Raw genomic sequence first — 56217 nt, forward strand, 5'->3', positions numbered from 1 at the left:
ATATTCGCGCTGACTTTGGCAATCTGTCGGTGATTTCGCTGTATTTGCCGTCCGGTTCCTCGTCACCCGAGCGCCAGGAAGCCAAATTCCGTTTTCTTGATCTGTTCTTTCCGCAAATGCTTGCCCTGCGGGCGGAAGGGCGGGAAATCGTGCTTTGTGGCGACTGGAATATCGCGCATCAGCAAATTGACCTGAAAAACTGGAAATCGAACCAGAAAAACTCGGGTTTTCTGCCGGAGGAGCGTGCCTGGCTGAGCCGGGTATTCGACGAGCAGGGCTGGGTCGATGTCTATCGCCGACTCCATCCCGCGACGACCGACGATTGCTACACTTGGTGGAGCAATCGTGGCCAGGCCTGGGCGAAGAATGTTGGTTGGCGTATCGATTACCAGATCGCTACTCCCGGGTTGGCTGCCCAGGCGAGGGCAGCCTCGGTGTACAAGGCCGAGCGCTTTTCCGATCACGCACCACTGGTCATTGATTACGATTAGATTAAAAGCCCGGATGCGAATTGATTTCGCGAGACGGACGGGCTAACCTGTACTCCTTGCTTAACTGTCATCAACGAGGTTGAAAAATGTCCCAAGAACTTAGCGCTGCCAACAAAGACAAGCTGGTCTCCGACCTGAAGGCTGTTGTTTCCGACGCCGAAGAAATCCTGCGTGCCACGGCCGGTGCTGCCGGTGAAAAAGTGGGCGAACTGCGCACCAAGATCGAACTGCGTCTGCGTGATGCCAAGGAACGTCTGGCCGATGCCGAAGCCATCCTGGTTGACAAGACCAAGGCTGCAGCCCGTGCCACCGATGATTTCGTGCATGACCAGCCGTGGAAAGCCGTTGGCGTTGCCGCTGCACTGGGTCTCGCTCTCGGCGTCCTGATCGGTCGTCGCTAAGCGCATGCTGCAGGATGCGGGCGGTGAAGGTGGCCGCGCAGGCCTCTTTGCCTCCCTGAAAAACATGATCGCGACGCTGGTCGCGATCGGCAAGACGCGCGCCGAGCTACTGGTTACCGAGCTTGAGGAGGAGAAAATCCGCCTCATGTCGATGTGGTCGAAGGCAATCGGCGCAGCGTTTTTGCTCGCCGTTGGCGTCATCATGGCGGTCTTCTGTCTGGCCCTGCTGTTCTGGGAACAGCGCGTACTTGTCTTTGGAATTTTTGCTGCATTGTTCATCGGTGGCGGACTGATGCTGGTTGCGTCGCTCAAGGCACAGGCGGCTCGCCCGAGCAAGCTTCTTCGCTCCAGCTTGTCCGAACTCGAAGCCGACATCGAGCAATTGCGTCGCTACGCACAAAAGCCGGAATGAACGAGAAGGCACTCGCTCTCGCCATGCGGCACGGTGCGCTCAAGGCACGCATCGATGAGCAACGGCGTTTGCTCGGCCAGCATGTGGCACCACTGGAGGCTGCTCTGGCGCGAGGTGATGCCGCGCTGCAAGGCGTTGACTGGCTGAAGCATCATCCGGCAGCCATCGTTGCCGCTGTTGCCGCAATTGTCGTCGTTCGGCCGCGGGCTGCCTGGCGTTGGGCAAAACGTGGCTTCTTTGTCTGGCGAGGCTGGCAGGCTATACGCAATACCTTGCTCGGGAGCGTCTAGCGTGGCAGCAGGCGATCCGGTCGAGGCTGTCGTTCCTGCCTGGTGGCAGCAGATGCTCACGTCGCAGCGGCGCGAAGCTCAGCGCATATTGGCTGAACTGGTTGCCGTGCGCGGCCTGATGCCCCTGCTGATGAAGGCGCGTAACGGCGGTCACTGGACGCCGGAAGAAAAGGAAGAAATCGTCAGTCATCTGCGCCGGATGGCGCATTTGTCTCCCTATCTGATTGCGTTGATGTTGCCTGGCTCGGTCTTTCTGTTGCCCGCCTACGCCTGGTGGCTGGATAGACGCCGCCTCAATCGGCAAGACTGAGCGATTCGGCCCGCGTATTCCAGGGGGCCACTTTCAGCAGCAACAGCATGCCGGGGATGGCCAGTGCGGCACAGAACCAGAAGAAGTTGAACCAGCCCAGTGTTTCGACCAGCCAGCCGGCAGACGCATTGATGAAGGTGCGCGGTACGGCAGCCAGGCTGGTGAACAAGGCCATCTGTGTTGCCGTGTAGGCCGGGTGCGTCGAGCGGGCAATGAAGGCGACGAAGGCCGCTGTACCCAGACCGACCCCGAGGGCTTCCAGACCGATAACGAAGGCCAGCGCGATGCGTTCGCTGCTGCCTATCATGTCGTAATGCCCCTGTGCTGCGAGCCAGGCAAAGCCGAATATCGACACCAGCTGGACTATCCCGAACAACCACAGTGCCCGGTTGATGCCCAGTTTGACCATCCACAGACCGCCGAGCAGTGCGCCAATGACGGCCGGCCATAGCCCGGCATGCTTGGCGATCAGGCCGATGTCGGTCTTGCTGAAGCCCATGTCGAGATAGAACGGGGTGGCCAGCGCCGTGCACAGGCTGTCGCCAACCTTGTACAGAAAGATGAAGCCGAGAATCAGCAAAGCGCCGCGCCAGCCCTGGCGCCCCATGAATTCGTGGAAGGGTTCGCTGACCGCCTGGCGCAGGGTCTTCGGCGCACCCCTGACGAGCGGTTCGCTGACCAGCCAGGCCATGGCCATGCCGGGCAGCATGAAGGCACTGGTGATCCAGAAAACTTCATTCCAGGGCAGGCGGTCGGCGAGGATCAGTGACAGCGAGCCGGGAATCAAACCGGCAATGCGATAGGCATTTACATGCACGGCATTGCCGAGGCCGAGTTCGTTGTCGCTCAAAATCTCGCGCCGGAAGGCGTCGACCGCAATGTCCTGGGTGCCGGACAGGAAGGCCAGCAGCGTGGCCAACCATAGGATGGGCCAGATGTTGTCCTTTGGGCTCAGCCCGCCCATGAATCCGATGGTCAGCAGCAGGCCGATCTGCGTCAGCAGCATCCAGCCGCGCCGCCGGCCGAAGCCGGGAATGCTGAAGCGGTCGAGCAACGGCGACCAGAGGAATTTCCAGGTGTAGGGAAACTGGATCAGCGCAAAGAAGCCGATCGTCTTGAGGTCGATGCCCTCGCTGCGCAGCCAGGCCGGCAGCAGGTTGAGCAACAGGTAGAGCGGCAGGCCGGAAGAAAAGCCGGTGAAGATGCAGATCAGCATCTTCCGGGTCAGCAGCGCGGCGAGCCAGGCCGGCATCAGCGCGGCTGGGTCAGGCGGTAGACCGCCAGGCTGCCGAGGAAATTGACATCGCGGTCGGCGCTGCAAGTGACCGGATTGCCTTCTTCATCGAGTACGCTGCGTTCGCGGATGATCAGGCCCATCCGGGCGCACAGCGCCTCGAAATCGAGCAGTGTGAAGAAACGCACGTTGGGCGAGTCGTACCACTGGTAGGGCAGGTCTTCGGAAACCGGCATGCGGCCGTCGAGCACCGAGCGCAGGTTCTTCCAGTAGGCGAAATTCGGGAAGGAGACAACGGCTTCGCGACCGACGCGCAGCATCTCGCGCAGGATGCCTTCGGTATGGCGGACGGTTTGCAGGGTACGCGACAGGACGACATGGTCGAAGGCCTGGTCGGCAAATTCGTCGAGGCCCTTTTCCAGGTTGCCCTGGATGATGTTGATGCCGTTCTTGATCGCAGCCAGCACATTGGCGTCATCGATTTCGACGCCGACGCCATCGACGCCGCGTGTCTCGATCAGGTGCTTCAATAGCGTGCCGTCGCCGCAGCCGAGGTCGAGCACGCGGTGGCCGGGTTCGACCCAGCCGGCGATGACTTCGAAATCGGGGCGGCCCAGGGTATGCGTCATAGCTTGATGTTCCGCAGATAGGCATCGACGACGCCGTGATACTGGGCGTCTTCCATCAGGAAGGAGTCGTGGCCGAAGTTGAGGTCGATTTCGGCGTAGGAAACGTTGCGCCGCGCCGCCAGCAGCGCCGCGACGATTTCCTTGGAGCGGGCCGGCGTGAAGCGCCAGTCGGTGGTGAAGGAGGCGATCAGGAAATTCGCCTTGGTGCGCGCCAGGGTTGCTTTCAGATCGCCGTTGTCTTCACGCGACGGATCGAAGTAGTCGAGCGCCTTGGTCATCAGCAGATAGGTATTGGCGTCGAAATAACCGGCGAACTTGTCGCCCTGGTAGCGCAAATACGACTCGACCTCGAATTCGACATCGAAACCGAAGGAGAAGGCACTGTTGCGCAGTTCGCGGCCGAATTTTTCGCCCATCTGGTCGTCCGACAGATAGGTGATGTGGCCGAGCATGCGCGCCAGGCGCAGGCCGCGTACCGGTCGGGTGTTGTGTTCGTAGTAATTGCCGCCGTGGAAGTCCGGGTCGGTCAGGATGGCCTGGCGCGCGACGTCGTTGAAGGCGATATTCTGGGCCGATAGCTTGGGCGCGGCGGCAATCACGATGGCGTTGCGGACGCGCTCCGGGTAGGTGATGCTCCAGCGCAGCGCCTGCATGCCGCCCAGGCTGCCGCCCATGACGGCGGCCCAGCTGTCGATGCCGAGCAAATCGGCGAGGCGGGCCTGGGCATGCACCCAGTCATTGACCGCGACGATCGGAAAGTCGGCACCCCAGGGTTTGCCGGTCGCCGGGTTGAGGGATGATGGCCCGGTCGAGCCATGGCAGCCGCCAAGATTGTTCAGGCCGACGACGAAGAATTTGTCGGTATCGAGCGGTCGACCGGGGCCGACGATGTTGTCCCACCAGCCGATGTTTTCCGGCTGGTCGGCGTAGTGGCCGGCGACATGATGGTGGCCGGACAGCGCGTGACAGACGAGAATCGCGTTCGACTTGGCCGCGTTGAGCGTGCCGTAGGTCTCGTAGACCAGATCGTAGGCGGGCAACACCCCGCCGCTGCGCAGATGCAGCGGTTGGTCGAAATGGGCGCATTGTGATTGGACGGCGCCGACGGAATGTCCTGACATACTGTTCCTGAAAACAAAAACCCAGTTGGCTGAAAAACGCGAACTGGGTGGTTCCCGTTTTAGCTGTATTTAGAAGCGCCCGCAATCAGAGCTCAAATCGGCGCGGCTGGCGTGTTGCCAGCGTGTGGCAGACAATACCGAGCAGCCCGGCAAAAGTCAATGAAATGGCCGTCCCTGAGCAAATCGCGGCCGTCGGTGGAAGTTTTGTTAAGATGCAGCAAAGCGTCAGATATTGGGGGAACCGTGGCAACTAACCTGCTTGAACAACGGCGGCATCAGCGTATCCGTTTTGGCAACCCGCCGCCGATACAGATTGGTTACGGCGGAAGTATTGGCGAAGGTGTCATTGTCAATCTGTCGCTCTCCGGCTTGATGGTGCGGACCTCCCTGGAGCTGGAGATCGGTCATGTGGCCGGTTGCGAGTTTTCGCTGTTCGGGTCGCCCGTGATCGACGTGCCGGTAAGCGTGGTCAGTCGGGTTGGCGATCTGTTCGGTGCGCGTTTCCAGACCGGGCCGATCAACCAGATCATCATTGACGACGCGATCAGCGCAGCCCTGGCTTCCGGACAAGCTTCGATCCTGTCGGTCAACGACCTGGCCGGGCGCAAGGTGATGCGTATTTCCGGCGGTCTGAATGGCGCCCTGGAGAGCGATTTCATGCATGCCCTGACCCGGGTCGGCATTCACGAAATGGACCTTGCCGGCGTGACGACTGTCGATCAGGCTGGTCTGGCATTGTGCCGGGTGGCAACGAGCTTGCATGGTGTGACGATCGGTGCCCGATCGGATGCATTTTCCGGTGTCTGGAATCTGGCTCTGGCTGTTTCTGGTGAGGTGGAAGGTTCTTGACGCCATTGTTTCCCGTAAAAACATTCGCTCCATCCACTTTGCGTTTTCTTCTGCCTCTGGGGGTGTTGTCTCTTGCAACAGCTGCCCAGGCGGAAGACGAAGCGATTTATTTCAGCGATCTGCCTGTCGTTGCTTCGGTGAGCCGTCTGCCGCAAAGACTGGCTGATGCACCGACTGCAGTCACGGTGATTGATCGCGACATCATCAAGGCTTCCGGTGTACGCGATCTGAACGATATTTTTCGCCTGGTACCGGGTTTCCAGACTTACCCGAATACGACGGAGACGGCGCGGGTCAGCTATCACGGCATGGGTGAAGGCGATTACGCGCCTCGGGTGCAGGTTCTGGTCGACGGGCGTTCGATGTATTCGCCGCTGTTTGGGGGGGGCGTCAATTGGGCCGTCTTGCCGGTTGCGCTCGAGGATATCGAGCGCATCGAGGTCGTGCGCGGAACCAATGCGGTGTCTTACGGCAGCAATGCTTTTCTTGGCGTCATCAACATCATCACGGTTGATCCGGCGCTGACGCATGGTGTCTCGGTATCGACCAGCTATGGCAACCAGAACGTCCGTGACTACAACTTGCGGGCCGGTGGAAAAATTGGTGAAGTCGGCGATTTTCGTTTTACGTTCAAGCAGCAAAATGACGATGGTTTGACCAACCAGTACAACTGGATCGACTCCTATTTTTCGCGCCTGTTTGACTTGCGGGCGGATGTCGCCCTGAGTGACCGCGACAGCCTGCAGTTGAATCTGGGGCAGGCGGATGGAGTGACTCAGGTTGGCCGCCTGAAAATGCCGGCCGCCCAACCTGATCCGGAGAATCCGATACGTGAGTTGATGCAGCGCAGCAGTTACCTGCAATTGTCCTGGCGGCGCGTCTTGTCACCGACTTCTGACCTGCAGGTGCGTTACTCCTATTCGGTTGATCAGTCCTCGGATGTGTTCGGTTTCCGGTTTATTGATGGGAAGACCTACCACTTCAATCAGTCCGGTGATGTCGGCATGCGTAGCGAACTTGAGGTTCAGCACAGCCTGCGTCTTGCCGATGCCGCCCGCCTGGTGTGGGGCGCCAGCTGGCGCAATGACGGCATGCGTTCTGAATGGGCCTTGCCCGGGCAGGGCATGGTACATCGCGAGGTCAGTCGCCTGTTCGGCAATTTCGAGTGGAAGCCGGTCAGATGGTTCACCGGCAATTTTGGTTTGGCTGGTGAAGAGGATTCACTGGCGGGCTTCCATGTTTCACCGCGTCTCGGCACCAATTTTCACCTGAATTCCGAAAATACCTTGCGCCTTGGAGTTTCGCGAGGTTTTCGCACAGGCAGCACGGTCGATTATCTTGGAAACGAAAAGGTAAAGTTCGGCAATTTTCTTTACCAGAATGTCTTCGTCGGCAACCCGAAGATGCCATCGGAGCGTCTTGATACGATGGAGATCGGATATCTCGGTGACTGGCGAGACTGGCAGGCGAGTCTCGATGTAAGGCTGTTCAGTGAAAAAATCTATGATCGTCTGTTCAGAATAGATCTGGGTGGTCAGACCGTACCGCCGAATCAGCCGGATAATACGCTTCCTGATTCGACGGTTCCAATTCAGAACATTCATATCTACGGCGTTGAATACCAGTTCAAGTGGCAGCCGTTCGAAAATACCCGGTTGCTTGTGAATCAGGCCTTTGCGCGTATTGACGCCGATTATCTGGCTTCAGCCTTGGGCTTGTCGGGATCGACTCTTTCATCTGCAAAAAATGCCCATAAAATCGACGAATTTACCGAGCGCTCGATGCCGCGTCGTTCGAGCTCTTTGCTCTTGATGCAGAAATTGCCGCTGGGACTCGATTTCTCGATCGCCGGCTATTGGCAGGATATGATGAAGTGGTCTACCAATACCACTTCAGTCAGATATCACCGCTTTGACACCCGTCTCGGCTACCCTTTCCGATTCAACGGCTTGCGTGGCGAACTCGCGCTTACCGTACAGTCGCTGAACGGCACCCACAGCGAGTACAAGTCCAGCATCAACAATCCTGACGGACGTCTCGTCGAACGGCGTCAGTGGCTGAGCCTGCGCCTGGATTACTAGCGCGTCAGGCGGACCGGATTACCGCCCCTTCCAGCCAGACTTCGAAGGGTTCGCAGGGGGCTACTGCCAGACCCTGGGCGTAACTGATGCCGAGTTCTTCGAGTTGCTGCAGTTTCGCCGGGTCGTTGATGTTGTCGGCGATCGAGTGAATTTCAAGGTCGGCGGTAATTTCCTGCACTGCACGCAGCAGTGCCGTCGAGGCGCGATTGCCACCGAGGTCGCGGGTCAGGCTGCGGCTCAGCTTGACGCAGGCCGGTGCAATGGCGCGCAGGTGGCTGAACGACGAGAGTCCGCCCCCGAAGTCATCGAGCCCGACCTGGCAACCCAGAGCACGGACCTGGCGCGAGAATTCGAGCGCCTGACTGTTGTGGTGCGTCGTCACATCTTCCGAAAAGATCAGGCAAAGCCCGTCGCCCGGCAGGTTGTGGCGGGCCAGGTTGCGTGCAATCAGGTCGATGATTGCGCGGCGGCCCAGTGAAGTGCGGGAGAGCGGGATCAGGCAGTGCAGTTGCTTGTTGTGAAGGCGCGCGCGGTCGATGGCATTGATTGCGGTTTCAATGAAGCGCTGGTCAATGGCGGACGCCAGATCATAGCGTTCAGCCGCATCGATCAGAGCAGAGAGTGCAATCGGGGCTTGCCCGGGTTCATGCAGGCGGGCGCTCAGTTCGACATAGTGATAGCCGGGGGCGCTGTTTTGCAGCGCCTTGAGTGGCAGAGCCTCGATCAGCAGGCGGTCTTCGGCCAGCGCGCCAGCAATGCGTCCAGCCCAGTTGTTGCTCTCCTGGCGACGTTCCGGCACGTTGCTGGTTTCCTGTTCGCAGACCTGGTTGCGACCACTTTCCTTGGCGCGATAGCAGGCTGAATCACTGGCGGCGAGAACTTCATTGATGTTGCGTACCCGCCGGTTGACCGGGGTCAGACCGATACTGGCGCCAATCGCGAAGACCTTGTCCTGCCAGATGAAGCGGTAGGCACCCGCGAGGCCGCAGATGTCATCTGCGACCTGGCGGGCACGGGCGCCGCTGCAGTTGGCAAGGATGATGCCGAATTCATCGCCGCCGAGGCGGGCCAGGGTGTCTTCCTCGCGCAGGCGGCCCTGGAAGAGTTGCGAAATCTGGCGCAGCAGCTCGTCGCCGGCCAGGTGGCCGCAGGTGTCATTGACTGGCTTGAAGCGGTCGAGGTCGAGCAGCAGGACGCTGAATTCCTCGCCGCCGGCCTGGACGGCCGAGAGTGCCTTTTCCAGGCGGTTCTCGAACTCGCGCCGGTTGAGCAGGCCGGTCAGCGCATCATGGCGGGCCTGGAAGGCGAGTTGGGCAGTGGCTTCCTCGATCCGGCTCTGCATCGAGTGATGGACTTCTTCAAGGTGGTTGGCCATCTCGTTGAAGCCATGCTCGAGAATGCCGAGTTCGGCGCTGGAGTGCGTAGGGACGCGCGTGTCGAGGCGGCCCGAGGACATCTCGCGCACTGCCTGGACCAGACGCTTGAGCGGGCGGGCCAGGCTGTCGGCCATGGCAATCGCGAGCAGGGCAATGCCGATCAGACCGATGAAAACAATGACCAATCCACGCAGCAGCAGCTCGCGCTGCTGGTTGATCAGTTCGGTCTTGTCGAATTCGATGAAGACATGACCAATCACCTCCGGCGGGGTTGGTTTTGTGTTGCTCGATACCGGCTCGAACAGCGCGTCACTCTCGTTCTGCGAGCGCAGCACGGGCGCGCCAAAGGCGATCCAGCTTTCGGTTTCGTTGACCATCGTCGGTCCGTCCAGCGATTGGCGAAGGATCTCGCTGGCCAGCGAAACCCGGCCGCCGACGGCAATCGCCCGGCCTTTCGGACTGACAATGATGGTTGCCTTGACGTCGGACTCCTGGATGGTGGTCTGGGCCAGCCCGTGCAGGCTCTCGATCTGCCCGGAAATGATGCCGTATTCACTGATTTGCGCGAGGTAACGCACCGTGGCAAGGGCCTTGGTGCGCAATTCGCCTTCCAGGGTCTGGATGCCGCTCAGCGTGAAATAGGAAACCAGGGTGATGGCGATGGCGGCACTCGGCAGGAGCGAGAGCAGCAAAAGTCGCTGGCGGAGATTGAGGCGAGTCATCGGGCATCCTTGTCGGCGAGCATGGCGCGGCGGATATCGGCTTCGTCGGGGAGATTGAGGTTGAGCGCCTGGGCGACGTTGTGGTTGATCTGGACGGCAAATTGCCCGGGCGGCATTGGGGCCGGCAACGTGTTGTTGAACGCGAGGACAAGCTCGGCGCTCTGGCGGGCAATCTGGGCTGGCGTCGAGTAGAGCGCGGCGAGCGCGCCGGCATTGGCGAGGGCGGCGGAGAAGGCAACCATGGGGCGCTGGTAGCGGTAGGTGGTGACCAGAATGGCCTTGATGTTGTCGCGCTTGTAGATGCTGGTGTCAGGCGTGGCGAGCAGTACGTTGACCCGGGATAACAGCGTGGACAGTGCCGGCAGCAGGGTCCGGTCGGTATCGCTTTCCTCGCTGTCGAGAATCAGGCCGGCCGCGTTGAAGGCATGCTGAAACTGGCTGCTCTGGGCCCGGGTTTCGGCGCTGATCAGCATGCCGATGCGGTTTTTTCCCGGCAGTAACTGGCGCAGGAAGGATGCTTGCCGGGCTGGCGGCTGGTCGAGATAGATGGCGGTCAGGCGCCGGTTGCGGCTGCCGCTCTCGGCGACCAGCTTGTCGTAGGCCTGACGCGGAATCAATGTCGCGATGACTGGTGTGCTGCCGCCGCGGCTCAATAGCTGACGCAAGGCCGTGCTGCCGGCGGCGATGATCAGGTCGGCGCGTTCGGTGCCGTCTTCTGTCGCATCGAGTCCGACCGGGTAGCGGCTCAGTTTCCAGTTGCTGCCATCGAGGGCATCGCGCAGGGTGGTGCTGAATTCGGCATAGGGGCCGGTCGATTCGCTGAGTACCAGCGCGACGTTGCCGGCCCGCGCCAGAGGAACGACCAGAAGAAACACGAAGAGGAGGCGCAGGATGGCCAGAACCATCGGTGCAATATAGCGGGTTGTCCTATGCCAAAGCAATGAGGGATGTCCGCAGGCTTGAGGCGCACATGGTGCCGGGGGCTTGGTCTGGCGGCATATCGGGTGTCCGTCCCCTGTCAATGCAGGCACAGGCCCAATGGTGCTGCGTTCCGGCACGACGGCTCAGCGACCGGCCGGTGCTTCCGCGGGCGGAGCGAAATCGAACAGTTCGAGCAACAGGGGCAGGCCTTCGCTGATCGCGACCGGGCCTGGTGTCAGGATGATCGCCGACTTGATTTCATGCAGGCGGCCGTTTTGCACTGCCGCAACGGTCGACCAGCCGGGACGGGCAGAAATGCGTTCCGGCCGGAAGTGCTTGCCGCACCACGAGCCGATGATGACTTCCGGATCGCGCCGGACGATTTCCAGCGGCTCGGCCAGGATGCGGTCGCGCGCCAGCGGCGAACCGGCGCGTTCGGGAAAGATGTCGGCGCCGCCGGCGATCTCGATCAGTTCGGATACCCAGCGCACGGCGGTGATGTTTGGTTCGTCCCATTCCTCGAAATAGACGCGCGGCCGATGGCCGTTGCGCGCCAGTCGTTCGGCGGCGATGGCTCTGGCAGCCTCGATTTGCGCTTCCAGCTCGGCCACCAGTGCAGCCGCTTTCGCTTCGGCGCCGACCAGCCGGCCCAGGGTTTCGATCATGCCGAGGATGTCGTCCACGCTGCGCATGTTGAAGGCGTATACCGGCACGCCGGCCTTGATCAGGTCGCGTGCGATGTCGGCCTGCAGGTCGGAGAAGGTGAGCACCAGATCGGGCTGCACGGCGAGGATCTTGTCGATGTCGCCGCTGGTGAAGGCATAGACCTTGGGCTTTTCCTTGCGCGCCTGCGGCGGGCGTACCGTGTAGCCGGAAATGCCGGCGATGCGGTCCTGCTCGCCGAGTGCGTAAAGCACTTCGACGGTTTCGGTGGTCAGGCAGACGATGCGTTGCGGCAGGCGGCTCATGCGGGGTTCATTTTGGGCGACGGCTACGTGCGACATCGAGATGCGCGCAAAGTTTCTCGGCGCCATCGAGAATGCGCGGCGTGTGGCGCTGCATGATGTCCGGGTTGATATGGAACAGGTTGCCGCGCTTGACCGCCGTCATGCGCGTCCATTTGTCCCAGTCATGCAGCCACTCCGGCCGGGCGTCACCCATGCCGGTGGCGACGATGGCCTCGGGGTCGGCTTCGAGCACGGCTTCGATGCTGACCGTCGGTGCCATCTTCGACATTTGTCCGAAGACATTGTCGCCGCTGCACAGACGGATGGCATCGGTGATGATCTGCTGGCCGCCGACGGTGACCAGCGGGTTTTTCCAGATCTGGTAGAAGACGCGCACCTTGGGCTTGCCGGCATTGGCGGCGCGCAGTTTTTCCATGCGCTGGCGGAAATTGGCGGCCGCCGCATCGGCAATGGCCTGCGTGCCGGCCAGCTGGCCGAGCTGTTCGAGCTGGACGGCGACATCGGCCATCAGGTTGGGCTGGGTGATGAATACGGTCAGGCCGAGGGCGCGCAGCTTGTCGATCTGGACGGCAGCGTTGCCGCTCTGCCAGGCGATGACCAGATCAGGCTTGAGGGCGGCGATGGCTTCGAGGTCGAGGCGCGAATAACCGCCGACGCGGGTGACTTTCTTCGCCTCCGGCGGATAGTCGCTGTAATCGACAGTGCCGACCAGATAAGCGCCGGCGCCAGCGGCATAGAGACTTTCCGCCGAATGCGGGGCGAGCGTGACGATGCGCCGGGCCGGCGCCTTGAGGCGGACATCCTGGCCGCTGTCGTCGCGCACCACGATATCGGCGTGCGCGGCGGATAAAGCGGCGAGCGTAGCGGTCAACACCGCAAAAAGGCGCATTTTCATGGCTGGCTCCATTCGCCGAGGGCGGCGCCCAGGCGTTGCCAGGCGGTCTCGCTGTCGGGCAGACCAAAGCGCAGCAGCGCCTGTTGTTCGAAACGGCGCACCAGGATGCCGCGCCGGGCGAGAGATTCATGCAGTTCGGCCGGCTGGTCGCAGGTCAGCGTCGCGAACAGCGGCGTGCTCTTGACCTCGCCGTGCGCGCTCAGCAAGGCGTGCAGACGCTGGCTGGCGGCGTGCAGGCGCTCGCGTGCCGCGCTCTGCCAGGCCGTGTCCTGCAAGGCCAGACGTGCCGCGGCACGGGCCGGGCCGGCGATGGTCCATGGCCCCATCGCTTCCTGCATGCGGTTGAGCAAGTCGGATGCGGCAAAAACGAAGCCGACGCGGGCGCCGGCCAGGCCGAAGAACTTGCCGAGCGAACGCAGCACGATCAGGTTGGGCGCCTCCTCGGTGCCGGCCAGGCTGGCCAGGCTTTCCTCCGGCGTCGGATCGATGAAGGCTTCGTCGACGATCAGCCAGCCGCCACGCTTTTTGAGCTGTTGCGCGGCGTCGACCGCGACGGCGCGCGGATGCTGGTCGGCAGTCGGGTTGTTCGGATTGCACAGCAGCACGTAGGGCGTCGCGACGCCCAGGGCGCGGCTCAGCGTCGCGTTCTGCAGAAAGCGCAGGCGATGCCCGGCGCGTTGCCAGGCCTGCGGGTGTTCGGCATAGATCGGGCTGATGCAGGCGACCACGGCGCGCGGCAGCAGGGTCGGCAGCAACTGGATGGCGGCCTGTGAGCCGGCCACCGGCAACAGGTTGGCGTTGCCGTAATAGGCGGCGGCCGCGGCTTCCAGGCCGTCGCCGGCTTCCGGCAGGCGTTGCCAGACTTCCGGCGGCAGCGCCGGCACCGGCCAGGCCTCGGGATTGATGCCGGTCGACAGGTCGAGCCAGTCGGCGAGCGGGATATCGTAGTGGGCTGCGGCTTCGCGCAGGCGTCCGCCATGCTCAAGCATGCAGGGCTCCGGTAATGATGAACAGCACGGTCAACCACAGCCAGAGGCTGTTTTTGACCAGGGAAATGGCGCGCCGCAGGTCGCTGGCGACCGGCGCTGGTCCGGCGCCAAGCGGCGGCCGGATTTCGAGTTCGCCATGATAAACGGCGGCGCCACCCAGCGCGATGCCCAGACTGCCGGCGCCGGCCGCCATCACCGGCCCGGCGTTCGGGCTGTCCCAGCCCGGCGCCTGGCTGCGCCAGCAGGTCAGCGCCAGGCGCGTCTTGCCGAGCAGCGCGTAGGACAGCGCAGTCAGGCGGGCCGGGATGTAGTTGAGCGCATCGTCGAGACGCGCGGCGCAGCGCCCGAACAGGTTGTAGCGTTCGGTGCGGTAGCCCCACATCGCATCCAGCGTGTTGGCCAGGCGAAAGAGCAGGGCGCCCGGGCCGCCGAGCAGCGCAAACCAGAACAGCGCGCCGAAGATCGCATCGTTGCCGTTTTCCAGCAGCGATTCGCAGGCCGCCTTGGCGACGCCGGATTCGTCTAGGGTCGCCGTCTCGCGCGAAACGATCCAGCCGACGCGCTGCCGTGCCGCCGGCAGATCGCCGGCCTGCAATGGCGCAACGATGGCCTCGGCATGTTCGCCCAGGCTCTGCGCGCCGAGCGCAAAATAAAGCAGCACGACATCGACCGCGAACGGCGCCAGCGGCCGCAGGGCAAAAGCCAGCGCCACCCAGGGGCCGACCGCGAGCAGCCAGGCCAGGCTACCGGTCAACAGCGAATTCCGGTTCATTTTGCCTTCCAGCCAGGCGGCCAGATTGCCGAACCCGACCAGCGGATGCCAGCGCGACACTTCGCCGAGCGCCCTGTCGAGCAGCACGGCGGCGAGCGCCGCGAGCGGCATGGCGAAGATGCCGGCGAGTTGGCCGGCAGTTTCGATGGGCAGGCTCATGTCCGCCTCGCCCCGGCCAAAGCGATGATCGAAGTGATCGCCTGGCGGGCTTGCGGGCTGTTGTGCCAGCAGGTCGAGCCGATCATTTGCGCGATGCGCAGCGTGATGACGGCCGGATCTTCGTCGGCCAGTTGGCTCAGGGCCGTGAAACCGAGTTGCTCCAGACGGCCGATCACCGTCGCGCCGACGCCCTTGAGGGCCAGCATGTCTTGCCGCTCGCCGGCGGAAAATCCGGCACTCATTTCGGGAAAATACCCCGCTCCTGGATGTCTGCCTGCAAATCGGCCAGCGCAGCGGTCAACTCCGAATTTTGCCCGGAATCGCCCGCGCCCCACTGCTCGAAATAAACCAGGTCGTTGAGCGGCAGGCGCGGCAGCCAGCCGGCCTTTTCCAGCTCCGGCCGCTCGTTGAAATGGCTGACGTAACCGATGCACAGGTAGGCGATCGGCACGATGTGCTCGGGGATGCCGAGCGCCTGCTGCAAGGCCTTCTCGTGGAAGATGCTGACCCAGCCGACGCCTAGTCCTTCGGCACGGGCGGTCAGCCAGAGGTTTTGCACGGCGCACACGCTGCTGTAGAGATCCATGGTCGGCATGTGCGTGCGGCCGAGCACGACCGGGCCGGAGCGCGTGCGGTCGCAGGTGATGCACAGGTTGAGCGGCGACTCGAGGATGCCCTGCAACTTCAGCTTGCTGTAGATCTCGCGCTTCTCGTCCGGAAACATCCGCGCCGCCTCGTCGTTGGCCTGGCGGAAGACGTCATGCACGCGCTGCTTCACCTCATCCGAACGGACCAGCAGGAAATTCCACGGCTGCATGAAACCGACCGACGGCGCGTGATGCGCCGCCATCAGGATGCGGCTCAGGATGTCATCGGGCACCGGCGTCGGCAAAAACTGGCCGCGCACATCGCGGCGGCTGAAAATGGCGTGATAAACGGCCGCCCGCTCGGCGTCCGAAAAAGCCGGCGCCTGCGGCAAGGACGGGTTTTCCATGGATTCCCCTTCTGGAAAAACGGCACCGCCCGACCAGGGCTGGCCAATTCAATCATCTCCCGGCCGGTCTTCTGACTCGGAATCAAGCGAACGATGCGCCTTCCCGGGTTACCCCAGTGGCCTGTGCATCGCCCATCCTCCTTACAGCGTTGGGCACGTGGCGGAGTTGCACCGCCTTCCCGATTCTCCGTTCGGCAAGGCCGAACGACACCCGGAGATACGAAGGCGAGAGGATATCAGGAGGGGCGGGCGGGGGCGATGGAATTGGCGTTGAATCAATCATCATCAGCCTGATTTGGCTAACTGACCGGGGTCTTGAAGGACTGTTGTATCACCCCGGTGCCGCAAAAACCTGGGCAAACGTAAACGCCTCCTGCGTCGCCCCAAACCGCCGCACCAGCTCCAGCTTTTCCTTCGCTTCCTGCGCCGTCGGCAAGTGGCCGGCGGGGACCCACCACAGTGCGAGCTGGATTTCGTTCATCTTGGCGAACCAGGCGTGGCGGGCACGGATGGTGTCCATATGGACGGTCTTGTAGACGTAATTTTTCAGCGAGCCGACATCCCGCCACAGGCTGACGTTCATGATCACCAGCGGGTCGGCGTAGGGGCGGATCGAGGTGTAGTCGCCGCCGCTGCCGAGCATGCGCCAGATGAAGCCGTCAGCCTGGTCGGCGAGCTGGTTCATGGCGTCGAGCTGATCCATGAAACCGCGCATGACGTCCGTGTCCATCTCGGCCTTGGCGCGGGCGACATTGACTTGGGCGAGGTGGCAGGCGGACATGAGGCGGCTGGCGGGCGTGGCGATGCGGGATATTGTATGCGCCGGTACGGGGCTTGCGCTGCCTGCCTTGTGCGTTGCCGGCGGCATTTTTCTTGGGCGGGGCGGCAAAGCGGTTTATCCTCGCGCCGTTTCCTGGTTACGACGCTTTCACATGCCCTGTTTCTCCCTGATGGTGCAAGGCACCACTTCCGATGCCGGCAAATCGACGCTGGTTGCCGCCCTTTGCCGCATCCTCAAGCGGCGTGGTGTGCGCGTCGCGCCGTTCAAGCCGCAGAACATGGCGCTCAATTCTGCCGTAACCGTCGATGGCGGCGAGATCGGCCGGGCGCAGGCGCTGCAGGCGCTGGCTTGCGGCCTGCAGCCGCATACCGATTTCAACCCGGTGCTGCTGAAGCCGACCACCGACAAGAAGGCGCAGGTCATCATTCACGGCCAGGTTGCCCTCGACCTGAATGCCCGCGATTACCACGAGTACAAGCCGCGCGCGATGCGGGCGGTTTTGGCCTCCTGGGAACGGTTGACCGCCCAGTACGAATGCGTCGTCGTCGAAGGCGCCGGTTCGCCGGCCGAGATCAACCTGCGGGCGCGCGACATCGCCAACATGGGTTTTGCCGAGGCGGTGGATTGCCCGGTGATTATCGTCGCCGACATCGACCGCGGCGGCGTCTTCGCGCATCTGGTTGGTACCTTGGAGCTGCTTTCGCCGTCCGAGCAGAACCGCGTCAAGGGCTTTGTCATCAACCGTTTCCGCGGCGACATCGCCCTGCTCGAACCTGGCCTGGTCTGGCTGGAAGAACGTACCGGCAAGCCGGTGCTCGGCGTGCTGCCCTACCTGCACGGCCTGATGCTCGATGCCGAGGACGCGATTGCGACGGCAGCGGTCGACGGCAAAAAAACGGCCAAATTGAAGGTCGTCGCGCCGGCCTACCCGCGCGTCTCGAATCATAACGACCTCGACCCGCTGCGCCTGCATCCGGAAGTCGATTTCCGCTGGATCGGGCCGGGCGAAACGCCGCCCGCCGCCGACCTGATCGTCCTGCCCGGCTCCAAGGCGGTGCGCGCCGACCTCGACTGGCTGCGCACCCAGGGCTGGGACAAGGCGATCGCCAGACACCTGCGCTACGGCGGCAAGGTGATCGGTTTGTGCGGCGGCTACCAGATGCTCGGTTGCCTGCTGCACGACCCGCAGGGCCTGGAAGGGCAGGCCGGCAGTACGCCGGGACTGGGCGTGCTCGCGGTCGACACGACGCTGGAAGCAGAAAAGCAGCTGCGCAATGTCAGCGGTCATCTGTGCCTGCCGGGCCGCCCGGCGATGACGGGCTACGAAATCCATCTTGGCGTCACGGCCGGCGCCGGTCTGGCTGCGGCGGCAGTCGAGCTCGATGACGGCCGGCAGGATGGCGCCGTTTCGGCCGATGGTCAGATTTTCGCCACCTATTGTCATGGCGTTTTCGATCATCCCGAGGCGTTGACCGCCTTGCTTGCCTGGGCTGGCATGGTCGAGAGCGAACAGGTCGATTTCGCGGCGCGCCGCGAGGCCGATCTCGATCGCCTCGCCGATTCGGTCGAGGCGGCGCTCGACTGGGACAAGCTCAGGCCTTTGTTGCCGGGGATTTAAGGGGCAGCGGCAAGCCGGCGGCGACCAGCGTCACCTGGTCGCAAAGTGCCGCGACGCGCTGGTTGAGGCGGCCCTGCTCGTCGGCAAAGAGGCGCGACACCGGGTGCATGGGCACGATGCCCCAGCCGACTTCGTTGGAAACGAGAATGATGCGGCCGGGCAATTGCGGCAGCAGGTCGAGCAGGGCCTGCGTTTCGGCGTTGAACAGCGGGCAGTCGATGGCGGTGCCGGCCTCGGCCTGGGTTGCCGCCTGGCCGGCAAAAAGCAGGTTGGACAGCCACAGGGTCAGACAATCGACCAGGATGCAGGTGTCCGAGGCTGCCAGCTCACGCAATTTGGCGGCGAGGTGCAGGGTTTCTTCGGCGCAGCCCCAGTCGACCGGTCGACGCTCGCGGTGATGCGCGATGCGCCGGCTCATCTCGCCGTCTCGCGCTTCCGCCGTCGCCAGGTAAACGACGCGCAGGCCGGATTCCGCCGCCCGCTTTTCGGCGAGCAGGCTCTTGCCCGAACGGGCGCCGCCAAAGATCAGTTCTTTCATCCTTGAAACCTCAGTTGGACGAGGCTGTTGGTGCGTTTGGGCGGGATGGCCGGCGCGAAGCGACGATATGGTCCCGGCGCAGCAGGGATCGGTATCCCTTGCGGACGCGGCAGGCTCATGCCTGCAAGGAGGAGCGACAAAGTCGGGCGCCCGACCAGGCGTGCCAGCGGCCGCGTAGCGCTTTCACCTTTTGGGTTAATCACCTCGAAGGCATGGAAGTCAGTGTTCATGCGGTTGGTCACAGATGGATAAGCGGTCAACTGGGGTTTCAAGGATCAGCCGGCACTTTAGGTGATTGCACGGCGTCCCGGCAAGCCGGATAATCCGCCCCGATCCGATGAAACGGAACCCGGTGCGAATCCGGGGCGGGCCCGCCGCTGTAACCGGGGACGACTGCCGCACGATGCCACTGCATGGGGAAACAGACCCGGCGGGAAGGCGCGGCATTCGGCCGATCCGGAAGCCAGAAGACGTATCGGATTGTTCGGGCCGGAAACCTGTGGACAGGGTTTCGTCGTTGCGTTCGCAAGAGCGCGGCGGCGAGGCCCTTTTTGCTTTTTCGAACAGGAAGAATCGGATGCATTCAAAATTCAACATCAGCGCCCCGGATCAGGGGCTGGCCGCTGCCCTGCAGCACAAGATCGACCAGAAGACCAAGCCGCGCGGCGCGCTCGGTCAACTCGAAACGGTGGCCAAAAAGGTCGGCCTGATCCAGCAGCGCCTCGACCCGGAATTCGGCCAGCCCTACATGCTGGTCTTTGCCGGCGACCACGGCGCGGCCAGGGCTGGTGTCTCGGCCTACCCGCAGGACGTGACCTGGCAGATGGTCGAGAATTTCCTTGCCGGCGGTGCCGCGATCAATGCCTTTGCGCGTCAGAACGACCTGCATCTGGCGATCATCGACGCCGGCGTCGCGCATGACTTCGGCAAGCGCCCCGGCCTGATCAACGCCAAGGTAGCGTCCGGCACCGCCAATTACCTGGAAGAACCGGCGATGAGCGCCGAACAATGCGCCACCGCGATCGAGCGCGGCGGCGAGTTCTGCCGCAACCTGTCGCTGAACGGTTGCAACCTGGTTGGTTTCGGCGAAATGGGCATCGGCAATACGGCGGCCGCGTCCCTGATCACGCATTGCCTGACCGGCGCCACGCTGGCCGATTGCGTCGGGCGTGGCACCGGCCTCGACGATGCCGGTCTGGCGCGCAAGCAGGGCTTGCTCGAACAGGCCTTGCAGCGCTACCGCGCCGCCGGTGGCGACAACGATCCGGCGCGCGTGCTCGCCGAATTCGGCGGCTTCGAGATCGCCATGATGGTCGGCGCCATGCTCGGCGCGGCGGAAGCGAAGATGACCATGCTGATCGACGGTTTCATCGTCGGCGCCGCGGCGCTGACTGCGATTCGTCTGGTGCCGGCGGTCGCCGATTACTGCGTCTTCTGCCACCGCTCGGCCGAACCGGGCCACGCGGCGCAACTGCAGGCGCTGGGCGCCGAACCGCTGCTCGACCTTGGTTTGCGCCTGGGCGAAGGCACCGGTGCCGCCCTGGCCTATCCGCTGGTGCTGGCCGCAGTCAATTTCCTCAATGAAATGGCCAGCTTCGAATCGGCCGGTGTGTCGGATAAAGACTGATGCTGCGCCGCGAGCTGGAGTATTTCTTCGGCGCCATCCGCTTCTTCACACGCTTGCCGGTGCCGGCCTGGGTCGGACATTCGGCGGAAGCGCTGAACCGCTCGGCGCGCTGGTTCCCGGCGGTCGGCCTGGTGATCGGCGGGATCGGCGCGCTGGTCTATCTCGCGGCACTGCAACTCTGGCCGCAGCCGGTCGCCGTGCTGTTGTCGATGGTCGCAACGCTCCATGCCACCGGCGCCTTCCACGAGGACGGTCTCGCCGACACCGTGGATGGCCTGGGTGGCGGCTGGGACAAGGCGCGCATCCTCGAGATCATGAAGGACTCGCGGGTCGGCAGTTACGGCGTGGTCGCCACGGTGCTGGCCCTGCTCGGCAAATTCACGCTGCTTGCGGCGCTCGACAGCACGCTGGTGCCGTGGGCGCTGCTTGCCGGTCATGTGCTGTCGCGCTTTTGTGCAGTCACGCTGCTGGCGGGTATGGATTACGTGCGCGAAGACCTGCAGTCCAAGGCCAAACCGCTGGCGACGCGACTGTCCATCGGTCAACTGCTGTTTTCATGGCTTTTTGTGCTGACGGCGCTGGCCGGCTTGCCCATCGCAAAGGCCGTGGCCGGCTGCGCGTTGGCGGCATTGGGCACCGTCTGGCTGGCTGCCAAGTTCAAGCGCTGGCTGGGCGGCTATACCGGCGATTGCCTGGGAGCGACGCAGCAAGTTGCCGAAATCGCTTTCTACCTCGGCTTGCTCGCCCAGTTGCCCGGGTAAATTTGCCGCCTGCGCCGGCTTGGCCGATCATGGCGATTCATCGATCCGGGAGCACCATGGAAAAGCCGATCGCCCCTTCCTGCGAGAAGAATCGCGAACCCATCCTCGAGGTGCTGCGCGAGCATTTCGCCGACCGCCGCCATGTGCTGGAAATCGGCAGCGGCACCGGGCAGCATGCGATCTTCTTTGCCGAACATTTGCCGCATCTGCGCTGGCAAACTTCCGACCGCGCTGAAAACCTGCCCGGCATCACTGCCTGGCTGCAGGAGGCGGCGCTGCCCAACACCGTCTTGCCGCTCGAACTCGACGTCACGGCGGCCTGGCCGGAACAGCGGCACGATGCGGTGTTCTCGGCCAACACCTTGCACATCATGCCCTGGTCCGCCGTCGAGTGCCTGTTCGCCAGGCTGCCCGATGTGCTTGTTGCCAATGCCAGACTGGTCATCTACGGCCCCTTCAACTACGGTGGCCAATTCAGCAGTGACAGCAACGCTGCATTCGACCGCTGGCTCAAGGAAAAGGCGCCGCATCAGGGCATCCGCGATTTTGAACGGGTGCATGCACTGGCGCAGGCGGCGGGCCTGGAACTGCTCGAGGACCGGGCCATGCCGTCGAACAACCGCTGTCTGGTCTGGCAAGCATCGCAATGACCGGCTTGCTATGCCATGCGAATTGCGGCACGATCCGCCGCTCGTGCAATCCTTGCCGGGCGATCATGCAGGCGCCCGCCCTGACCAGAGAGACGCGATGAGCATCCGTGTTTGTATTCTGCCTACCCAGTACGACATCATCGATTTTCGCCAGGGGCGCCGTCCGGAAAACATTCTCGTGCGCGAGTTTGCCAGTGCGGCCGAGGTGCGGGCCTACGAAGACGGGATCGACGCCATCGACGATGAATATGACCGGCTCGAAGAGATCAGGGTGGTGGGCAGCAAGGTCATCCACAGCCATCGCTCGGAAGACCCCGAGATCGAAGGCCTGCTCCGGGTTGCCGAACAGGCTTTCGCCACGCCGGCCGAAGCCGCCGCCTTCTGCCTGGGCATCGCCGATGCCGACGGTTATGCCGCACCGCTGCTGGTCGACGATACGGACGATCGCTTCGCGCAACTGCTCGCCTGGTCCGGCGCAGCCTGAGACGGAACGGGCACGCTTTAACCCGGTAAGATAGGTCCGTCCTGTTCCGAGGTTGTCCCCATGCGTTCCTTCCTGCTTTTCCTGCATCTCGCCGGCGTCATCATCTGGGTGGGCGGCATGTTTTTCGCGCATTTCTGCCTGCGTCCGGTCGCTGCCGAACAATTGCCGCCGGCCCAGCGTCTGCCCTTGCTGTCGGCGGTGCTCGGGCGGTTTTTCGTGGTCGTGGCGCTGGCGGTTGCCGTCATCCTGGCCTCGGGTTTCGCCAGTCTCAAACTGACCGGTTTTGCGCTGGTGCCGCTGCACTGGCATGCGATGTCGGGTCTCGGCTTGCTGATGGCCGGAATCTTTGCCGTGATCTATTTCCGCGGTTATCCGCGCCTGCGGGCCGGCGTCGCGGCGGCCGACTGGCCGGCGGCAGGGGCGGCGATGAACCGGATCCGCCTGCTGGTGGCGACCAACCTGCTGCTCGGCGGGCTGACCCTGGCGGTGGCGACGCTGGGTGCCTACCTGGTTCCATGAGCGCTGTTGCCACGCCATGATCCTGCATCTGATCCGCCATCCCCAGCCGGTGGTCGAAGCGGGCATCTGCTACGGTCGACTCGATCTGGCGGCCGAAAATGCCGCCGAGGTCGCCGCCCGTTTGCGTGCCGAATTGCCGCCGGGGCTGCCGGTCTGGAGCAGCCCGCTACGCCGTTGCCGCGAACTGGCCGGTTTGCTGCATCCGCAGCCGATACTCGACGAACGTCTGGCCGAGATGGATTTCGGCGCCTGGGAAGGGCTGGCCTGGGATGCGATCCCGCGCACCGAACTCGATGCCTGGGCCGCCGATGTCGCCGGTTACGCCCCGCCCGGCGGCGAGTCGCCGCGCCAGTTGCAGCAAAGGGCGCTGGCCTTCGTGGCCGACTTGCGCGAGCCGGAGGCGGTGATTGTTACCCACGCCGGGGTGATCCGCGTTTTGCTGGCCGCCTGGCAGGGCCTGCCGGCTTCTCGCTGGACCGAACTTTCCTTTGCCTACGGGTCGTGTACGCGGTTGGTGCTTGGCTCTTAGTGCGACAAAAGCGGGGCCGGGCACTAAAATGGCGGCCATGAAAATTGCCATCATTCGTCAGCGTTACAACCCTTTCGGCGGAGCCGAGCGTTTCGTCGAACGGGCTTTGGGGGCGCTGGCCGGGCAGGGGGCCGAGGTCAGCCTGATCACCCGCAACTGGGATGGCGCACCGGCCGCAGGTTTTCGCCAGGTGACCTGCGATCCGCCGTATTCCCGGCTGTTCGGCGGACGTGCCGCGCGCGACCGCTCCTTTGCCGCGTGCGTGCAGCAGGAAATGGCGCAGGGCGGCTACGACATCACCCAGTCGCACGAACGCATTCCCGGCTGCATGATCTTTCGCGCCGGCGACGGCGTGCATGCTGCCTGGCTGGCACACCGGGCGCGCATTCTCGGGCCGCTGCAACGGCTGGCGCAGGGGTTTTCCGGTTTCCATCGCTACATCCTGACGGCTGAAAAGGCGATGTTTGAACACCCGGCGCTGCGTGCCGTGATCTGCAACTCGCAGATGGTGGCCGATGAAATCGTGCATTTTTACGGGGTCGACCGCTGCAAGCTGCATGTGATCTACAACGGGGTCGATACGACGGTTTTTCATCCGGGCCTGGCCGACGAGTTTCGCGCGTCGACGCGCCGCGAGTTCGGGATTCCGGAAACCGCGCCCCTGTTGCTCTACGTCGGCAGCGGTTTCGAGCGCAAGGGCGTGCCGCAACTGCTGGCGGCCTTTGCCGCACAGCCCGGACAAACGGCGCATCTGGTCATTGTCGGCGCTGATCGCAAGCTCAAGGCGACGCGGCGCGAAGTTGAACGGCGCGGTCTGGCCGGGCGTGTGCATGTCCTCGGTGCGCTCAAGGATGTCCGCCCCTGGTACGGCGCGGCCGATGGTTTTGTCCTGCCCACCCTCTACGATCCCTGTCCGAACGCGGTGCTTGAGGCGATGGCTTGCGGCCTGCCGGTCGTGACCTCGACCAGTTGCGGGGCGCGTGAATGGGTGGTCGATGGGCAAAACGGCTGGGTGGTCGATGCACTTGATGCGAAGGGGCTGGCGGCGCGACTGGCTGATCTGGCCGCGCTGGCCGGCAATGCCGAGGCCCGTTCCGCCGCCCGCCGGGCAGTCGAGGCCCTGACCCTGCCGGCGATGGCCGAACGATTGCTTGGCCTCTATGCGCAACTCAATTCGGCCTCGGGGGGATAGGTATAATGCCCACCTTTTGGATCCTCGGTCATGCGGCCTTGCTTCGATGCTGTAGCCGTATCCGGCTCAGCTGATGCCGAGTATCTTGGCAGGGCTTACTGCCTCAACTCTTATTCTATGACAGGATGCAGCGTTCTATGAAGTCAGACAAACATGTAGGGGTACTTAATAGTCGGACCCTGTATCGTCGGCTCATGGTTTTCGTCCGTCCTCATTGGAAGATGTTGTTGCTTGGGCTGTTTCTTAGCGCGCTGGCTGCGGCAGTCGAGCCGTTCTTGCCTGCCCTGATGAAGCCCCTGCTCGATAACGGATTTCGCCCCAAGGGCAATGGGGATACAACGGACACCCTGCTTGGTCAGTCGCCATGGATTATTCCGACGGTCATCTTGCTAGTGATGACTTTTCGCGGGATTGTGACCTTCTGTGCCGGCTACGCGATGTCATGGGTCCAGATTCGTTTGGTAAATAATTTGCGCCAGCAGATGTTCGAACATCTTGTCTGTTTGCCCATGAGCTTTTTTGAGCAAAATGCTTCGGCGCGCAATATCACCAGAATCACCAATGACGTAAATAGTATTGGCAATGCCGCGACTACCGTCGGCGTGACTATCGTTCGCGAATCATTGTCTTTTGTCGGCCTGATGGCCTGGCTGGTGTACTTGAATTGGCAACTTACGCTGGTCACGCTAACGGTGGCTCCGTTTATCGCTTGGGTAACCAAACTCATCGGCCGACGACTCAGGAATATGAGTCGAGCATCACAGGTCGGCCTTGCCACGATGACGCAAAGCGTTCAGGAAGCAATCCTTTGCCAGAAAGTACTCAAGGTTTTCGGTGGAGAGAAGCAAAGTGCCGCGCATTTTTCTCGGGTCAACGATGCCATGCGCGGATATGCGACCCGAACGGCGGTTGCTGCCTCGGCAGGAACGCCTCTCGTACATTTTTTTGTCACCATTGCCATTGCTGTCGTTATATTCATGGCATTGACGCAGGCTCAGGATGGCGCGACAACGGTTGGCTCTTTCGTATCATTCATCACGGCCATGCTCATGCTCCAGGCGCCCCTGAGGGCCCTCGCAGGGGTCAATGGTCCCCTGCAACGTGGTTTGGCCGCTGCCGAAAGTATTTTTCAGTTGCTCGACACCCATCGCGAGCCAGACCCGGGAACTATTGCAATTGACCGGGCCAAAGGCCGCATTGAGCTGCGCTCTCTTCATTTTCGCTATCCCGGAAGCGAGAATGATGCTTTATCCGACATCAATCTTGTCATCGAACCTGGCCAGACAGTTGCTCTGGTCGGCTCCTCGGGGAGTGGTAAAACAACCTTGGCAAGCCTCTTGCCACGTTTCCATTCCCCGACTCAGGGAAATCTGTTGATCGATGATATCGACTGTCGGAATTTGACCCTGGCAAGCCTGCGTTCGCAAATTGCGATCGTTTCCCAGGAAACCTTGTTATTCAATGATTCAATTCGCGCAAACATTGCTTATGGTGCGATGGCAAATGCTTCCGCCGAAGCGATTGAGGCTGCTGCCGCCGCCGCCAATGCGCTCGAATTTATTCACGCGCTACCAAACGGATTTGATACCGTCATCGGTGAGAACGGTTGCCGTCTTTCCGGCGGTCAACGACAGCGTCTCGCAATTGCCCGAGCCATGCTCAAGGACGCTCCGATCCTGATTCTGGACGAAGCGACCTCGGCGCTGGATAACGAATCGGAGCGGATAGTCCAGGAAGCTCTCGAGCATCTCATGGAAAATCGAACGACACTGGTCATTGCCCACCGATTGTCGACCATAGAAAAAGCCAATCTGATTGTTGTCATGCAGCAAGGGCAGATCGTGGAGTCGGGAACTCATGCCGATCTCACGAAGGCAAACGGCGTTTACGCCCGTCTGCTCGGCACGCAATCCCTGTTGGACTGATATTGATGTACAAGCCACCGTTGGTGATTTATCACAAACAGCTTGGTGATGTCTTGCTACTCGAGCCTGCGCTTGCCAAATTGGCTTCCTGGGCGGGAGGGAGTGTCACGCTCGCCACGCGTCCGGGATTTTCGCCAATGATCCAATTGATGGACAGTGTCGAGCCGATTCCAAATGGGATTTTCCGACAGGCTTCCCAGGTCGTTTCTTTTGATCCGCGTTCACGAGGATGCTTGCTGTCACTGACCACCTGGGCTCGGGAAAAGCGTTTGATCGTTTCCCAAAAAAAACACCTCAAGGCGTGGCACGCCTTGTTTTTCCCGACTCAGCGCCGCGTTGCAAGCGACTCCCGATATTATCGGGCCGAGTACTTCTTTGATGTAATGCCGTGCGAATCGAAGATGGCTTTTCGTCCTCCGAAGTTGTCTCGCCCCCCAGGCGACTGGCACCCTCAATCGCTTCCGGAAAATTACGTTTTATTGCATCTGACCTCGGCCTGGCAACGGAAGTCCTGGCTGGCGGAACGTTGGGTTGCGACGATCAATGAACTGTCCCGCCAAGGGTGGGGGCCGTTTGTCATAACAGGCGGAGGGGCTGAGTGGGAAAAGCAATATATTCAGACCATCGTGAATTCGGTCGATGTTGAAATCATCGACATCAATGGCCGTACCAGTTTGTCGCAATATCTCTCCGTAATTGCAAATGCCAAGGTCTTGTTGTGTATTGATGGATCGTCCTCACATATCGCATCTGCATTCGGAATTCCCTGTGTAACTTTGTTTGGGCCGAGCAATCCATTACATTGGCATTGCCCAACGCAGGGGGCGATTGCAATTGATGCGCGCAAATACAGTAGCGAACCCAAGCCTTCAACATCCTTTATTTCGGTAGACTCGGTTGTTTCTGCATCTTTGCTATTAATGAATAATTAACGATGGGCATTTAAAGAATTGGAACTATTGCATTAATGAAACCAAAAAATGTACTTTATGTATATAGCGGAAAAGCTAGAGCAAAAGCCGGCGGTTTGGACTTGGTTGTAAGACAACAACTACAGGCCTTGGTTGAATCGGGTTATAAAGTCACATTTGTTTCTCGTGGTGTTTACGAACATCCCTTGGTGCGGAATGTTTCATTAAAGGTAACTCCCGCACATGTTTTTTCTTCGCTAAGATCCAAATATTATTACAATGCCCAGCATCGATTTTTCTCTTTTTTGGGAGGCTTGCTGCTGCGAGTAAGTGATTTTGATATGGTGATTTCCTGGGCCCACCAGAGTAAATATTTATTTGGTGTGGCTAATGGAAAAGGCGTAAAAACATTTTTGAATTGTCCCGCGAGTTATGCAGAGCGCAAGCCGGGGGCGAGCCAAGAAATATTTCTCTGGCCATCCGTTAACGAAAAATATGCCGAAGAAGAGCGCAAACGCGCTGATTTTCTGTTGACTCCGTCCGACTACGCAAGGAATTCATATATATCTGCAGGTTTTTCTCCCGACGTGGTTTTTAATATTGGAAGAGGGGCCGATATCCAACGTTTCTCCCCGGAAACTACCGCTGGAGAGCCATTTCGTCTCGTTTTCTTTGGTCTGGTCTGCGATCGAAAAGGTATCGTTCAGGCGCTTGAGGCATGGCGGCGTGCCGCTGTAAAGAATGGCGAATTCTGGATTATTGGCCACCTGCTTAATGATTTCGGGCTTGATTTATCGAAAGATCTCCCGGATGGCGTGTTCTTGAAGGGGTTCTCCAACAGTCCTGAAAAATACATTAAACAATGCCATGTCCAGATATTGCCTACCCGACATGAGGGAATGGCAAAAAGCTTAGTCGAGGGAGCCGCCTGTGGCCTGGTGACAATCACAACGCCTGAGTCCGGTTTCCCTGTGCTGGAAGGAGAAACCGGCTATTTTGTGAGCAGGGATGATGTTGCCCGGATGTCCGAATTGATTCGATATTTGGCGGACAATCCTGTAGCTCGGTGCGAAATGGCGAAGAAATCCCGCAAGTTTGTGGAAGACAATTTGACCTGGCCTATTTTCAGAGAGCGCTTTGTGTCGGTAATAAAGGAAAATCAGGGTTAGTTCTTTCCGGTGTCTCGAGTATGTTTATCAGCCGCTGGGAAATGACCTGTTCGGAAAAGTATTGATCGACTATTCGTTTTCCCTCTTCTCCCAGTTCCCTTCTGGTTTTTTCCGAAGCCATTAATTTATTTATTGCCTCGACCATTTCCTCGTTATTTTTTGTCGCGTAGCCAGCTCCGTGTGTCCACTGTGCATTGATGCCCACGTCACTGACCACGACAGGCTTTCCGAAACTCATGTATTGCAAGGCTTTGTAAGCGCATTTGCCCCTGGTGTGTTCGTTATCCGCCAGCGGCATCAATCCGATATCAATTTGATTCAAGAATTCCATCTCGGCTGCGGCAGACCATTTGGTAAATTTGAACTCTGTGAATGATTCAAGTTTTGGCGGCTTGTCGCACATGATGGAAAGCTGGAATTTTTTGTGTTCCGACATCAGCTTTAAAAAAATGGGTTCCATCTCTTCGAGGTAGGGCAGATTTGCCGCCGTTCCTATCCAGCCTAAGGTAATCGTTTCGTTGTTGGTTTCCTGGCCGGGGGGGGACTGGATCGCCAGGGCGGTCGGTAGTATGAATACTTTTTTTGCACCATATTCTTCGGCCTTTTCCTTCAAGAAGGAGTTTCCCGCTATTGCCGCATCAACTATGCTGCAAACAAATTTGAATCGACTCCTGCATTTTCTCGATACCTTGTAGTCCCCATTTTTCGTATGGCGGATGTGGACCGAGTCGTCAAAATCGAAGTAAAGTTTTTTGGCAACTGCCCTTATGATCAATAATAGCAGTGGTGATAGCAGCTGTTTTTGTATTATTACGATGTCTGCTTTTCTGATCAGAGGGATTGTTTTGAATAGTTGAATGATGCCAAGAGGAGCAGGGGTACGTAATTGCCGAAATTTTTCTGCAATATATGGCTCAAGTTTTATAATTCTGAGGCGAAGGCTCGGCAGGTTCGCATTATTGTCTTTTGTTAACCAGAGAATTAGTGGCTTTTGGGTCATTTTTTGCTCGACTATTTTTGCTGTTCAAACGTTTTCTATTAAAGGAATGCCGCTTTCTTTCGAGAACTCCTCATCATTCGTAAAAATCGGAAGTCCTACTTCAACAGCCCTGCGTAACGTCAACAGATCCCCGGTGGTATGCGCCCTTTTGAAATTTAGGTTGTTGTAAGCATGTCCTTGTTTGCTTAACGAAAAGCCGCTCATCAACACTCTTTCGGCACCGAGATGCAGTGCCAGAAGAACGGTGAATATCCCGTTCGAAGGTTGTTGCTCTCTCTCGGGAAGCTTCATGCGGAGAATGTCTTCCATGATGGAAATTCTATCGGAAGTGCTGAGAATCGATAGCGTTTTATATCGATAGTTCAGCATGAGAAGTCGGAAAATGACATGAAGTTTTTTCCGAAAACTGGTGCTTCCGCTGAGTACTACAAGATTTTCGGTACGACATCCGCGTAGCACTTTTCTGGCTGCTACGTTGACATTGTATTTGGTCTTGATCAAAGATGTATTGAATATGGTTGCGGTTGGTGTTGTTTCCAATCCCAGCTTTTCTAAGCTGGCTTGGGATCCATTTATTGTTATGACTTCCCAGTCTTCCTTCTTTCCCGGGGGGGGAGATGCGCCGGGAGCTGATCCTAGTGCAAAGACCGGTTTTTTGTTAAAGTCGAACAATAAAGAGCTCTTTTTCTGATTCATGATATTATTGAATTGTCCAAGTGTTTTTGATTTTCCGGGTGCCGAAATAAAATATTTCGTATGGCATTGCATTTAAAGTGCCTTGTGTATGGCGATTATTTTCTTCCGGAATTCCATTCGTGTCAAACTGCATTGCTTTGTCTAAGGTAATGTATTTATTAATTTTAGATTATTGTATATGTCAAAACTCTCGGTTTGTATTCTAACTTTTAATTCAGGCAGAACACTGGAGCGATGTTTGCGTCCTGTCCTATCCATAGCAGACGAGATTGTTGTGGTTGACTCGGGGAGCACGGATGAGAGCAATGCTATTTCGAAGAGTCATGGAATATCTCCCCATTTTCAAGTCTATGAAACGCACGCGAAGCAGATGAACTTTGCAATCAGTCTGGCCGCTCATGACTGGGTACTGTGTTTGGACAGCGATGAATTTCTTGATGAAGTTTCGATTGCGAATATTTGCTCGTTAAAACCGGACCTGATCGATGATGGTGTTGGGTATCGCATCACTCGATACTGGCATGTTCTGGGTGAAAAAGTAAGGGCTATTTATCCGGTTTCATCACCCGACTACCCTGTTCGCTTATTCAACAGAAAGAAGGTTCGATTCAATGACCAACCTGTTGATGACAAGCCGATGGGATTTTCGTCGGTGGCTTTGATCCACGGCGCAGTAGTGCACGACACTTTTTTTTCTCTGGATGAGGTTTTTTCCAAGGCCAATAGTTACACGACGCGTTTGGTTAAAAACAAGTCGATCGATGCAAGTGTTGCAAGTGTTTTTCTCAGTCCTCTGTTTGCATTTGCCAAATGGTATTTCCGGAAAGGCGCCTGGCGAGACGGAGCTATCGGTCTTGTCACGGCAGGTTATGCCGCTGTGTATTCTTTCTTGAAGTATTTGAAAGCCTGGGCGAAAAAGCGGGATATGCCGCTTAAATGATGTTTATCAATTGTTTGGTCATCTTCCTGTCTTGATCTTGTCCTTTTGCGGGTTGGGGCACGAAATTTAATTCGCTTCTTGAACGTTTTATTAACACTTTGATTTGAGTTGGTTAATATGAAAATATTGAATCCCGATCTTGAGGCTAGTCTGAGCCGCGGCGAAGCAATTAAATTGGAGCTAGGGTCCGGGGGGAAGCGGCGAAGCGGGTTCTTCGGGGTTGATATTTTGGAAATGGACGGCGTCGATGTCGTTGCCGACCTGAATGAGCCTCTCAGTTTGTTTCCGGACAATTGCTGCGATAGTATTTTTAGCAGTCATGCTTTTGAGCATGTTGATAAGTTCATGCAACTGATGAAGGAAATTCATCGGATCGTGAAGCCCGGTGGACGGGTGGAAATAGTGGTTCCCCACTTTTCGAATGTTTACGGATTTTCCGATCCGACGCATGTGCGATTTTTTGGCCTGTACACCATGAATTATTTCGTCGATAAAGCGAAACAGCCCAAGGTCAGGAAAGTCCCGGTTTTTTATTCGGATACTAGGTTTGGCGTTGATTTGGTAAGGATCGAGTTTTACAGGGCCTCGTTTTTCGATAAATTAATCTACCCATTCATAAAGACCATCGTTAATTTTAGTAGTGGAACACAAGATACCTACGAAAGAAGGTTTGCGTTCATGTTTCATGCACGCCAGATAAGGTATGTTCTGCGGCCGGAAAAATAGAGCGTTAATCATTAGAATCCATATTCCGAAAATATGATTTTCGGAAATCGTCGAGCGATGACCTGAGAAACTGGCTCGACTTTTGAGGCTTGTCGATCGATACCGGCAGCTTTCCCGGAAGCAATATTGCCATTATCGCGCCTCGTCGCTTTTATTCGAGTGCAGCTTGATGGGCGACGGGTTTCCGGGAAGGAGCCTTGCGCGCCTGCTGGCCTAGTGCGCCGCTTCCCAGTTTGCCCCAACGCCAACTTCGACGAGTAGCGGCACCTTCAGTTCGGCGACCTGGCACATCAGGCCGGGCAGTTGGGTACGGACTTCACTTAGCTCGGCGTCGGGCACTTCGAGCACCAGTTCGTCATGCACCTGCAACACGAGGCGTGATTGCAGCGCGGTGGCGTTCAGCCAGTCCTGCACGGCGATCATCGCCAGCTTGATCAGGTCGGCGGCGGTGCCCTGCATCGGCGCGTTGATCGCGGCGCGTTCTGCGCCCTGGCGGCGGTTGCCGTTGCTCGAGCGGATATCCGGGAACCACAGGCGGCGGCCGAAGGCGGTTTCGACGTAGCCGGTCTGGCGCGCCATTTCGCGGGCTTCTTCCATGTAGCGGGCGACGCCGGGGTAACGCGCAAAATAGCGGTCGATATAGGTCTGTGCCGCGCTGCGTTCGAGGTCGAGCTGGCGGGCCAGGCCGAAGGCGCTCATGCCGTAGATCAGGCCGAAATTGATGCTCTTGGCGACGCGGCGCTGGTCGGGGCCGACCTCGCCGAGGGCGACGCCGAAAATCTCGGCGGCGGTCGCCCGGTGCACGTCTTCGCCGAGGGCAAAAGCCTCGAGCAGGCGTTCGTCGCCGGAGAGATGCGCCATGATGCGCAGCTCGATCTGCGAATAGTCGGCCGAGACGATGCTGCTGCCGGCCGGCGCGATGAAGGCAGTGCGGATCTTGCGGCCTTCCTCGCTGCGCACCGGGATGTTCTGCAGGTTGGGATCGCTCGAGGCGAGCCGCCCGGTGACTACGGCGGCCTGCGAGAAGTGCGTATGGACGCGGCCGGTCTGCGGATTGACCATGCGCGGCAGCTTGTCGGTGTAGGTGCCCTTGAGCTTGGACAGGCTGCGGTGTTCGAGCAGCAGCTTGGGCAGCGGGTAGTCGAGGGCGAGTTCGGAAAGCACTTCCTCATCGGTCGACGGCCCGCCCGAGGGTGTTTTCTTCTTGACCGGCAGGCCCTGTTTCTCGAACAGGATTTCGGCGAGCTGCTTGGGTGAGGCGAGATTGAAGGGCTGGCCGGCGAGTTCGTAGGCCTGTGCCTCGAGCGCCATGATCTTCTGGCCCATCTCGTGGCTCTGCCGCGCCAGCACGGCGCTGTCGATCAGGATGCCGTTGCGTTCGATCTGCCAGATCACCTGGCGGGCCGGCATTTCGATGTCGTGATAGATGCGGTGCAGGCCGGGTTCGCCGGCGAATTGCGGATGCAGCACGTTGTGCACGCGCAGCGTCACGTCGGCATCTTCGGCGGCGTAGGTGGCGGCGCGTTCGATATCGACCTGGTCGAAACCGATCTGCTTGGCGCCCTTGCCGCACAGGTCTTCGTAGGCGATGGTGGCGAGCCCGAGGTGGCGCGAGCAGAGCTGGCCGAGGTCGTGGCCCTTGTCGGACTCGATGACGTAGCTCTGCAGCATGGTGTCGTGGGCGATGCCGGCCAGCGCGATGTCGTGATTGGCGAAGACGTGCTGGTCATACTTGGCGTTTTGCAGCACTTTCTTGCGGTCGACCGCTTCCAGCCAGGGTTTCAGCTTGGCCAGCACTTCGTCCAGCGGCAATTGGTCGGGCGCGCCCGGCGCGGTGTGGCCGAGCGGGATGTAGCAGGCCTCGCCCGGCGTCACCGCCAGCGAGATGCCGACGATGCGTGCCTCGAAGGAACCGAGGCTGGTCGTTTCGGTATCCAGGGCGGTCAACGGCGCGTTTTCGATCTTTTTCAGCCAGGCTTCAAGCTGCGCCCAGGTGAACACCGTCTCGTAGTTCACTTCGATGCTCGATGCCGCTGCCGCCGGGGCGGCTTCTTCTGGCGTCGAGGTGCGCGCCGGCAGGGCGGCGCCGGCCTGGGCGCCGTCGATTTCGCTGAGCCAGCTGCGGAACTGGTAGCGCGTGTACAGCGTGCGCAGGGTGTCGTTGTCGCGCGGCGTCGCGGTGAGCTGGCTGGGGGCCGGCAGGTTGGAGAGATCGCAGGCCACGGTGACCAGTTTCTTGCCGAGCGGCAGGAAGGCGAGGTGGTCGCGCAGGTTCTGGCCGACCACGCCGCCGATTTCGTCGGCATGCGCAACGATTGCATCGAGCGAGCCGTACTGGTTCAGCCATTTCAGCGCCGTCTTCGGGCCGCACTTGGCAACGCCGGGCACGCCGTCGACGGTATCGCCGACCAGCGCCAGGTAATCGACGATCTTGCCCGGCGGTACGCCGAACTTGGCTTCGACGCCGGCCTCGTCGAGCAGCTCGTTGCTCATCGTGTTGTACCAGCGCACCAGCGGATTGACCAGTTGGGTCAGGTCCTTGTCGCCGGTGGAAATCAGCGTTTCCAGGCCGTCGACCGTGGCGCGCGTGGACAGCGTGCCGATCACGTCGTCAGCCTCGACGCCGTCGACCATCAGCAGCGGCCAGCCGGCGGCCTTGATGGCGGCGTGCAGCGGTTCGATCTGGCTGACCATCTCGGGCGGCATCGGTGGCCGGTGTGCCTTGTATTCGGGATACCAGTCGTCACGGAAGGTCTTGCCCTTGGCGTCGAAGACGACGGCCTTGTAGTCGGCCTTGTAGTCGCTTTCCAGACGACGTAGCATGTTCAAAACGCCGTAGATGGCGCCCGTCGGCTCGCCAGCCTGGTTGCGCAGGTCGGGCAGGGCGTGGAAGGCACGATAAAGGTAGGACGAACCGTCCACCAACAACAAGAGAGGCATGAGAAGTGACGGAAAGTGAAAAACTGGTGATGGGCGTGGAATCCGAGGCCCTGTTGCAATCGGCATCGGCCCGGGAATCCTGGCGGATTTTCGGCATTATGTCAGAGTTCGTCGAGGCGACCGAACGTCTGGCGGCGATCAAGCCGGCCGTGACCATCTTCGGCAGCGCCCGCGTCAAGGAAGGCTCGCCTTATTACGAACTGACCGAAAAGACCGCCCGCCTGCTCTCCGACTCCGGTTTCTCGGTCATCTCGGGCGGTGGCCCGGGCATCATGGAGGCCGCCAACAAGGGCGCCTTCTACGGCAAATCGCCGTCGGTCGGCCTCAACATCCAGTTGCCGCACGAGCAGCAGAACAATCCCTACCAGGACATCTCGCAGACCTTCCGCCACTTCTTCGCGCGCAAGTACATGTTCGTGCGCTTTGCCAGCGCCTATGTCGTGATGCCCGGCGGTTTCGGCACCCTCGACGAACTGATGGAAGCGCTGACCCTGATCCAGACCGGCAAGGCGCGCAAGATTCCGCTGATCCTGGTCGGCACTGATTTCTGGAAGGGCATGATCGACTGGTTCAGGGAGAAACTCGTCGAGGAAAAAATGGTCGACCCTGAAGACATCAAGCTGATCCAGTTGATCGACCAGCCGGAGCAGGTTGTCGAGGCCATTTTCAAGCATTACGAAGCGCGTCCGTTCACGCCCCTGCCGAACGAGCGCGAACTGATGCTCAACCTGTAATAAAATCAGGTCCAGATTACCGAGGAAACCTTCATGCGCCGCCTTCTTCCCCTGTTGTTGCTTGCCGCCCTGCCTGTCTGGGCGCAGACCGAGCCGCAGCCGCTGCCCGCCATTCCGCCGCCGCCACCCGGCATGGAAGCCTTCGATGCCGCCCTCGAGCCGCAGGTCACCATCGTCAAGTCCGAAAAGGACTCGCGCGAGGAGTTCCGCATCAAGGGCAAGCTGTACATGATCAAAGTCACCCCGTCGGTCGGCAAGCCGTACTACCTGGTTGACCGTCAGGGCGACGGCAATTTCATCGAAGCCGATATCGCACCCAATCCGGTCCGCCCGCCGATGTGGGTCATCCACAGCTGGTAAGCCTTGTCGGTCTACACCACAGTCGGCCGCAGCGAACTGGCCGACTGGCTCCGGCCGCTCGGCCTGGGTGAGTTGCTTGAGCATGCCGGTATCGCTGCCGGCATGCAGAACTCCAATTATTTCGTGACGACAGCCAGCGGCCGCTACGTGCTGACGCTGTTCGAGCATATCGACGCTGCTGCCCTCGATTTCTATCTGGCCTTGATGGATCACCTCGCGGTGCGCGGCATTCCCTGTCCGCAGCCGCTGGCCGATCATGCCGGCCGCCGCTGGCGCACGCTGGCCGGTAAGCCGGCGGCGTTGCTCAGCTGCCTGCCGGGCGCGCCGCTGGACGCACCCGCAGCGGTCGACTGCGAAAAACTGGGCGAAATGCTCGCCCGCCTGCATCTGGCTGCTGCCGATTTCAGCGACCCCTTGCCCAATCCCTGTGGCGCCGCCTGGCGGGCGCGGGTCGGTGCCTGGCTGCTGCCGCAGGTCGCGCCGGCCGAGCGCGAGCTGCTCGCCGACGAACTGGCCTTTCAGGCGGCGCAGGATTATTCGGCGCTGCCGCAGGGCGTGATCCACGCCGACCTGTTCCGCGACAACGTGTTGTGGGCGCCGGATGGTCGACTGTCCGGCGTGCTCGATTTCTATTTCGCCGGTGCCGATGCCTGGTTGTTCGATCTGGCCGTGGTCGCCAACGACTGGTGTTTCACTGACGCAACACTCGCCGCGCTGCTCGCCGGCTATGCCGGACAACGCCCGCTCACACCGGCGGAGATGGCCGCCTGGCCGGCCATGCGGCGAGCCGCGGCACTGCGCTTCTGGCTGCTCCGGCTTGAGGTCAGGCACCGTCCACGCGCCGGTGAAGTGGTGACAATCAAGGATCCGGACGATTTTGCCCGCCTTTTGCAGCGTTTTCGCCTTGCCGACGCGGCCTCGCCCCGTTAGCATCCGCGCATGAACGAAACTACCGCTTTTCCCATGGCGCCGGCCGCTTTTACCGGCGAAAGCCGCGAAGTCGACCCGGGCGCCTGTTTTGACTGGCTGCGTCAGGGCTGGGCCATGTTCCTGGCCAATCCGGGTGTCTGGATCGGTTGTTCGGTCCTGATGCTGATCATGCTGATGGCCATCTCCATCGTGCCTTTCTTCGGCCAGGTTGCCGCGCATCTGCTGGTGCCCCTGTTCGGCGCCGGCATGGTGCAGATTTGCCGGCATCTGGCGAACGGCCAGGAGCCGCAGATTGCCGACCTGTTTGCCGGTTTTCACCACCAGGCCGGGCAACTGGTCATGGTCGGCGTCTTTTTTGCCGCCGGCGTTTTCGGCATCGCCTTCATCGCTTTCCTGCTGGTGACCGGCGGTGTGCTCGGTGGCGTCGTGACCGGCCGCGTTGCCGGCTTCGGCATTGCCTTCGGTGGCGTCATGCTGGCCGGCCTGCTGGTCATGGTCTTGTCCATCCCGGTGATCATGGCAACCTGGTTTGCCCCGGCGCTGGTCTTCTTCCATGACATGAAGCCGCTCGATGCGATGAAGGCCAGCTTTGCCGCCGGCGCCAAGAACTGGCTGGCGATGACCATTTTTGGCGTCTTCCTCGTTGTCGTGCTGTTCTTCGCCATGCTGCCGCTCGGCCTCGGTCTGTTGCTGCTGCTGCCAGTCTTCTCCGGTGCGGTGTACGCCTCGTACCGCGACATTTTCGTGGGCAGCTGACGGTGCGCGCCCAGACGCTTCCTGCCGTTGCCGGCTGGCGCTGGATCGGAACCGGCTTCCTGATCTTCCGCCGCAATCCGCCGATGCTGGCGATCCTGGTGGTGACCTACTGGTTCACGCTGATTTTCCTCAACATCCTGCCGGTACTCGGTGCGCTGGCCGCCTCCATGGTCGTGCCCGGCCTCTCGGTCGGCCTGATGCAGGCGGCGCGCAACCTCGAGCGCGGTCAGCCGGTCAGCATCCAGACGCTGTTTGCCGGCCTCAAGGAAAACACCCGCACGCTGGTCGCCCTCGGTGCCCTCTACCTGTTCTGCACGCTGGGCATACTCGGGGTTTCGGCGTTGGTCGATGGCGGCGACCTGCTGCGTTACATGCTGGCAAACACCCGCGCCGAGCGCGCCGCTGTCGAGGATGCCGATTTCCTGCTGCCCGGGCTGGTCGTCATGCTCCTGCTCGTGCCGCTGCTGATGGCCTACTGGTTTGCGCCGGTGCTGGCTGCCTGGCATCGCCTGTCGCTCGCCAAGTCGCTGTTCTTCAGTTTTGTCGCCTGCTGGCTGAACTGGCGTCCCTTCCTGACCTACTGTGCCGGCTTGCTGGTCGTTGCCGGGGTGATTCCCGGTCTGCTGCTCGGCATCCTGCTGATCCTGTTTCCCGGCGCCGAGGGCTTCATTACCACGCTGGTGACGGTGCCGATGGCACTGTTCGTTGCGCCGGTCATCTTCGCCAGCTTCTACGCCGCCTACCGCGACATCTTCGGTATATCCGAAATTGTCTGAACCGCTCGGCATTTTCGGCGGGACTTTCGATCCCGTCCATTTCGGCCATCTGCGTCTGGCCGAGGAGTCGATCGGTCATCTCGGTCTTGGCGGCGTGCGCTGGATTCCTGCCGGCCAGCCACCGCATCGTGGCGCACCGCAGGTAACCGCGGCACAGCGCCTCGAGATGGTCAGGCGGTCGACGGCGGGAAATGCCCGTTTTTCAGTCGACGCCAGCGAGGTCGAGGCCGCGGCGCCGAGTTACACCATTCATACCCTGGAGCGTTTGCGCCGCGAACTGGGCAGCACACAGTCGCTGGTCCTGCTGGTTGGTGCCGATGCCTTTGCCGGCCTGGCGAGCTGGCATCGCTGGCGCGATATTCTTGCCCTGGCGCACATTGCCGTGTCGCACCGGCCGGGTTTTCCGGTCGAAATGGCGAGCCTGCCCGACGAACTCGCCAGCGAATTCAACGCCCGCCGGCTGAGCGATGTTGCCGGCCTGAAAGCCTCTGCCAGTGGGGCTATCGTCACTTTCGCAATGACCCAGCTGGCGATTTCGGCAACCCAGATTCGTAAGCTGCTGGCCAACGACCTGTCGGCGCGCTATTTGCTGCCGGATGCCGTTCTCGACTATATTCAGACTAATTCCCTCTACAGAAACTCCTAATGGACATACGCAAGCTGCAAAAAATCGTCGTTTCCGCCCTCGAAGACATCAAGGGCAAGGAAATCGAAGTCATCAACACCAGCAAGCTGACCTCGATGTTTGATCGCATGGTCATCGCTACCGGTGATTCCAATCGTCAGGTCAGGTCACTGGCCAACAACGTGCAGGAAAAGGTCAAGGAAGCCGGCGGTGAAGTGCTCTCCACCGAAGGCGAAGACTCCGGCGAATGGGTGCTGGTCGATCTGGGCGACATCGTTGTCCACATCATGCAACCGACCGTGCGCCAGTACTACAACCTCGAAGAACTCTGGCAGGCTACGCCTTCCCAGCGCAAAAAAGCCGCGGAGCAGGGCAAGCCTGAATGAAATTGAGCGTACTCGCCGTCGGCCATCGCCAGCCCGGCTGGGTCAGCGAAGGTTGCGCCGAGTACCTCAAGCGCATGCCGCGCGAGCTGCCGGCCAGTGTCACCGAAATCAAGCCTGAGCCGCGTGGCTCGAAAACCCGCGAGCAGTTGCTGGCGGCCGAAAAGGCGCGCATCCGCGAAGCCCTCGCCGCCGGTAGCCGCATCGTCGTGCTCGACGAGAAGGGCGACGATCTGACCACGCTCAAGCTCGCCAAACGTCTCGAAACCTGGATGCTCGACGGGCGCGATGTGGCGCTGCTGATCGGCGGCGCCGACGGCCTCGACGAAGAATTCAAGCAGCAGGCCGACGACCGCCTGCGCCTGTCCAGCCTGACCCTGCCGCATGGCATGGCGCGGCTGCTGCTCTGCGAGCAGCTTTACCGCGCGGTCAGCGTGTTGAAAAACCACCCCTATCACCGCGAGGGTTAACCGCGCATGCGTATTTATCTTGCCTCGCGCAGTCCGCGCCGGCGTGAACTGCTGACCCAGATCGGCATTGCCTTCGACACCGTGCTGTTTCGTGACGGCGAGCGGGCCGATCCGGAAACCGACGAAACCCCCTTGCCTGGCGAGCCGGCGCTGACCTATGTCGAGCGCGTCGCGCGTGCCAAGGCCGAGCATGGCGGGCGCATCATCGGCTGGCGCAAGCTGCCGCCGCGTCCGGTGCTGTCGGCCGACACGACTCTCGAGTTCGACGGCGAGATCATCGGCAAGCCGCTCGATGCGGCCGATGCCACGGCCATCCTGCGTCGCCTTTCCGGGCGCACGCACCGCGTGCTGACCGGCGTGGCGGTCAACCATCTGGGACGCACCGAATTCATGCTCTCCTCGAGCGAAGTGCGTTTCCGCGAACTGAGCGGCGAGGAAATCCGTCACTACGTGATGAGCGGCGAACCGATGGACAAGGCCGGTGCCTATGGCATCCAGGGCCGGGCCGGGGTTTTCGTCGAATATCTTTCAGGGAGTTATACTGGTGTGATGGGTTTGCCTGTTTGTGAAACAGGTGAGTTGTTGAAACGACTGGGTTTTTCTTCGTTTTGATGGTGGGAGTGTTTTACCTGGAATGAACTGATTGCTGATCCACTGTTTCCTTCTGTTTGTATCAGGGAAGCGGGATACTCCCCGGCTTTAACGTAGCAGTGCCGCGGAATCCGAGCTTATCTAGTGCGATTTTGGATTAGCGTTGTAAGAGTGCAGTGATGCGGTACCGGCGTTCAGAAATCGCTTCAGAAAGTTTGTCACCATGGATTCCCCTGCTTCTATATTTTCCAGGCTCTCCGATTATTCGATGACTCTGGGCGAAAAGCTAGCCGTCATAGGCGAGGATGATTGCCTTACGTTTCGACAGCTGAATTTTCTGGTTGGCCAGTTGGCAGCTGATTGCCGAGGTATCGGGGCAGTCCCCGGACGGGTGGTCGGGTTACGATTTGGCGATCCACTTAAACATCTGGTTGTCAGCTTGGCCTTGCTGAAAGAGCGGGTGACGCAGGTAGCAATTCCTCCGGGTGGGAGTGCTTCCGTCCAGAAAAAAATACTCGATAGTACGGCAGTGGGGCTGATCGTCGGCGATGTCATTGAGCCATTGTTCGAAGGTGTACCTCTTGCTTTGATCGATTCCGACTGGCATTGGCGTTGGGAAAAGCCTTTTCCTGTGCGAACTGATCGAATTGCTGTTGATTTGCAAGTTGCCGGTCCGGCTTTGGTTTTTCTGGGGTCTGGAACCACAGGGCAGCCCAAGGTTATGGCAGTTGATTTTGATTTGCTGAGCCACCTGATAAAGCGGGATTTGGCAGTTCGTGATTTCAGGGAGGGAGAGCGGCATTATTGCGAGTCATCTCTCGATTACTACACGGCAAAACGACGTACCTTTGGTTGTCTAGCCGCGGGCGTGACGGTGATGCTTCCCCGGGGACCGGCCCATCGTCTGGTGGCTTACTGTCAGGAACACGGAGTACATCATGTTTCGCTGACGACAAGCCAGGCAACGACCATGCTGGCACGCGAACAGGCATTTCCCACTTCTGATTTCCCTCGATTACCTGCCTTGCGCTCGATTTTTGTGGGCAGTTCCCCGGTGAGTGAAAATACCCGCCAGCGCATACGCCGTGAAATTTCAGGCCAACTTTTTGTGGTTTACGGTGCGAATGAATTCGGTGAGGCAACCGTTGCTTCACCTGATGACCTGGACAGGCATCCTGGTACCGTGGGCAGAGCGTGTCCAGGTGTCTTGCTGGAGGTTGTGGATGATTCCTGCAAGCCTTGTCGGGCTGGCGAGAATGGGCATATTCGCCTCCAGTCATCGCCGATGATGCATGGATATGAAGGTGATTCCTCCGCCTCGAACAAGAATTTCCGGGATGGCTGGTATTACCCGGGAGATCTCGGGAGTCTGAGCGAGGACGGTAACCTGATATTTCGGGGAAGACTGGACGACATGATGATTTGCCGGGGGGTGAATATTTACCCGCGGGAAATAGAAGTGGTTCTGGAGTCGCATCCAGCTGTCAGCGAAGCTGCAGCCTTTCCCATGCGGACTGAAACACTGGACAACTTGCCCTTTGCCGTCGTCGTGTGTGCGGAAAATGTCAGCGAAGCCGAGCTGATGAAGTACTGCCAGACGCACTTGGGGTGGCGCAGGCCACTGAGAATATTTTTTACCGCAGCTTTGCCACGTAATCAGGCCGGCAAGGTACTGAAGCGCGTTCTAGCCCAAACTGTGGCGGAGCGGATCAACGCCAGGAAAGTGTAGGTTTGCCGATGCGCTTTTTGAAGCTTGTCCGGGGCTAGTAACGGGATATTAGAAGGCCACCGTCAACGTGGATGGCCTCGCCGGTGGCAAAAGGCAGCTTTCCGGTTGCCAATGTTTCGACTGCATTGGCGACATCCGCTGGCTGGCCCCAGCGATTAATGGGGGAAAATCCGTTGGACAGCCTGCTTTCGTAGGCATCCCTGACCGGCCGGGTCATGTCTGTGGCGATCAGGCCCGGCCTGATTTCGAAGACATGGATGTTCTCGTCGGCCAGACGAACGGCGAAGAGCTTGGTCATCATGCTCAGGGCCGACTTTGCGATGCAGTATTCGCCGCGGGTGGTCGAGGCAGCCTCGGCGTTGGACGACGATATGGTGATTATCGAACGGTACGAATTTGTTGGGTTCGCGATCATCCAGCGAGCAATGCGCTGAGTCAGAAAAAAGTGGGCACGTAAATTGACCGCTATTTGCTCATCGAATGACTCTTCGCTGATGTCCAGTAAATCCCCACGGCTCCTTACCGAGATGCCGGCATTGTTCACCAGGCAGTCAATGCGTCCGAATCGCTCGATAACGGCGTGCAAAACTCCCTCATGGCGTGTGGTGTCGGAAATATCGAAAGGCAGGGTCAGTACCTTTGCCCCAAGATTCAACAATCGCTCTTCGGCTGCCTGTAGTGCAGGAGAGTCCTTTTTACCGTTAAGAACGATCGAGAACCCGGCGTCGGCCATGCGCTCAGCTGTGGCCAGGCCGATACCGCGACTGGAGCCGGTAACCAGTACTACAGGTTTTTCTTCCATGACGTATTTCCTAGCAGACATAGGATTTTAGGTGTGCGACAAGTCTTTCAGCGCTCGATGTATAGCCCTTCTTTGTGCTTGAAGAAATGTTTTTGCCAACCGTGGTCAATTTGTTGATTTGGTCGACCGGCATGGTGGTGTAAAGCAATTCGTCGGTTTGAAGAAGAAGAATGATTGCCTCGACGCGGCGGTCAAGCAATAGGGCCTGACAGCGCCTGCTTGCCCCGATGAAGGGATAGGGCATGGTTTGTCCTGCCGGGTTGCAGGTGTGTTCGTGGCTGGTGAGAAAACATTGTGTTCCACTGCTGACGAATTCCTGTTGCCTTTGCCGTGCTACTGCCAGTGCGGTCTGGTCGCCCACGATGACCTCAATCGGAATGCGGCCATCGTTCGCCAGCAGCCGGTGAAGAAATGCTGGGATATGACTTCGTGAAATCTCGGCCCCACCAAACAGGGGGGCGAAATTTACCTCGTTGATGATGGCGCCGTTCTTGTGCCATGGCACTTCAATGTCCGGGGAAATGATGTCGACGCCAACGACTTCCAGACCGAACAAACTGGCCGCACGCAGAGCGACGTCCAGATTGTCCGGGTGGAGGCGCTCGGTATACTCTTCATCATGACCACCGCTTGCGGTCGATTCTATTGCCCTGAGCGGAATCCATACGCCTTCCGGTGGTATCGAGTGCAGTGAGAATCCTGCCGCGGTGATTGCCTGCACGGCGAGGTCGTCGTCAGGGAAGTGTTCGCTCTTGAGCCATGGTGGACTGTTTGCCTCAATCCGGTTTGCCTCTGCAATCAACTCGGCCACGGTTTGTGTGCCGTTCCCCCGGATGGATTTTGGTAGTCGTTTCACGGCATAAAGTAATTTGCCGGCAAAGATGAAAAGCCGATGGCAGACACCCGCGACTTCGCGTTCGATGATGATCTGCCTCGATTTGGATAGTTTGCTGGCAGCTTCGAATGCCTGGGCAAGTTGCTCGTCGTTGCCTATGCCGACGCTTATTCCCTCTCCTCGGTCCAGGTCGGTAGGTTTCACGACCACCGGCCAGCCGAGTTTCCGGGCAACCTGAACGGCGTCATCGATGCTGTTGACCACCCCATGCTCAGGGGCAGGAAGCCCCGCCATGCGAATCAGGTTGGCCGACCAGACCTTGTTCTGGGAAAGCTTGGAACCCATGGCGGAATCTGCGTCTGTCGTTGAACGATCCATTCGCCTTGAATTCGCACCCCAGCCCAACTGATATACCCCTGCTTCAAGGTGCATGAAGGGAATGTTGAGTCTATGCGCTACGCGAAGTACCGGAATCGTCGATTTCCCGGCAACAACCATCTTCTGCAGGGATGGTTTGATTTTCTTCTCGATGGTGTTGTAAAGACGCTCCGTGTTTTTCGGTGTCCGTGGCGTGTCAACGCACCATTTCAGCAACTTGACGGAAAATTCAATCGCGGTTGAAAAGGCTCTTGGCGGAATGTGCTGAATGCTGACGGTCGAGATATCGGCGTTCCAGAGAGAGGAATCCATCTCCTTTCTAACGACCTTGTGAATACATCCCGTGTCGAAGGCCGGGATGTTTCCCAGTTGCAGTAGTGCCGTGTTCAACAAAAGGCAGCGCCAAACAAATTCCAGAGGGGTACTGCTTACGGCATCATCTGCCTGGTCGGAAGCCGGCTTGACAGGCTTGATGGCCAGAGTGTTTTCAAGCCAGTCGTCGAGTTGCGCAAAATCGATGTGGTCCGGGCAGTCCAGAACCAGGGTGCGCCGGCGCATTGGTTGCCGTAGTGTATTTGCGGTCTCGGCTGGGAACGAAGTGCTCATTCGCTGGTATTCCTTCTTGCCCTGAGGCGATTTAGCAACTCGCGCACTTGATCAACACGTTGGTCAACCGTACTTGGCTGCGAGGAAAGATAGAGTCGGGGCACGGTAGTCAGTTGCTCAAGCAAACCCCGGTACATGGCGTGGGAGAGAATGCGCGGACTCAAGCTCTGCTGTCGATGGAGTCCCGCCTCGTTTAACTGCTCATCCTGCAGTCTGATCATGGGGGTGATGATGACGAGATCCAATTGTTGAGCCTCTTTTTGTACATGTCCGAGAAGCTTGCGTGTAAGGAGGTCGTTGTCTCGTTGGATCCCGGCGATCAGCCAGCGCTGAAGTATGTCAAGAGCCCAGCGGTCGGCGATAAAGCCACCGGGGAATTTTTCGTGAAGGGCAACGCGACCATTGAGCCAGCCCTCGCAGACTTGCCCATAGGCACGCTCTGCACGAGAGATTCTCTCGGGGGATGTCTCGCCTTGTCTCGCTCTGTGGACCTGATTGATTGCTTCGACTACCGGTTGAAGTTGTTCTTCAATTGCGGGTAGGCCAAGGGCAGCTGACAAGGCATGGCAAAGCGTGGTTTTCCCCGTTCCCCCGGAGCCGGATATCGCGATTTTCAATTGATCTCCAAATTTGCAGTTGGGTGCAGGATTTCGACCTGTGCCCCTCATTTATTGGTGATGATAAATCAGTGGCGCAGCTCCGGCGTAACTCGCTGCCGTCAGGCATTTTTTTGTAAAGAGCGATCTGGTCTTGAAGGTTTCCTTCCATTAAAGTTCAAGACTTGAGGAGCTCAGCGATTATGGATGATCTGGCAAGAGCATTGGCGGCGATTGATGGTGTGATGGCCGTTGGATTAGGTGGGTCGAGAGGGCTCGGAATCGCCGATGAGCATTCGGATTATGATTTCGTGCTTTTCCGCGACGGGGGTGATCCGGTCGATGCCGGACGCATCGGGGCAGCTATCAAGCCATTCGTTGATCGCGCCGATCTGCAGGTAAGTGGCAATTTTGTTCAGGCACAGGTTCAGGGAAGAAAGCTTGAAGTCTTTCAAAACGATCTGGCAGTAATAGCGCGTGAAATAGGGATGGCGCAGGCCGGCAAATTTCGCTGGACTGTTCACCCACTTCTGCCGCACGGCGATCTTAGTACGCGCTCGATAAGCCATTTGGTGTTTACTGAAATCTGTCATGAGAACAATTCAGTAATTCGCACCCTCAGGGCGAAGGCTCTGCCTTTCCCTTTTCCCCTGAAAAATTCACTGGTCAGGCATTTTATCAGGCAGTCATCCTATTTGATGACGCATGCTGGAAAAGTCAGAAAAGCGGAGGACGTCCAGAACCTGATTGCATTGATTTCCGGGTTCGTCTATTTCGTGAACATTGTCATTTTTTCCCTGAACGATATGTATCCGGTCCTGGAGAAGGGAGCAGCCCGGCTTATTCCGACCTTGGCCTATTGCCCTCAAGAATATACCGGAATGGTCAGGGGGCTGTTTCAGGCTGCCCTTGATGGTAATTCCAAGTCAGTTAATCGGATAATGGCCGGGGTGGTTGGGGAGCTCAAAACTCGTGCTGGAATTGGATTAGGGAAAAATAACGCTCTGATCCATCCTTGAATTGAGTACTGAATCCTTCGCGACAATAGAAAACGCCCGATGAAATCCATCGGGCGTCTTGTTGACCAAGGGTTGAGCTAGCCAATCCTTCGTAAAAGGTGACAACCTATTTCAGGACGGGTTACGTTCGAAAGGAAAGACCACCACAAGGGCAGCCTTTCTTCAAACGTTTATGTCAGGGTCAGCCATCTAACAAGTTGCTGGAGATGATGAGCTCATTCCCAGAAAGATTGACACTGGAAGCCGTCAGACTCTTCAGGCCACCGCCTTGGATCAAGCCGATCTGTTCGAACGAGTAATCGGAGCCTGAACCATCTGCATCGTAATAGAGTTTACCGGATGAGGTATCCAGCGCCAGTCTGTAGTCACCTGTGGACGCACTGGTCAGATCAATTTTCGCACCAATCAGTACTTCATCAATAGTGATCATCGTGTCGTAGGTATCGAACACTAGCTGGTCTTCCGAATTGAAGCCGATGACCGTAGTAAATGCCGGTTCATCATTGCCGACGGCATCGAAAAAGTCTTCGCCGAAGCCTGCCCAGTCTATTGCGCTATCACCACCCAGATCAACACTATTGACGCCAGCACCAGCATCGACCCGATCTTCCCCGCCTCCCAGCCTGATCGTGTCATTACCAGCCCCAGTGTAAACCTGATCAGTGTCGGAACCACCAGTAACCACATTGTTACCATCGCCGGCACTCACGTAGTTGTAGCCATTGCCGAGTTTGATGGTGTTGTTGCCGTCATCGACATAAACATAATCGGTGCCGGAGCCAGCGGTAATGGTGTTGTCGCCATCTTCGCCATGGAAGTGGTTGTCGCCATTCCCGAGCTTTATGGTGTTGTTGCCGTTGCTGACGTAAATATCATCAGTGTCGGCACCGCCGGTGATAGTGTTGTTACCATCGCCAGTGCTCACGTAGTTGTAGCCATCGCCGAGTTTGATCACGTTGTCGCCATCGCCGACGTAAACATAATCAGTGTCGGCACCGCCGGTGATGGTGTTGTCACCGTCCTCGCCATAAACATAGTTATCACCGTTACCGAGTTTGATGACATTGTTGCCGTTGCCGACGTAAATATCATCTTCACCGGCACCACCTGTGATGACATTGTTGCCATCGGCTCCGTCGAAGTTATACAGGTAGCCATCATCATTAACGAAGTTACCAGCGTAGACAACATTGTAGCCATCGCCAAGCTTGATCACGTTGTTGCCGCCACCCACGGCGATGTAATCCTCACCATTGCCAGTGGTAATCTTGTTGTCGCCATCGGCGCCGGTAAAGGTGAATGTGCTGTCTTCGCCATCATAGACAAAGTCACCCGCGTAGATGTAGTTGTTACCGTCTCCGGCCTTGATGGTGTTGTTGCCGCCACCGACAGCAATGAAGTCACTGTCTTCGCCACCAGTAATGGTGTTGTCGCCATCTGCACCGCTAAAGCTTCGGTCGCCACCGCTATAGTCGTAGGTGTAGTTGCCGGCATAGACCACGTTGTAGCCATCTCCGGCATTGATCTTGTTGTCGCCACCGCCAACCCGGATCAGGTCTTGATCATCGCCGGTAGTGATCTTGTTGTTGCCGTCTTCGCCACCGTTGAAGCTGATCACGCTGCTGTTGTAAGAAAGATCGCCTGCATAAACGATGTTGTAGCCATCGCCGAGGCTGATTGTGTTGTCACCATTGCCAACGGCAATGAAATCTTCACCGTCGCCACCGGTGATCTTGTTGTTGCCATCTTCTCCGTAGAAATAGGTGCCACCCATGCCATAACTCAAGTCACCGACATAAGCGGTGTTGTTGCCATCGCCGAGATTGAGCGTGTTGGTGCCGCCACCGACATAAACCCTATCATCACCGTCGCCACCGGTGATCTTGTTGTCGCCGTCGCCGCCGTAAACGCTGTAATCCGTGCCGTGGGAAACGGTGCCAGCATAGACAACGTTGTAACCGTCACCGACATTGATGGTGTTGTTGCCGTCGCCCACGAAAACACGGTCTTCACCCGCACCAGTGGTGATCTTGTTGTTGCCGTCGCCACCATTTACGTGGAAACCACCCATGTCGTATGTCACATAATCAGCGGCATAGACGGTGTTGTACCCGTCACCGGCGTTAATCGTATTGTCGCCGCCACCAACGAAGATGCGATCCGTGTCCTCGCCATCGCTGCCGCCGGTGACCTTGTTGTTGCCATCTTCGCCAAAGAAGGTGAAGGCGCTCGAATTCGAGAAAATGTCGCCGGCATAGACTGCGTTGTAGCCATTGCCCGTGCTGATGGTGTTGTTGCCACCACCGACGTAGATATAGTCGCTGTCAGCGCCGCCGGTGATCTTGTTGTCGCCGTCTGCACCATAGAACGAGAAGGATGTGCTTTCTCCGCTGTCGACATAATCACCTGCATACACGACGTTCGAACCATCGCCGGTGATGATCGTGTTATTACCGCCGCCGACTGCAATGAAGTCGGCGTCTGAGCCAGTGGTGATCTTGTTGTTGCCGTCGGCACCAGTGAAGGTGTCGTCGATATCAGAAGTCGTGCTACCGGCATAGACAGCGTTGTAGCCATCGCCAGCGACGATCTTGTTGTTGCCGCCACCTACCTGAATGTAATCGTCGTCTTCGCCACCGGTAATGATGTTGTTGCCGTTGCCGGTATGTACGAAGTTTTCGCCGTCACCGGTGACGATCTTGCTGTTGCCGTTTGCGGTTTCGATATAGTCCTCGCCCGCACCGCCGGTAATGTTGTCGTTACCGTCGAAGGCCCAAATTTCGTTGCCGGCATCGCCGCCAACGATCTTGTCGTTGCCGGCGCCGCCGAAGATGTAGTTGCTGTGCGTGGCATCACCGACAATATTGTCGTTGCCAGCGTAAATCAGAGAATTGAACTGAACATTGATGAAGTCATCAGGGGTTCCATCCGACCAACCCTTGGTGTCGATGAACGAGAGTAGTGCCATGGCCTGGACGTTAAGGCCGGTGATGCTGTTGGTTTGTGTTTCACCGTCTCCCCAATAAATGCCAGTTACTTTACCGCCGGTAACATTGCCTGCATTCAGGGTGAACTTGCCGGTCAAGGTTAGATACAAGTCGCCTGACTGAAAGGTGACCGTGGTTGCTGTGTTTGCAACTGTCGCATCTGCGGCGTCGAAGCCGATTTCGTCTACCCAGTTGTTATAGTTGGTTGCCTGGATTGCCATGATTGACCTCCTCATTATTAATTGAAAATCCCCGGGCTGTACGGACAACCCATTAGGTTTTTAGTCTATCTGTGACTCTATGGGTTGACAAGTAAATAAGGGTCAATTTGCTTGCCTTTTTTACTCCGTTGTGGGAAAGAGGTTGTACTTGTTTGGGGATATCTGTGTGGTCGGGTGACGCCCTGCAGCCCGAATCATTGCTGCTGCTTGTGTTCCCCCATCGGCGCAGGGTGGGGGGAGGGTGGGCTTTGACCAGAGTTCTTCGAGCGCAGTCTGAACATTTCCCCTTTTTAAGGCTTCGGCATCGATTTCCCGGCTGTTGCCATTTCTGGCCAACCAAGCGATGAGGCATTCTTGTTCCGGCCAATCGACGCGGCGTAGATAAAGTACTGGCGTGCCATTGCAGGCTGCTTCGGTGAAAGTGCCGTAACCGGGTTTGGTAATGATGGCGTCTACCGAGCAGAGTAGATCGGTAAAGCTTAGGCCGAATTGTTCAAGTGCCATGGCATTGGGGTGAGTGCAGTGCCAGCTACCTGGCACCAGCCAGCGAATACCGGATTGTTGTGGCCAGTTTTCCAACGGAATGCGATGCTGGATACCTCCCATTGCGACAAGAACAACACGGTCGGAACCGAGGCCGAGATCATGGCTCTTTCCCGATGCGGCAATCGGGTCAAGTATTTTGACGTTGTCGAGCATTTTCATCGGCATCCCGGGCGTAACGCGCAGGAATGCCCAAGCGGTGCGATAGGCCTCAAGCATGTCGGCGTGAATTGGCGTGGCCCAGCTTTCGCCGCCGAAAAAATGGGCAAACAGATCAGCCCAATTCAGCGAGCAGATGCTCAGCGCCGGAATGCCGTTCAGCGCGGCGCCGGCCAGCGGCAGATAGCTGACATTGCTAAGCACGCGGTCGACCTGCCGGCTGGCCAGTAAACGGCCTTCGCCGGCGACTCGCGCCGCCCAGCCGGCATGCGCGGCGCGGTAGGCGCGGGCGCTGGCCGGGCGGTCGATGCGGGTGGCATCCTGCATCACGTAGCCAAAGTCGCTGGCCGCCCGAATGTGCTCGAATTCCTGGTGGATGCGCTGGCGCAGGATTTCCGGTGCGAGGCCGCTCCTGACGGTCAACCTTAGATCAGGAGTGCTTTTTGCCAGTGCGTCAAGTACCGGAGCACTGATTGCAAGGTGTCCGAAGCCGTGGCTCGATATATCCGCAAAAATATGCACTCGGTGGAGCTTCTTGTCTGATATGAACCGTTGGGACAGGTGGTCGGGGCCGTCAAGGACGGCCCCGACTAGCGTGGTGTTCTACAGCGGGATGCTCCCGCTGTAGATGGTCAGATCGTTACCGTCGACCGTGATGTCGAATACCCCATTCAATCCCGCACCTTTGATCAGGCCGATTTGTATGGCGGCTTCACCGGTGCCCGTACCATCCGCATCGTAATAGAGTTTGCCGGAACTGGTGTTGAATACCAGATGGTAGTTACCTTCTGTGATTCCCGCATCCTTGCCAATCTTGATTTGCTCCTTGGTCAAGGCTTCTTCAAATTCCAGGTTAAAGCACAATTCGTCGCTATTATTGAAATTGGAGACGGTGTTGAGCGCCAGGGTCTTTGCATTGCCATCTGTGGCCGCCCACAGGAAATCGGAGCCAAAATATACGCTGTCCGATGCCGTGTCACTACCCAGGTCGATCGTGTTTTTTCCTGCGCCAAGATCGGCCCAGTCGGAACCTGCGCCGAGCTTGGCGACATCATTGCCCTCCCATGCCCAGACTTCATCCGAACCTGCTCCGGTGGTAATGGTGTTGTTGCCATTGCCTTTGATCACCCCATTGCTGTCCTGGTAAGCAAGAAAGGCTGATTCGTCGCCCACGCCGATCCTGTTGCCACCGTCACCAGCAGTGATCTTGTTGTTGCCGGTGCCAACATGGACTTCGTTGAAGCCGCCTCCGACCGTTATCGTGTTGTTGCCATTGCCTGCAACGACGAGATCGTCGCCCGAGCCCAAGGTGGTGATCTTGTTATTGCCGTTGCCGGCGAAGATCTGGTTAAGCCACTCTTCCGTGTCGGCGGCACTCGTCGTGCTGCCGGCCGTGATGGTGTTGTTGCCATCGCCGACCTGAATGACGTTGTAGCCATCGCCTGCGGTGATTTTGTTATTACCATCCACGGTGTTGCTATTGCCGGTTTTTGCATAGACGTAGGTATTGTTTACGACATCGTAACTGGCAAAGTAATCGTCATCGGTCGTGATGTAGTCATTGCCGTTGCCGGCAGTAATCGTGTTGTTACCCAGTCCGGCCAGTACAACGTTATGGAATGCGAGGTCGCCGAAGTAATCGTCCGTGTATGCCTGAGGATTGCTGGTCGCCTCTTCGGCTAGTGAAAACCGCGTTGCAGCATCGTTCCCACCACCCACATTGATCTTGTCGTCACCTTTGCCTGCCTGCACCCAGTCGTTGCCATCGCCGACGTTAACGGTGTTTTTGCCGCCGGCGGCAAAAACAAAATTGTTACCGGACAGGTCGGTGATGGTGTCATTGCAGATAGTCAGGGATGCATTGGTTGCCGAATCCTGAGTGTCGCCGAAAATCCTGTCGTCGCCGGCTCCGCCGATAATGGTGTCGTTGCCGGCTCCACCGACAATTACATCGTCGCCGGTGCCGCCATCAATCTTGTCATTCCCGGCGCCTGCGTCAAGGAAATCACTGCCAACGGTCCCGGTTAGCGTGTCGTTGCCGCTGTAGGCGAGGCTCATCAGACCACTGAAGTCAGCCGCATCCAATACGTCTTCGATCACTGTTGCGTCAATCTTGATTCCGGTGATTTTGTTGGTGACCGAAAAAACAGGATTTTCAGTATTGAAATTTACCGAGCCCCATTCGATACCGGTAACGTTCCCCGCTGAGAAATTGCCGTTGGCATCCATGGTGACGCTGCCGCTGAGTTTGACATAATAGGAAGCTTCACTATTCGGGTCTCCATTGTCGCAAGCCATATAGACATCTTTTAAAGACCCGCTGACGGTTCCGGTTTCGACATCCAGTTTTAGCGTGCCGTGATAGGCGATGCTGTAGCCGTCAGCTGAATCTATCCACACTTCTTTTGCGGTAATTGCGGAGCTTACGGTTCCCGTATTCGTATCTATTTTGATATTGCCGCCTGAAATGCCAATATCAAGGCCGGTATTGTTGCCCAGTTCGAACATCTTGAGCGTGGCGATTCCGGTGCTATCGCTATAGCTTCCTTCGCCCCAGAGATAAGTTTGTTTGCTGTCGTTCCAGGAAGCTGAAAAAGAGCCATCCGGGTTGGATTGAAAATAAGGCGTTTGTGTCGTTATCAGGTTTGCAAGGTCACCAAGGCTGTTCTCTGCGGTATGGATGCCTGAAATGAAATCGGCGAAAGCAAAGTTGGGGTTAAAAATTGTGCTGTTACTAACATTGTTAAAAACGGCCATGCTGACTCCCTGTATTTGTAGTGAACTGGAATGCCGACATTTTAGCTGTATGGACTATGCCTTTGGCGTTTTAATTAAAGTTGTTGTTATCCAGCCTTAAAGGTTGTTGTCTCTTAACGGTTTTTGAATGCTGCTTTGCGTTTCTCGGCGAAGGCGTTCATGCCTTCCTTCTGGTCTTCCAGGCCGAAGCTGGCGTGGAAGACGCGGCGCTCGAAGAGCAGCCCTTCGTTGAGCGAGGACTCGAAGGCGCGATTGACCGCTTCCTTGGTCATCATCAGCACCGGCAGCGAGAAGCCGGCGATGGTCTGGGCCGCCTTCAGGGTTTCCTCGAGCAGTTGCTCGGCCGGGTAGATGCGGGCAACCAGGCCGGCCTGCTCGGCTTCCGTGGCGTCCATCAGGCGGCCGGTCAGGCACATGTCCATCGCCTTGGCCTTGCCGATCGCGCGCGGCAGGCGCTGCGTGCCGCCGGCGCCGGGCAGGGTGCCGATCTTGACTTCGGGCTGGCCGAACTTGGCGTTGTCGGCAGCGTAGATCATGTCGCACATCATCGCGAACTCGCAGCCGCCACCCAGCGCGTAACCAGCCACGGCGGCGATCACCGGCTTGCGCGCCGTCTTGATGCGCTCCCAGCGGGCGGTGATGAAATCGGTCTTGTAGGCGTGCATGTAGTCGAATTCGGCCTGCTTCATGACGCTGATGTCGGCACCGGCGGCGAAGGCCTTCTCGTTGCCGGTCAACACGATGCAGCCGATGTTTTCGTCGGCTTCGAAGGCGTCGACCGCGGCGGCAATGCCGCTGACCACGGCATCGTTCAGCGCATTCATCGCTTCCGGCCGGTTGATTCGGATCAGGCCGACCCGGCCGTGAATTTCGCTGAGGACGACTTGGCTCATCTGCTTTCTCCTGCTTTGTGGAATGATTATTCCGGTCCGGAGTTTGTCCGGCCGGCGACAGTTGACGTTAACGTTAACCTGATATTCTGTCATGCAAAATCGACACAAAAGGAGACAACATGACCTATGCCATCGAAGCGCAACCGCTCTGGCGCCCCAACCCGAATACCGTCGGCGACACCGGCATGGCGATTTTCATGCAGGCCAGCGGCTACGGCCGCTATGCCGATCTCTGGCAATGGTCGATCGACGAACCCGAGGCCTTCTGGTCGAAGCTGTGGGATTTCACCGGCGTAATCGGTGAAAAAGGCACAAAAATCCTCGTCGACCGGGAGAAGATGCCCGGTGCCGGCTGGTTTCCCGAAGCCCGCTTCAACTATGCCGAAAATTTGCTGCGCTATCGCGACGACGGCGAAGCGCTGGTTTTTCGGGGCGAAGACAAGGTCGAGCGGCGCCTGAGCCGGGCCGGGCTTTATGCCGAAGTCGCCCGCTTCCAGCAATTCCTGATCGCGTCCGGAGTGGGCGAGGGGGACCGGGTCGCCGCCTATCTGCCCAACCTGCCGGAAACCCTGATCGCCATGCTGGCGACGACCGCGCTCGGCGCCATCTGGTCGTCGGCTTCGCCCGATTTCGGCGTGCAGGGCGTGCTCGACCGTTTCGGCCAGATCGAACCCAAGGTGCTGCTCTGCGTCGATGGCTACTGGTACAACGGCAAGCCAGTCGATTGCCTGGCCAAGAATGCCGAAGTCGTGGCGCAGATGCCGTCGCTGGTGCAGACAGTGGTCGTGCCTTACCTGGCCGAAAAGCCGGAAATCGCTGGCATCGCCAAGGCGCTGAACTGGCAGGATCTGCCGGCGGTCGACGCGAAAAAAGAGGTCATTTTCCGCCGTCTGCCCTTCGCGCATCCGCTGTTCATCATGTTCTCGAGCGGCACGACCGGTGTGCCGAAATGCATCGTCCATTGCCATGGCGGCGTGCTGCTGCAGCATCTCAAGGAACACCTGCTGCACAGCGACGTGCGGCGCGGCGACCGCCTGTTCTACTTCACGACCTGCGGCTGGATGATGTGGAACTGGCTGGTTTCCGGACTCGCCGCCGGCGCCACGCTGCTGCTCTATGATGGCTCGCCGTTTGCGGCAGGCGGCACGGTGCTCTTCGACTACGCCGCGGCGGAAAAAATGACCCACTTCGGCACCTCGGCCAAGTTCATCGATGCCGCCGCCAAGCTCGGCCTGACGCCGGGCAAGACACATGATCTGGCCGCCCTGCGTGCCATGTTCTCGACCGGCAGCCCGCTCTCGCCGGAAGGCTTCGACTGGGTCTATCGCGAGATCAAGCAGGACATCCTGCTCGCCTCGATTTCCGGCGGTACCGACATCGTTTCCTGCTTCGTGCTCGGCAACCCGGTGTTGCCGGTCTATCGCGGCGAAATCCAGTGCCGCGGTCTGGGCATGGCGGTCGACGTGCTCGACGAGGCAGGAATGCCGGTGCGTTCGGAAAAGGGCGAGCTGGTCTGCACGCGGCCCTTCCCGGTCATGCCGGTCGGTTTCTGGAACGATGCCGACGGTGCCAAGTATCGCGCCGCCTACTTCGAGCGCTTCCCGAACATCTGGTGCCACGGCGATTTCTCGGAGCTGACCGCACACGACGGCATGATCATCTACGGTCGCTCGGACGCGACGCTCAATCCGGGCGGTGTACGCATCGGTACGGCCGAAATCTACCGCCAGGTCGAACAGTTGCCGGAAATTCTCGAATCCCTGGTGATCGGCCAGGACTGGCCGCCGGGGCGCAATGACGACGTGCGCGTCGTGCTCTTCGTCAAACTGCAGGAAGGCCACTCGCTCGATGCAGTCCTGATCGAGCGCATCAAGCAGCAGATCCGCGCCAACACCACGCCGCGCCACGTGCCGGCGAAGGTTGTGCAGGTGGCGGATATTCCCCGTACCAAGTCAGGCAAGATCGTTGAACTGGCCGTGCGCAATGTCGTCCATGCGCAGCCGGTGAAGAATGTCGAAGCACTGGCCAATCCGGAGGCGCTTGCGTACTTCCGGGACCGGGTCGAACTGACGGACTAGCCGCCGCGGCCGGGCTCAGCCACGGCCGTCCGCGTTTCAGGCGCGGCGGGCGAACAGCGCGCCGAGCAGGGGCAGGCGGCCGGCCAGCTCCTGCACTTTCTCGAACAGCCAGCCGAGGGCTGCGGTGATGCGCGCGCTGGCGGCCGGACTTTCGATCCAGCGGTAGAAGGCGGTGGCGGCCAGCAGGCTGGCGGTCAACGCGGCGACCAGGCCCAAAATGGCCGAGGTCGGCGAGTCCAGTTCAAGTCGCGTATAGACGGCGTTGGCAAGCAGCAGCACCGGGAAATGCACGAGGAAGACCGAGTAGGAAATCTGGCCGAGGAAGGACAGCGGCCGGAAGTTCGGCCACTGGTCGAGCAGGCCGGTGCG

At 59.1% G+C, this 56217-nt stretch carries 56 protein-coding genes and 2 riboswitches (2 of these 58 only partly in view); of the genes, 32 read left to right on the forward strand and 24 right to left on the reverse strand.

What is annotated here, in order from left to right; translation table 11 throughout:
* The 5 genes from KI612_RS00525 to KI612_RS00545 form a co-directional block, all read left to right on the forward strand.
* Positions 1-491, forward strand: partial view of an exodeoxyribonuclease III gene (locus KI612_RS00525; RefSeq protein ID WP_226441876.1) — the 3' portion only. The gene continues 283 nt to the left of window position 1, outside the view; only the last 491 of its 774 coding nucleotides appear in the window; the start codon falls outside the window, past its left edge; its stop codon occupies positions 489-491.
* An 86-nt stretch (positions 492-577) separates the two neighbouring features.
* Positions 578-892, forward strand: coding sequence for a DUF883 family protein (locus KI612_RS00530; protein WP_226441877.1), 315 nt, complete (start codon positions 578-580; stop codon positions 890-892).
* Between the two features lie 4 nt (positions 893-896).
* Positions 897-1304 carry a phage holin family protein gene (locus KI612_RS00535; RefSeq protein WP_226441878.1) on the forward strand — a complete coding sequence of 136 codons (408 nt, stop codon included), beginning with the start codon at positions 897-899 and terminating at the stop codon, positions 1302-1304.
* Complete coding sequence (locus tag KI612_RS00540) at positions 1301-1594, forward strand: YqjK-like family protein (protein WP_226441879.1); 294 nt, start codon at positions 1301-1303, stop codon at positions 1592-1594. Before KI612_RS00535 ends, KI612_RS00540 begins: the two co-directional genes overlap by 4 nt.
* 1 nt (position 1595) lies before the next feature.
* Positions 1596-1904: a hypothetical protein gene (locus KI612_RS00545; protein ID WP_226441880.1), complete on the forward strand. Its 309-nt coding sequence runs from the start codon at positions 1596-1598 to the stop codon at positions 1902-1904.
* Here KI612_RS00545 and KI612_RS00550 read toward each other — a convergent pair.
* Genes KI612_RS00550 through metX form a run of 3 tightly spaced genes read right to left on the reverse strand, consistent with a single transcriptional unit; the run spans position 1888 to position 4888 of the window.
* Positions 1888-3156 carry an AmpG family muropeptide MFS transporter gene (locus KI612_RS00550; protein ID WP_226441881.1) on the reverse strand — a complete coding sequence of 423 codons (1269 nt, stop codon included), beginning with the start codon at positions 3154-3156 and terminating at the stop codon, positions 1888-1890. The genes KI612_RS00545 and KI612_RS00550 overlap by 17 nt on opposite strands.
* Positions 3156-3767, reverse strand: coding sequence for a methionine biosynthesis protein MetW (gene metW / locus KI612_RS00555; RefSeq protein WP_226441882.1), 612 nt, complete (start codon positions 3765-3767; stop codon positions 3156-3158). The genes KI612_RS00550 and metW overlap by 1 nt, the downstream gene beginning before the upstream one ends.
* A complete protein-coding gene (gene metX / locus KI612_RS00560) occupies positions 3764-4888 on the reverse strand; it encodes a homoserine O-succinyltransferase MetX (protein WP_226441883.1) in 1125 nt (374 codons plus the stop codon). The genes metW and metX overlap by 4 nt, the downstream gene beginning before the upstream one ends.
* 159 nt (positions 4889-5047) lie before the next feature.
* On the opposite strand from metX, the gene KI612_RS00565 reads away from it, so the two are divergent.
* Together KI612_RS00565 and KI612_RS00570 are read left to right on the forward strand one after the other, a co-directional pair.
* Positions 5048-5737 carry a PilZ domain-containing protein gene (locus KI612_RS00565; RefSeq protein WP_226441884.1) on the forward strand — a complete coding sequence of 230 codons (690 nt, stop codon included), beginning with the start codon at positions 5048-5050 and terminating at the stop codon, positions 5735-5737.
* Positions 5734-7818 (forward strand): TonB-dependent receptor plug domain-containing protein, encoded by a 2085-nt coding sequence (locus KI612_RS00570; RefSeq protein ID WP_226441885.1) that lies wholly within the window; start codon positions 5734-5736, stop codon positions 7816-7818. The genes KI612_RS00565 and KI612_RS00570 overlap by 4 nt, the downstream gene beginning before the upstream one ends.
* Before the next feature lie 4 nt (positions 7819-7822).
* Here KI612_RS00570 and KI612_RS00575 read toward each other — a convergent pair whose 3' ends face one another.
* The 9 genes from KI612_RS00575 to KI612_RS00615 form a co-directional block, all read right to left on the reverse strand.
* Positions 7823-9916, reverse strand: a complete 2094-nt coding sequence (locus tag KI612_RS00575; protein ID WP_226441886.1) for a diguanylate cyclase domain-containing protein — start codon at positions 9914-9916, stop codon at positions 7823-7825.
* The gene (locus KI612_RS00580; protein WP_226441887.1) at positions 9913-10821 is read right to left on the reverse strand and encodes an ABC transporter substrate-binding protein; all 909 of its coding nucleotides are present in this window, start codon (positions 10819-10821) and stop codon (positions 9913-9915) included. Before KI612_RS00580 ends, KI612_RS00575 begins: the two co-directional genes overlap by 4 nt.
* Positions 10822-10980: 159 nt before the next feature.
* Positions 10981-11805: an ABC transporter substrate-binding protein gene (locus tag KI612_RS00585; RefSeq protein WP_226441888.1), complete on the reverse strand. Its 825-nt coding sequence runs from the start codon at positions 11803-11805 to the stop codon at positions 10981-10983.
* Positions 11806-11812: 7 nt separating this feature from the next.
* Positions 11813-12700: a cobalamin-binding protein gene (locus tag KI612_RS00590; RefSeq protein ID WP_226441889.1), complete on the reverse strand. Its 888-nt coding sequence runs from the start codon at positions 12698-12700 to the stop codon at positions 11813-11815.
* Positions 12697-13689, reverse strand: a complete 993-nt coding sequence (gene cobD, locus KI612_RS00595) for a threonine-phosphate decarboxylase CobD (RefSeq protein ID WP_226441890.1) — start codon at positions 13687-13689, stop codon at positions 12697-12699. The genes KI612_RS00590 and cobD overlap by 4 nt, the downstream gene beginning before the upstream one ends.
* Positions 13682-14620: an adenosylcobinamide-phosphate synthase CbiB gene (gene cbiB, locus KI612_RS00600; protein ID WP_226441891.1), complete on the reverse strand. Its 939-nt coding sequence runs from the start codon at positions 14618-14620 to the stop codon at positions 13682-13684. Before cbiB ends, cobD begins: the two co-directional genes overlap by 8 nt.
* Entirely contained in the window at positions 14617-14862 is a 246-nt protein-coding gene (locus tag KI612_RS00605; protein ID WP_226441892.1) for a hypothetical protein, read from the reverse strand. Before KI612_RS00605 ends, cbiB begins: the two co-directional genes overlap by 4 nt.
* On the reverse strand, positions 14859-15614 hold the full coding sequence (bluB, locus tag KI612_RS00610) for a 5,6-dimethylbenzimidazole synthase (RefSeq protein WP_226441893.1): 756 nt from the start codon (positions 15612-15614) through the stop codon (positions 14859-14861). The genes KI612_RS00605 and bluB overlap by 4 nt, the downstream gene beginning before the upstream one ends.
* Before the next feature lie 44 nt (positions 15615-15658).
* Positions 15659-15844: riboswitch (cobalamin riboswitch) on the reverse strand.
* Between the two features lie 101 nt (positions 15845-15945).
* Entirely contained in the window at positions 15946-16395 is a 450-nt protein-coding gene (locus KI612_RS00615; RefSeq protein WP_226441894.1) for a DUF3291 domain-containing protein, read from the reverse strand.
* Positions 16396-16546: 151 nt separating this feature from the next.
* On the opposite strand from KI612_RS00615, the gene KI612_RS00620 reads away from it, so the two are divergent.
* Positions 16547-18013 (forward strand): cobyric acid synthase, encoded by a 1467-nt coding sequence (locus tag KI612_RS00620; RefSeq protein WP_226441895.1) that lies wholly within the window; start codon positions 16547-16549, stop codon positions 18011-18013.
* Here KI612_RS00620 and cobU read toward each other — a convergent pair.
* Positions 17988-18551, reverse strand: coding sequence for a bifunctional adenosylcobinamide kinase/adenosylcobinamide-phosphate guanylyltransferase (cobU, locus tag KI612_RS00625; protein ID WP_226441896.1), 564 nt, complete (start codon positions 18549-18551; stop codon positions 17988-17990). The two genes, KI612_RS00620 and cobU, sit on opposite strands and share 26 nt — an antisense overlap.
* 308 nt (positions 18552-18859) lie before the next feature.
* Positions 18860-19045: riboswitch (cobalamin riboswitch) on the forward strand.
* An 83-nt stretch (positions 19046-19128) separates the two neighbouring features.
* Between cobU and cobT the strand changes: the two genes are divergently transcribed.
* The 10 genes from cobT (at position 19129) to KI612_RS00675 (ending at position 28318) form a co-directional block, all read left to right on the forward strand.
* Complete coding sequence (cobT, locus tag KI612_RS00630) at positions 19129-20178, forward strand: nicotinate-nucleotide--dimethylbenzimidazole phosphoribosyltransferase (protein WP_226441897.1); 1050 nt, start codon at positions 19129-19131, stop codon at positions 20176-20178.
* A complete protein-coding gene (locus KI612_RS00635; RefSeq protein WP_226441898.1) occupies positions 20178-20939 on the forward strand; it encodes an adenosylcobinamide-GDP ribazoletransferase in 762 nt (253 codons plus the stop codon). Before cobT ends, KI612_RS00635 begins: the two co-directional genes overlap by 1 nt.
* A gap of 56 nt (positions 20940-20995) precedes the next feature.
* The gene (locus KI612_RS00640) at positions 20996-21589 is read left to right on the forward strand and encodes a DUF938 domain-containing protein (RefSeq protein ID WP_226441899.1); all 594 of its coding nucleotides are present in this window, start codon (positions 20996-20998) and stop codon (positions 21587-21589) included.
* 97 nt (positions 21590-21686) lie between these two features.
* Positions 21687-22073 (forward strand): hypothetical protein, encoded by a 387-nt coding sequence (locus KI612_RS00645; RefSeq protein WP_226441900.1) that lies wholly within the window; start codon positions 21687-21689, stop codon positions 22071-22073.
* A gap of 60 nt (positions 22074-22133) precedes the next feature.
* The gene (locus tag KI612_RS00650) at positions 22134-22592 is read left to right on the forward strand and encodes a CopD family protein (protein WP_226441901.1); all 459 of its coding nucleotides are present in this window, start codon (positions 22134-22136) and stop codon (positions 22590-22592) included.
* Positions 22573-23121 carry an alpha-ribazole phosphatase gene (cobC, locus tag KI612_RS00655; RefSeq protein ID WP_226441902.1) on the forward strand — a complete coding sequence of 183 codons (549 nt, stop codon included), beginning with the start codon at positions 22573-22575 and terminating at the stop codon, positions 23119-23121. Before KI612_RS00650 ends, cobC begins: the two co-directional genes overlap by 20 nt.
* Before the next feature lie 37 nt (positions 23122-23158).
* Positions 23159-24313: a glycosyltransferase family 4 protein gene (locus tag KI612_RS00660; protein WP_226441903.1), complete on the forward strand. Its 1155-nt coding sequence runs from the start codon at positions 23159-23161 to the stop codon at positions 24311-24313.
* Between the two features lie 137 nt (positions 24314-24450).
* A complete protein-coding gene (gene msbA / locus KI612_RS00665) occupies positions 24451-26238 on the forward strand; it encodes a lipid A export permease/ATP-binding protein MsbA (protein WP_226441904.1) in 1788 nt (595 codons plus the stop codon).
* A gap of 5 nt (positions 26239-26243) precedes the next feature.
* A complete protein-coding gene (locus KI612_RS00670; RefSeq protein ID WP_226441905.1) occupies positions 26244-27170 on the forward strand; it encodes a glycosyltransferase family 9 protein in 927 nt (308 codons plus the stop codon).
* 35 nt (positions 27171-27205) lie between these two features.
* Entirely contained in the window at positions 27206-28318 is a 1113-nt protein-coding gene (locus KI612_RS00675; protein ID WP_226441906.1) for a glycosyltransferase family 4 protein, read from the forward strand.
* On the opposite strand, the gene KI612_RS00680 is transcribed toward KI612_RS00675, so the two are convergent.
* Together KI612_RS00680 and KI612_RS00685 are read right to left on the reverse strand one after the other, a co-directional pair.
* Positions 28275-29318, reverse strand: coding sequence for a glycosyltransferase family 4 protein (locus KI612_RS00680; RefSeq protein ID WP_226441907.1), 1044 nt, complete (start codon positions 29316-29318; stop codon positions 28275-28277). The two genes, KI612_RS00675 and KI612_RS00680, sit on opposite strands and share 44 nt — an antisense overlap.
* 24 nt (positions 29319-29342) lie before the next feature.
* Complete coding sequence (locus KI612_RS00685) at positions 29343-30086, reverse strand: hypothetical protein (RefSeq protein WP_226441908.1); 744 nt, start codon at positions 30084-30086, stop codon at positions 29343-29345.
* A 106-nt stretch (positions 30087-30192) separates the two neighbouring features.
* On the opposite strand from KI612_RS00685, the gene KI612_RS00690 reads away from it, so the two are divergent.
* Both KI612_RS00690 and KI612_RS00695 read left to right on the forward strand, forming a co-directional pair.
* Positions 30193-30954 carry a glycosyltransferase family 2 protein gene (locus tag KI612_RS00690; protein ID WP_226441909.1) on the forward strand — a complete coding sequence of 254 codons (762 nt, stop codon included), beginning with the start codon at positions 30193-30195 and terminating at the stop codon, positions 30952-30954.
* A gap of 117 nt (positions 30955-31071) precedes the next feature.
* Positions 31072-31680, forward strand: a complete 609-nt coding sequence (locus KI612_RS00695) for a class I SAM-dependent methyltransferase (RefSeq protein WP_226441910.1) — start codon at positions 31072-31074, stop codon at positions 31678-31680.
* Positions 31681-31893: 213 nt separating this feature from the next.
* On the opposite strand, the gene polA is transcribed toward KI612_RS00695, so the two are convergent.
* Entirely contained in the window at positions 31894-34620 is a 2727-nt protein-coding gene (gene polA / locus KI612_RS00700; protein ID WP_226441911.1) for a DNA polymerase I, read from the reverse strand.
* A gap of 29 nt (positions 34621-34649) precedes the next feature.
* Between polA and KI612_RS00705 the strand changes: the two genes are divergently transcribed.
* The 10 genes from KI612_RS00705 (at position 34650) to KI612_RS00750 (ending at position 41974) form a co-directional block, all read left to right on the forward strand.
* The gene (locus KI612_RS00705) at positions 34650-35354 is read left to right on the forward strand and encodes an LOG family protein (protein ID WP_226444085.1); all 705 of its coding nucleotides are present in this window, start codon (positions 34650-34652) and stop codon (positions 35352-35354) included.
* Positions 35355-35387: 33 nt separating this feature from the next.
* On the forward strand, positions 35388-35714 hold the full coding sequence (locus KI612_RS00710) for a DUF2782 domain-containing protein (protein ID WP_226441912.1): 327 nt from the start codon (positions 35388-35390) through the stop codon (positions 35712-35714).
* A gap of 3 nt (positions 35715-35717) precedes the next feature.
* Entirely contained in the window at positions 35718-36644 is a 927-nt protein-coding gene (locus tag KI612_RS00715) for a homoserine kinase (RefSeq protein ID WP_226441913.1), read from the forward strand.
* Between the two features lie 9 nt (positions 36645-36653).
* On the forward strand, positions 36654-37400 hold the full coding sequence (locus KI612_RS00720; protein ID WP_226441914.1) for a BPSS1780 family membrane protein: 747 nt from the start codon (positions 36654-36656) through the stop codon (positions 37398-37400).
* Positions 37401-37402: 2 nt separating this feature from the next.
* A complete protein-coding gene (locus KI612_RS00725) occupies positions 37403-38176 on the forward strand; it encodes a BPSS1780 family membrane protein (protein ID WP_226441915.1) in 774 nt (257 codons plus the stop codon).
* Positions 38169-38822: a nicotinate-nucleotide adenylyltransferase gene (nadD, locus tag KI612_RS00730; RefSeq protein ID WP_226441918.1), complete on the forward strand. Its 654-nt coding sequence runs from the start codon at positions 38169-38171 to the stop codon at positions 38820-38822. The genes KI612_RS00725 and nadD overlap by 8 nt, the downstream gene beginning before the upstream one ends.
* Positions 38822-39187: a ribosome silencing factor gene (gene rsfS, locus KI612_RS00735; RefSeq protein WP_226441919.1), complete on the forward strand. Its 366-nt coding sequence runs from the start codon at positions 38822-38824 to the stop codon at positions 39185-39187. The genes nadD and rsfS overlap by 1 nt, the downstream gene beginning before the upstream one ends.
* Positions 39184-39654: a 23S rRNA (pseudouridine(1915)-N(3))-methyltransferase RlmH gene (gene rlmH, locus KI612_RS00740; protein WP_226441920.1), complete on the forward strand. Its 471-nt coding sequence runs from the start codon at positions 39184-39186 to the stop codon at positions 39652-39654. Before rsfS ends, rlmH begins: the two co-directional genes overlap by 4 nt.
* A 6-nt stretch (positions 39655-39660) precedes the next feature.
* Positions 39661-40266 carry a Maf family protein gene (locus KI612_RS00745; protein WP_226441921.1) on the forward strand — a complete coding sequence of 202 codons (606 nt, stop codon included), beginning with the start codon at positions 39661-39663 and terminating at the stop codon, positions 40264-40266.
* A 202-nt stretch (positions 40267-40468) separates the two neighbouring features.
* Entirely contained in the window at positions 40469-41974 is a 1506-nt protein-coding gene (locus KI612_RS00750) for a class I adenylate-forming enzyme family protein (protein ID WP_226441922.1), read from the forward strand.
* Positions 41975-42008: 34 nt separating this feature from the next.
* On the opposite strand, the gene KI612_RS00755 is transcribed toward KI612_RS00750, so the two are convergent.
* From KI612_RS00755 to KI612_RS00765, 3 genes are read right to left on the reverse strand one after another with little or no spacing between them, the layout of a single operon-like run.
* Positions 42009-42776: a 3-ketoacyl-ACP reductase gene (locus KI612_RS00755; RefSeq protein ID WP_226441923.1), complete on the reverse strand. Its 768-nt coding sequence runs from the start codon at positions 42774-42776 to the stop codon at positions 42009-42011.
* 10 nt (positions 42777-42786) lie between these two features.
* Positions 42787-44595 carry an ATP-binding protein gene (locus KI612_RS00760; protein WP_226441924.1) on the reverse strand — a complete coding sequence of 603 codons (1809 nt, stop codon included), beginning with the start codon at positions 44593-44595 and terminating at the stop codon, positions 42787-42789.
* Positions 44592-45212, reverse strand: coding sequence for an AAA family ATPase (locus KI612_RS00765; protein WP_226441925.1), 621 nt, complete (start codon positions 45210-45212; stop codon positions 44592-44594). Before KI612_RS00765 ends, KI612_RS00760 begins: the two co-directional genes overlap by 4 nt.
* A gap of 182 nt (positions 45213-45394) precedes the next feature.
* On the opposite strand from KI612_RS00765, the gene KI612_RS00770 reads away from it, so the two are divergent.
* The gene (locus KI612_RS00770; protein WP_226441926.1) at positions 45395-46210 is read left to right on the forward strand and encodes a nucleotidyltransferase family protein; all 816 of its coding nucleotides are present in this window, start codon (positions 45395-45397) and stop codon (positions 46208-46210) included.
* A 181-nt stretch (positions 46211-46391) separates the two neighbouring features.
* Here KI612_RS00770 and KI612_RS00775 read toward each other — a convergent pair whose 3' ends face one another.
* The 4 genes from KI612_RS00775 to KI612_RS00790 all read right to left on the reverse strand — a co-directional run bounded on the left by KI612_RS00775 (position 46392) and on the right by KI612_RS00790 (position 53770).
* Positions 46392-49418, reverse strand: a complete 3027-nt coding sequence (locus tag KI612_RS00775) for a beta strand repeat-containing protein (RefSeq protein ID WP_226441927.1) — start codon at positions 49416-49418, stop codon at positions 46392-46394.
* Positions 49419-49538: 120 nt separating this feature from the next.
* On the reverse strand, positions 49539-50642 hold the full coding sequence (locus tag KI612_RS00780) for a hypothetical protein (RefSeq protein ID WP_226441928.1): 1104 nt from the start codon (positions 50640-50642) through the stop codon (positions 49539-49541).
* Between the two features lie 81 nt (positions 50643-50723).
* Positions 50724-52877, reverse strand: coding sequence for a beta strand repeat-containing protein (locus KI612_RS00785; RefSeq protein ID WP_226441929.1), 2154 nt, complete (start codon positions 52875-52877; stop codon positions 50724-50726).
* 113 nt (positions 52878-52990) lie between these two features.
* Positions 52991-53770, reverse strand: a complete 780-nt coding sequence (locus KI612_RS00790) for an enoyl-CoA hydratase (RefSeq protein WP_226441930.1) — start codon at positions 53768-53770, stop codon at positions 52991-52993.
* A 119-nt stretch (positions 53771-53889) separates the two neighbouring features.
* On the opposite strand from KI612_RS00790, the gene KI612_RS00795 reads away from it, so the two are divergent.
* A complete protein-coding gene (locus KI612_RS00795) occupies positions 53890-55848 on the forward strand; it encodes an acetoacetate--CoA ligase (RefSeq protein ID WP_226441931.1) in 1959 nt (652 codons plus the stop codon).
* A gap of 36 nt (positions 55849-55884) precedes the next feature.
* On the opposite strand, the gene KI612_RS00800 is transcribed toward KI612_RS00795, so the two are convergent.
* A protein-coding gene (locus KI612_RS00800; protein WP_226441933.1) for an acyltransferase family protein crosses the window boundary here: on the reverse strand, positions 55885-56217 show its 3' portion. Its footprint extends 777 nt past the window's final position; only the last 333 of its 1110 coding nucleotides appear in the window; the start codon falls outside the window, past its right edge; it ends in the stop codon at positions 55885-55887.

It is taken from the genome of Quatrionicoccus australiensis, from assembly GCF_020510525.1.
GTDB lineage: Bacteria > Pseudomonadota > Gammaproteobacteria > Burkholderiales > Rhodocyclaceae > Azonexus > Azonexus australiensis_B.

Excerpts from the sequence above, each read along its gene's own strand:
- metX (WP_226441883.1), bottom strand. The coding sequence starts at position 4,888 with ATGTCAGGACATTCCGTCGGCGCCGTCCAATCACAATGCGCCCATTTC.
- cbiB (WP_226441891.1), bottom strand. The coding sequence starts at position 14,620 with ATGAGCCTGCCCATCGAAACTGCCGGCCAACTCGCCGGCATCTTCGCC.
- bluB (WP_226441893.1), bottom strand. The coding sequence starts at position 15,614 with ATGGAAAACCCGTCCTTGCCGCAGGCGCCGGCTTTTTCGGACGCCGAG.
- KI612_RS00620 (WP_226441895.1), top strand. The coding sequence starts at position 16,547 with ATGCCCTGTTTCTCCCTGATGGTGCAAGGCACCACTTCCGATGCCGGC.
- KI612_RS00785 (WP_226441929.1), bottom strand. The coding sequence starts at position 52,877 with ATGGCCGTTTTTAACAATGTTAGTAACAGCACAATTTTTAACCCCAAC.
- KI612_RS00680 (WP_226441907.1), bottom strand. The coding sequence starts at position 29,318 with ATGACCCAAAAGCCACTAATTCTCTGGTTAACAAAAGACAATAATGCG.
- KI612_RS00685 (WP_226441908.1), bottom strand. The coding sequence starts at position 30,086 with ATGCAATGCCATACGAAATATTTTATTTCGGCACCCGGAAAATCAAAA.
- cobT (WP_226441897.1), top strand. The coding sequence starts at position 19,129 with ATGCATTCAAAATTCAACATCAGCGCCCCGGATCAGGGGCTGGCCGCT.
- KI612_RS00605 (WP_226441892.1), bottom strand. The coding sequence starts at position 14,862 with ATGAGTGCCGGATTTTCCGCCGGCGAGCGGCAAGACATGCTGGCCCTC.
- KI612_RS00705 (WP_226444085.1), top strand. The coding sequence starts at position 34,650 with ATGGGCGTGGAATCCGAGGCCCTGTTGCAATCGGCATCGGCCCGGGAA.
- KI612_RS00710 (WP_226441912.1), top strand. The coding sequence starts at position 35,388 with ATGCGCCGCCTTCTTCCCCTGTTGTTGCTTGCCGCCCTGCCTGTCTGG.
- KI612_RS00745 (WP_226441921.1), top strand. The coding sequence starts at position 39,661 with ATGCGTATTTATCTTGCCTCGCGCAGTCCGCGCCGGCGTGAACTGCTG.
- polA (WP_226441911.1), bottom strand. The coding sequence starts at position 34,620 with ATGCCTCTCTTGTTGTTGGTGGACGGTTCGTCCTACCTTTATCGTGCC.
- KI612_RS00530 (WP_226441877.1), top strand. The coding sequence starts at position 578 with ATGTCCCAAGAACTTAGCGCTGCCAACAAAGACAAGCTGGTCTCCGAC.
- KI612_RS00675 (WP_226441906.1), top strand. The coding sequence starts at position 27,206 with ATGAAACCAAAAAATGTACTTTATGTATATAGCGGAAAAGCTAGAGCA.
- KI612_RS00750 (WP_226441922.1), top strand. The coding sequence starts at position 40,469 with ATGGATTCCCCTGCTTCTATATTTTCCAGGCTCTCCGATTATTCGATG.
- KI612_RS00635 (WP_226441898.1), top strand. The coding sequence starts at position 20,178 with ATGCTGCGCCGCGAGCTGGAGTATTTCTTCGGCGCCATCCGCTTCTTC.
- KI612_RS00690 (WP_226441909.1), top strand. The coding sequence starts at position 30,193 with ATGTCAAAACTCTCGGTTTGTATTCTAACTTTTAATTCAGGCAGAACA.
- KI612_RS00760 (WP_226441924.1), bottom strand. The coding sequence starts at position 44,595 with ATGAGCACTTCGTTCCCAGCCGAGACCGCAAATACACTACGGCAACCA.
- cobD (WP_226441890.1), bottom strand. The coding sequence starts at position 13,689 with ATGCTTGAGCATGGCGGACGCCTGCGCGAAGCCGCAGCCCACTACGAT.
- KI612_RS00535 (WP_226441878.1), top strand. The coding sequence starts at position 897 with ATGCTGCAGGATGCGGGCGGTGAAGGTGGCCGCGCAGGCCTCTTTGCC.
- KI612_RS00755 (WP_226441923.1), bottom strand. The coding sequence starts at position 42,776 with ATGGAAGAAAAACCTGTAGTACTGGTTACCGGCTCCAGTCGCGGTATC.
- rlmH (WP_226441920.1), top strand. The coding sequence starts at position 39,184 with ATGAAATTGAGCGTACTCGCCGTCGGCCATCGCCAGCCCGGCTGGGTC.
- cobU (WP_226441896.1), bottom strand. The coding sequence starts at position 18,551 with ATGAAAGAACTGATCTTTGGCGGCGCCCGTTCGGGCAAGAGCCTGCTC.
- KI612_RS00670 (WP_226441905.1), top strand. The coding sequence starts at position 26,244 with ATGTACAAGCCACCGTTGGTGATTTATCACAAACAGCTTGGTGATGTC.
- metW (WP_226441882.1), bottom strand. The coding sequence starts at position 3,767 with ATGACGCATACCCTGGGCCGCCCCGATTTCGAAGTCATCGCCGGCTGG.
- rsfS (WP_226441919.1), top strand. The coding sequence starts at position 38,822 with ATGGACATACGCAAGCTGCAAAAAATCGTCGTTTCCGCCCTCGAAGAC.
- KI612_RS00795 (WP_226441931.1), top strand. The coding sequence starts at position 53,890 with ATGACCTATGCCATCGAAGCGCAACCGCTCTGGCGCCCCAACCCGAAT.
- KI612_RS00770 (WP_226441926.1), top strand. The coding sequence starts at position 45,395 with ATGGATGATCTGGCAAGAGCATTGGCGGCGATTGATGGTGTGATGGCC.
- KI612_RS00580 (WP_226441887.1), bottom strand. The coding sequence starts at position 10,821 with ATGGTTCTGGCCATCCTGCGCCTCCTCTTCGTGTTTCTTCTGGTCGTT.
- KI612_RS00645 (WP_226441900.1), top strand. The coding sequence starts at position 21,687 with ATGAGCATCCGTGTTTGTATTCTGCCTACCCAGTACGACATCATCGAT.
- KI612_RS00540 (WP_226441879.1), top strand. The coding sequence starts at position 1,301 with ATGAACGAGAAGGCACTCGCTCTCGCCATGCGGCACGGTGCGCTCAAG.
- KI612_RS00585 (WP_226441888.1), bottom strand. The coding sequence starts at position 11,805 with ATGAGCCGCCTGCCGCAACGCATCGTCTGCCTGACCACCGAAACCGTC.
- KI612_RS00565 (WP_226441884.1), top strand. The coding sequence starts at position 5,048 with ATGAAATGGCCGTCCCTGAGCAAATCGCGGCCGTCGGTGGAAGTTTTG.
- KI612_RS00660 (WP_226441903.1), top strand. The coding sequence starts at position 23,159 with ATGAAAATTGCCATCATTCGTCAGCGTTACAACCCTTTCGGCGGAGCC.
- KI612_RS00640 (WP_226441899.1), top strand. The coding sequence starts at position 20,996 with ATGGAAAAGCCGATCGCCCCTTCCTGCGAGAAGAATCGCGAACCCATC.
- KI612_RS00575 (WP_226441886.1), bottom strand. The coding sequence starts at position 9,916 with ATGACTCGCCTCAATCTCCGCCAGCGACTTTTGCTGCTCTCGCTCCTG.
- KI612_RS00775 (WP_226441927.1), bottom strand. The coding sequence starts at position 49,418 with ATGGCAATCCAGGCAACCAACTATAACAACTGGGTAGACGAAATCGGC.
- msbA (WP_226441904.1), top strand. The coding sequence starts at position 24,451 with ATGAAGTCAGACAAACATGTAGGGGTACTTAATAGTCGGACCCTGTAT.
- KI612_RS00650 (WP_226441901.1), top strand. The coding sequence starts at position 22,134 with ATGCGTTCCTTCCTGCTTTTCCTGCATCTCGCCGGCGTCATCATCTGG.
- KI612_RS00615 (WP_226441894.1), bottom strand. The coding sequence starts at position 16,395 with ATGTCCGCCTGCCACCTCGCCCAAGTCAATGTCGCCCGCGCCAAGGCC.
- KI612_RS00695 (WP_226441910.1), top strand. The coding sequence starts at position 31,072 with ATGAAAATATTGAATCCCGATCTTGAGGCTAGTCTGAGCCGCGGCGAA.
- KI612_RS00720 (WP_226441914.1), top strand. The coding sequence starts at position 36,654 with ATGAACGAAACTACCGCTTTTCCCATGGCGCCGGCCGCTTTTACCGGC.
- KI612_RS00790 (WP_226441930.1), bottom strand. The coding sequence starts at position 53,770 with ATGAGCCAAGTCGTCCTCAGCGAAATTCACGGCCGGGTCGGCCTGATC.
- KI612_RS00550 (WP_226441881.1), bottom strand. The coding sequence starts at position 3,156 with ATGCCGGCCTGGCTCGCCGCGCTGCTGACCCGGAAGATGCTGATCTGC.
- KI612_RS00590 (WP_226441889.1), bottom strand. The coding sequence starts at position 12,700 with ATGAAAATGCGCCTTTTTGCGGTGTTGACCGCTACGCTCGCCGCTTTA.